Here is a 57,671-nt window from a genome sequence, read left to right as displayed (position 1 = left end):
CGCGTCAAGGGATGCTCGCTGACCGTGCACGCAGGTGAGGTCGTCGGGCTCGCGGGCCTGATCGGCGCCGGTCGCACCGAGCTCGCGCATCTCATCGTCGGCGCGGCACGCAAGTCCTCCGGCCGTATCGAGCTGGAGGGACATCCGATCGAGATCCGCACGCCGGGCGAGGCCCTTGAGGCTGGCATCGCCTATCTTACGGAAGACAGGAAGGCGCTCGGCCTGTTTCTCGACATGTCATGCCTGGACAACATCAATCTCGCCGTGCTCGCGCGCGATGCGAAGCTCGGCTGGTTTCTGGATCGCGACAAGGCGCGCGAGCGCGCCGAGCGGGCCTTCGCGGGGCTCAGCATCCGTGCCGCCAATGTCGCCGTCCCCGCCGGCGGCCTGTCCGGCGGTAACCAACAGAAGGTGCTGCTGTCGCGGCTTCTCGCTATTGCGCCGAAGGTTCTGATCCTCGACGAGCCGACGCGTGGCGTCGACGTCGGTGCCAAGTCCGAGATCTATTCGATCGTCGACAATCTGGCCAAGGCCGGCACCGCGATCCTCGTCATCTCATCCGATTTGCCCGAGATCATCGGCATCTGCGACCGCGTCATCGTGATGCGCGCCGGACACATCGCCGGTGAGATCAGGCGCGAAGCTGCGGCTCCCCTCAATCAGGAAGACATCATGGCGCTCGCGACAGGGACGGAGCAACTCGATGCATGACAGCTCGCCGAAAGCGGAAGCGGCTGCCGCTGCCGGCCTTGCGGCTGCGCAGGAGACGAAGCGTCAGCGCATAAGGATGCTGATCAGCGCGCTCGGCATGCTGCCAGTCCTGCTGATTCTCTGCATCGGCTTCCACCTGTTGTCCGAGGGCCGCTTCTTCACCGGACAGAATCTCGGCATCGTATTGCAGCAGGCCGCAGTGAATACCGTGCTCGCTGCGGGAATGACTTTTGTCATCCTCACGGGCGGCATCGACCTGTCGGTCGGCTCGATCCTGGCGGCCTCCGCGATGGCCGGATTGACGCTCTCCAAGCTGCCGCTTGGCATGCTGTGGCTGCCAGCCGCGCTGCTCACGGGCCTTGGCTTTGGCGTCGTCAATGGCGTGTTGATTGCGCTGCTTCGCCTGCCGCCTTTCATCGTCACGCTCGGCTCTCTCACCGCCGTACGCGGCCTGGCCCGATTACTCGGGGCCGACACCACCGTCTTCAATCCGTCCATTCCTTATGCCTTCATCGGCAACGGCTCGCTGACGCTCGTCCCCGGCGTCGCCTCGATCCCCTGGCTCTCGGTGATCGCCTTGCTCGTCATCCTCGCCTCGTGGCTGGTGCTGCGACGGACCGTGCTCGGCGTGCACATCTATGCGGTAGGCGGCAATGAAAGCGCGGCGCGGCTTGCCGGCATCAAGGTCTGGGCCGTGCTGATCTTCGTCTACGGCGTCTCCGGCCTTTTCGCCGGGCTCGGGGGCGCCATGCAGGCGGCGCGGCTCTATGCGGCCAATGGCCTCCAACTCGGCCAGTCTTACGAGCTCGACGCAATTACCGCCGTGATCCTTGGCGGCACCTCATTCGTCGGCGGCATCGGCTCGATCTGGGGTACGTTGGTCGGCGCGCTGATCATCGCCGTGCTGTCGAACGGCCTCATCCTCATCGGTGTCTCCGACATCTGGCAATATGTGATCAAGGGCCTGGTGATCATCGGCGCCGTGGCGCTGGACCGCTACCGGCTGCAGGGCTCTGCCAGAACGTGAAGGCTCCGCGAGAACTTGATGGGTTTGGCGCGCACCTGGAGTGCGCATGGCTTGATGAGAGATTCCGTTGCGGCAACTGGTCTGCCGTGCCGGAGATGAAGACAGACCAGGGAGGAAGCCAATGTTGAAGACGATCACGCTCGCCGGCGCCGCGGTGACGCTTGCCCTAAGCACCGCGCCATCCTTTGCCAAGGAGCTCAAGTCGATCGGCGTCTCGCTGGGATCGATGGGCAACCCGTTCTTCGTCGCGCTGTCGAAGGGCGCCGAGTTCGAGGCGAAGAAGACCAATCCCAACGTGAAGATCACGACCGTCGGCTTCGAATACGACCTCGGCAAGCAGGTCACTCAGATCGACAATTTCATCGCCGCCGGCGTCGACCTGATTCTGTTGAACCCCGGTGATCCCAAGGCGATCGGGCCGGCGATCAAGAAGGCGCAGGCCGCTGGCATCGTCGTCGTCGCGGTCGACACTGCGGCCGAAGGCGCCGACGCCACCGTGACCACGAACAACGTGCAGGCCGGCGAGATCTCCTGCCAGTACATCGTCGACAAACTGAAGGGCAAGGGCGACGTCATCATCGAGAACGGGCCGCAGGTCTCCGCGGTGATCGACCGTGTCGTCGGCTGCAAGAACGTGTTCGCGAAGAACCCGGGTATCAAGGTGTTGTCCAGCGACCAGGACGGCAAAGGCTCGCGAGAGGGCGGGCTCACCGTCGCGCAGGGTTATCTGACCCGCTTCCCCAAGATCGACGCCATCTTCGCCATCAATGATCCGCAGGCGATCGGCACCGACCTTGCAGCGCGCCAGCAAAACCGCAGCGGGATTGTCATCACGGCGGTCGACGGCGCACCTGATATCGAGGCCGCGCTGAAAGATCCGCAGTCGCCGCAGATCCAGGCGTCGGCTTCGCAGGATCCGTTCTTCATGGCGCGTCGGGCCGTGCAGGTTGGTGTCGGCATTCTCAATGGCCAGAAGCCGGCCTCGACCGTCGAGCTGTTGCCTTCGAAGCTCGTGACCAGGGACAATGTTGCCGAGTACAAGGGCTGGACGTCGGATCGTTCTCAGTAGAACGCCGCCCCTAGCCGGTGCGCTCGACACACGAGATGACGGGCGGCGTCTTGAGCGATGCCGTCTGCTAAGCGATTCAGTAAGCGGTGTGTGGATTGGCTCGCGGAGACAAGACGGCCGATGGAGATCTGCTCGTGAAGGCGCGGGTCTTCGGTTGAACGCGCGATCCGTCGATCACCTCGAGCCGGCCGCAGCGGTTCAGGGTGTGCAACTTCCGTCCGGGCCATGCCGGTCCGGGCTTGAGGGAATGGCGGACGATCTGCCCGAATGTCGTCGGCGACAATTCGACGATTTCCGCTAGTGCGAGCGCTGCACCGTAACCGTCCGTACAATTCTGGACGGGCCGCCACAATTTATCATCGATAGTGACGAAATTCCCCGCCGGTCGTGTGCTCGCACGATCGATCAGGACCGGATTGCTAGCATGGGGCAACCACGGACCCGAGAGGCGATCGGCGTAATAGATCGCCAGCGCATCCGAATAGCCGCCCGCGCCGTCGCGCCAGGCTCCAAACAGATAGTGCAGGCCGTTGTGCTGCGTGATCGTGACATCGGCGAGTTCGAGGCCGGAAAGCAGCGTCGCGTGACGCTCCCATTTGTCCGGAAAACGAACGCATTTGTACAGCGCGACGTCGCCGTGAACCGAGCTCTCCGGGATCATCCACAGCGCACCATCGTTCTCGATCAGGAACGGATAGGAGAGGTGCCAGGGCTCCTCCAGCACCGGTACGACTTCGCCGACCGGACCTGCGTCGTTGAACTCGATCGCGGAAATGATCCCCTTTCCAATCCGGTGATCGAGATCTTCGAAGAAGACGAATGTCCGTCCCTGCCATATGATGGGAAACGGATCGGCGTAGAAGCGATGGCCGGGATCGCAGAGGACATTCCAGCCTGGTCCGGACAGATTTCCGGTCTGCCAGACGCCTGCACCGTCATTGAAGCGCCATCCGATTTGCCAATGCGGGGCATAGCAGCAGAGCCGATAGATCTCCTTGGCGATCGACACGGCGAGGCCGCGCGCAACGTATGCCGCCGGCTGCCGGCCGGTGCCGTCTCCGGCGGGGCGCGCCAGCTGCGGCACGATGCGCGGCCGTCCCGACAGGATTGCCGCCACCATGGTCAGGGTTCGCGCCATGACGGTTTCGAGTGCGCCACTCAAGCCGGCCGCAATCTCTCCGGAGGGGTGACCGCGATCGAGCACTGCACCGTCGAGCTCGTTGACGATCTCGATCACCGGCAGGTCGCCGGCCAGAATGGCGGCGAGGGCGGCGTTTTCGCCGGCGACACCGTTGAAGAGAGGGCGCAGATACAGCCGGGCGGAACAATCGGGATCGCGCGCGGCGCCCGTAAAATCGACGATCACGTCGGCCGTCCCGGTGCGAGCCTGCATCCGTTCCGGGATGATCTTCAGCTTGCCGGCGCCGCTGTGCCGGCCTCTGTGCAACACCATGCGTTCGAGTTCGAACAGCGCGTCGAGGCCTGTGGGCCGTGCCTCCGTCGTTGCGGTCCAGGCGATTTGAAGCGGGACATCTCGGCCGTCGATCGACAGCGCGTCGCGGTCCATCCACCGCCGCGCATGCTCTCGTTCACAGCGAAACTCGATGATCATGTCGAGCCAATCTGTTCCCACACATTCCGGTCAGATGACCTGGCCGAGAATCCGAACGTATTCCTCCACCATGGCATCTACCGAATAGCGCAGCCGCAGGCCTTTGGCGTTTTGTCGCAGTTCCTCGCTCAGTTGCTGGTCCGTCAGCAGCCTGGAGACGGCCGTCGACAGCTTCGCATGATCGGAGGCATCGACGAACAGCGCGGTAGGTTTTCCCTCGAAGGACAACACCTCACGTAACACGGGAAGATCGGTGACGACGGAGGGGACACCGGCGTTTGCGGCTTCGACCGCAGCCAGGCCGAAGGTTTCGGCCTGTGTCGGGAACACGAACACGTCCAGACAGGCGAGAAAATCCGCCATCTGACGCGGGGCGATTTCGCCGAGCAGATGCAGCCGGTCCGATACGTTCAATTCATCCGCCAACTGTCTCAGCCGGGCCTCGTCGGCTCCCTGTCCGGCCAGTGCAAGGTGCCAGGATGGTCGATCCGGCAACAGGCGTATCGCCGCATCAAGCCGCTTGTGCGGGTGCAGCCTCGCCGCGCAGCCAAGTAAGATGCGATCCGGCGGCAGACTGAATTTTTGTCGCGCAGCTTCCTTCGGCAGGGTAAGGGCCTTGTCGTCAAAGCCGTGCGGGACATGCACCATGCGTGACCGATAGGCCGCGGGGTAGCGCGAATATTCGCGCTGCATGTCCTTCGAATTGAGCGTGATGCGGTCGAAGAAGCCGAGACTGCCCATCACGACGTCGGCAGCGCGGACGGGCCAGCTCATCGAGAGCGCGGAAGAAACCTGATTGGCGATGACAGGCGCGCGGCAGACGAGGCGCGACACGCCGGCGCCGATCACGTTGCCAAAATGCTGAAAGGTCAGAACGGCGTCGGGTCGGCTGGTCCGGATATGGCGGCCGAGCGTCCACAGCATCCGCAGCAGGGCCAGGGGATTGCCCGGCCGGCTCGAGGCGCAATAGAACGTATTGGGCGGCTCGTCGAACGAATCCGACTGGCGGAAGAAGAACAGATTGGTGACTCGGTAGCCACGGGCGGTAAGGCCCGCACCGAGCAGCCTGGAGATCTCCTGCGCGCCGGCGTTTTCGGCCTGAGTCTGTACGAGAAGGACATGAAGCTTCGGCCCGCTGCCGTCGGACGGCATGAGTGCTGTCGCAGTCGTCTCGCCCAACTCCTTGTTTGGCTGGTAATGGAGCACGGATCCCGACCCGCTGAAGAAACGAAATTTTCACCCTTCTTGATCCCGTACCTACCATGCGAGCATCGCGCGGACACCGGCTAGCAACAAACGGAGTTAATGCGCTGCCTGCCGGAACGGCATCGTTTGCCAGAGAATTCTGGTGGTTTGCAAACGAAGTGAGCGACCGCGTTAACCAATTGGTGATGGTCGCGCGAGGGGCAGGTAACCGCGGATTAACCATAGATATTTACGGTGGAGCAGGCCACTGAACAGTGTTCGCCAGTTGAATCCGAGTAGAGTCCATGACGTTCGGTCGCCGCGCAGACCCGACAAGTTCCGGATCGACCGGCGTTGCCGCGTCTTGGAGCCAAAATTCGTCGGGCGTCGATGAGGCCGCCGGAGCCGCTGCACGCTTTGGCGGTATGTTCACTGCCGCCGGTGTGCTCGCCTTCCTTCGCGAAAACGCTCGGCGGATATTGACGCTCGCTCTTGCGATCTTCGCGCTTGGCGCCGTCGTTCTCCTGATGATTCCGGTGCGGTTCGCAGCGACCGCACTGGTCGTCGTCGATCCCCGCGAGCAACGCGTGACCACGGAGCAGGACGTTCTGCCGGGCATAGGGCAAGATAGCGCCGCGCTGCAAAGCCTGGTCGAAGTGGCGAAGTCCGACGGCTTTCTCGAGCCGCTGATCGAGCAGCTCAAGATTCGCGATGACGAAGACATTTCCGGCGGCTACACGGCCCCCGCGCGCCTGCTCGAGCGTTTCCGCAACCGTCTCGACATTTCCCGTCGCGGGCTGACCTATGTCATCGCCATCCGCTTCACCTCGAATCGGGCGGAGCGGGCTGCCTATTATGCCAACGCCATTGCCGAGGCGTTCGTCGCCAGACAGAGCCGCATCCGCACCGAGGCGACCGACGAGGCTGCCGACTGGCTCGGTGGCCGGCTCAAGACGTTGAGCGACCGGCTGAAGGCGTCGGAGGACGCCGTCGCCACATTCAAGCTCGAGCACCGTATCGTCAACGCCGGCAAGGACGCAACGACCCAGCAATTGCGGGTGACCGAGCTGTCGCAGCAGGTCGCCGCTGCCCGCGCGCGGACCGAGGAGGCCAAAGCCCGTTACGAGCAGGCGCAGCGTGACGCGAAGGCGAATGTCGAGGGTCCCGTCAAGCAGGACCTCCTGAGCGCGTTGCGCGCCCAGCGGTCGGCCCTCAATGATCAGATTGCGCAGAAGCGGGCGGTGCTCGGCGATCGCCATCCCGATCTCGTGATGTCGTACAGCCAGCTAAACGATTTGAACAGACAGATCGAGGTCGAGCGGACGAAAGGCATCGATACCGCGAAGTCGGAATATGAGGCTCAGCGCGATCAGCAGAAGGCTCTGGAAAGCCAGATGAAGGCGGCTGAATCGCAGCTCCTGGTCGACGGTCAGGCTCTGGTCCGGCTCCAGGAGCTACAGCGCGACGCCGAGGCCAACAGAAACATCTACGAGCAATTCCTCTCGCGGTCCAAGACGACGAATGAACAGCGCCTGTTGCAGAGTTCTCAGACCAAGGTCGCCTCGCCCGCCATTCCGCCGCTTCGCTCGACCCTTCCGCCGCTGTCTTTGCTGCTCGCCGCGCTGGCGATCGGATCGCTGCTGACATCGACGGCGGTCGTCGCGGCAACGGGACGCAGATCGAACAAACCCGTTCCGGACGTTCGCGCCCCCGATCCGGCTCCGCGCCAGCCCGGCGCGTGGTCGCGTCCGCCGGTGTGGGCCCGCGTTCCCGAACTCTTGCCCAGCGATGTCCCAAGAAACATCTGGCAAGGTCCGGTGTCCGCGACGAGTGAGCTCGATCTCGGTCCTCATCTGCGTCCGCTCATTGACAGGCTGGAGCAATTGCCTGGAAGCCGGGGTAGGGTTGCTCTCGTGATGTCGGTAGGGAAGCGGGCCGGCGGCAACACCGTCGCGCGCTCGCTCAATCGGTGGGCGCTGAACAGGGGAAAGCTGAGCGTCCTGATCCGGGTCGAGCCGGATCTCGGTGGTGCCGGGGCCAGCCTCGCCAAGGCGCCGGTGGATGGCGCAACCACCGCTGACGTTCGCAGCATCGATGCGCTTTTGAACGTCGGCAACGGACCTGAATCGTCGCCCGCGGACGATATTCGTTCGGAGTTCGATCTGATCGTGATCCATGCCACCTCTCTGGCCTTGCAGCCGGAGGCGGCGGCGCTGGCCGCTCACGCTGATCTCGTCATTCTGGTCGTCCGCGAAGACGCAATCGATTCAGCCGCAATGCGCAGGGTCACGGCCGCGCTCTCTCGCTTTGGCGGCGTGCCGACCGGGATCGTCGTCAATCGTGTGCCAGCAGACCCGTCGTCGGCTCAACGTCGGGGTGCAGCGCTCGGCCTGGCTGGTTGATCGTCGTCCGGCGTGTGCGCTGCCTGTCGCGATCGAACCGAAGCCTAATCGCCCGCGTCAGCGCCGCGGACTGCGTACGTGCCGCGTTTCGATCCGCCGAGGCGCAAGAGCACGAGAATTGAAGGATCGACCCCCGTTCGCCGGCGACAGAGGACGTTGAGCGCGATGGTCGCTAGCGCCAACGACACCGTGGCCGAGATCGCCGCGCCAAGCACGCCAAGCCAGGGAATCAGCACGAGAAATCCGACCACCCGCAACGCCACGTTCGCCGCAACGACGGGGACATAGATGCGCTCATGGCCGGTGAGCTGCAAGATCGCCGCGGATGGACCGCCCGCTGCCTGAAACGCCGTTCCGATCGCGAGCACGATAAGGACCCAGTGCTGCGCGGCGAAGTGAGGTCCGAACAGGTTGAGAAGATGGGGGCCGCCGATCCAGATCAGGAACAGCCCGCTGACCACACAAAGCGCGGTCACCTCCGCCATCAGCTGCAACGTCCGCTCGAATTCCTGATGGTTCTTGCTGAAGTACAGCGAGGGAAGCCGGCGCGCGCCGAAACTGTATAGCGCCGCCGACAGCATGGCGAAGATGTTGGCAAGGCGCGAGGCGGCGAAATAGATGCCGGCTGTCGCCGGATCCAGCATCCAGTACACCAGAATGACGTCGAAATACTGATTGGCGGCTTCCAGGACGGATGCGATCCAGAAATGAAGCGCGCTCGATCTCCAGCGAGACGGCTCGGACCGTGCCGCCGTACCGCGAAGATCCGGCAGAGCTCGCACAATCGAAACGACCTGCGCGACCAGGCCAACCGACATCGCGATCGTCATCACGGCGAACAATTCGGCGGGGTCGAGCCGCCGATGGTCGAACATGATTGCGAGCAGAAACAAGACGACACCGACCCGCCAGAAGAACTCTCTGTTTCCCTCGCCCATGAGGATGCTGACCAACGAGCGCGCAACCTGGCTGCCGAGCATCACCCCCGCATTAACGGCGGTGTAGGCGGACACGGCGAGGATCAGCAGCCACCAGTCGCCCTTCAAGCTCGCCGCAATCGACATTGCGGCGACCACAATCAGCATCGCGAGGGAGGAAATCTTCAGGCTGGACAGCAGCACTCCCTTGGTGAGATCGGGTCGATTTCCGACCTGATATTCGTTCAGAAAGCGCACCAGGAGCGATTCCTGGCCGACCAGGCCCACGACCGATGCGACCTGGGCAACCGAAAGCCAGGTCGCAAAGATACCGAAACCGTCGGGCGACATCGTTCGTGCCGCGAGCGAGAATACCGCAAACGCAAGCGCGCCGCTTCCAACCTTGAGGAGGATGGTCCCGACGACACCGCGCGTCACGTCGCGCCGCATGAGTTGGATGATGGATTCGATCATGGACGTTAAGGGGCAACTCTCCCCTGAAGAGATACGTGCCGATACCGGCGCCAGCCTAGCATGCCGAAAAACCGCGAGTGTTAATGAGCGGCTTCCAGGAGTTCGCCATACACGACGTCGCGGCCAAGTCGGTTGCTTCACTGTGGTACATCGCCGTCTCCATTGTCTCCAGATAGTGCAAGGCCCGGCTCGACCGGGGGGGCGGCAAAGGGCCAGATCGACCGCCGAGGACAGCACGGTCAGCCGTTCGAATGCGGAATGGCTCGCCGGAATGGCCGCGGATCTATCAAGGCGTGAACTCTGCAGAGCCTCCTGAGCAAGGTCCGTGCCGGGACATCGCAGGTCCAGATCTTCCTCCCGTCATTAACCTCGATCGCCGGAAATCATCGCGTTTGGCCCAGCGATGCGACATCAGGCGAGAAAGTTGCAAATGAAGCCACGTTAACCGTGAGAGCCCGGACCATGACGACCGATACAACCGTGACTGAGCCGATCGCCGCTGCGGCAAGCGCGTCGATCGCGACGGACATCGCGATCGTCGGCGGTGGCCTTACGGGGTCGCTGGCGGCAGCCGTTCTTGCGCGGGCAGGGCATCGCGTTGCCCTGGTCGACAAGCGTGCGGTCTATCCGAACGAATTCCGGGTCGAAAAGATCGGCGGGCGACAGCTGGAGGCGTTCCGCAGGCTGGGCTTCATCCGTGGTCTCGAGAGCGCCGCCTGTCCATACGACCGCGTGCTCAATATCCGGGAAGGCAAGGTGGTCGATGTCAGCGTCGGCCAGGCTTACGGGCTTGCCTATGCCGATCTCGTCGCGATGGCGCGCAGCCAGTTACCTGATCCATCCAGCCTGATCGTCGACGAGGTCACTGCGATCAGCTGTAGCGACGAGCTCCAGCATCTCGAGCTCGCTTCCGGGCGGCGCGTCACTGCGCGCCTCATCGTTCTGGCCACGGGCATGGCAGGAGTTCTCGGCCACAAGCTCGGCATCAGGCGGCGCGTGCTGGCTGCGGGCCATTCGGTCTCGTTCGGCTTTACGATCGCCCGACGCGATGGCGCGCCGTTCGATTTCAACGCGCTGACCTGTTACGGCGAGCGCACAGGGGACGGCGTCGACTACCTCAGCCTGTTTCCCGTGCGCGCGGGTATGAGGGCGAATCTCTTCATGTTCCGCGACCCGGCCGATCCGATCATGCGCGATCTACGTCGCGAAACGGAAGCGACCGTTCTGCGCCTGCTGCCGGGATTGCAGACCTATCTCGGCGACTTCCGCGTGATTGACCGGATACAGAACTGGGTGATGGACCTCTCGGTCGTCGAGGGCCACCTTCAGCCCGGTGTCGTGCTCATTGGTGATGCGTTCCAGACCAACTGTCCCGCCGCCGGAACCGGCGTCGCGCGCCTGCTGGTGGACGTCGAGCGTCTTTGTACCGAATATGTGCCGCGGTGGCTGATGACTCCCGGCATGAACAGGGACAAGATCTCGGAATTCTATTCCGATCGCGACAAGGTCGCGGCAGACCAGCAGTCACTGAAGATGGCACGATTCCGCCAAGCCTTGACCTCGCGCGACGATATCGGCTGGGATGTGCGGCGGCGGCTGCACTTCCTGCGCCGCAGTATCACCCATCGGGTCGATCAAATGCGGCCAGGCTGGCTCGCGCATGTCCGCAGCGCGCTTCGCGCCTGAGCGCCCCGGCCGTTGGCGTCCCGCGCTCGTCAGCGTGTCGGGGTCGAGGTGCGAGTCGGCAGAAGCCTGAACTCCGACATCCGCTTGGCGGCCAGTTTGAGCCAAGGAGCCTGCTTCAGCGCGAACAACGCGACGGCGCCTGCGGTGCTGCCGGCCTTTGTGACCGCCCACATCGGCGATGGCTGCCCGCCGAACAGTTTTTTGTACGGCTCGTCACCTATGGTGAAGTCGAGCATCTGGTCCCCGCGCTCGATGCAATCCCTGGCCACCTGCTCGAACATCAGCGCGCCCAGCGACTGGCTCTTGTAGCCCGCAATGTCGAAGGCGCTCATGATGACGTGGAAGGTGTCGCGGTGGCACAATCCGAGCACGGCGGCGATCACCTCGCCGTCCATCTTCATGGCATAGAGCCGCACAAAGGAGCCGAGGCCGCGGAGGGCCACCTCGGAATAGAAGTCGAAATACTCAGGGCGCTGGAGCAGATCTCCGTCGCCTTGTGACTGAAACCGCGGCCCGCGAAATTTCTTCATGACCTCCAGCGCGTCGAGCATGGAGGCGCTATCGTTGCAGCACGAGAAGCTCAAGGCGCCCTTCTTCTGGAGCTGTCGATATTTCTTCGCGAGTTCCTTCTGATAGGAGCGATCCATCGCGCTGGCCCGCCATTGCTCGAACGGCGCGATGAGAACGGTCGCGTAGGCATTGGTGTCCATCGAGACGCGGCGGGGTGCAGCCAGGAGGTTCTCGATCGGAAGCCGTCCGTCGGGAAGCTTGGTCATGCGGAGCAGGTCGAAAGGGCGGAGGAGGCTCCGAAGCTCCGCGCATGCGCTCTCGTCCGCGAGCAGTTGAGAAAATGCTCCCGGGCTGCAAACCGGCGCCAGATAGTCGGAGACGCGGAGGTCGGCGAATTCGACGGTCCGTATCGGACCACGCCGGATCCGCAGCAGAGGCAGCACCATCGCAAGGGCGCGCGTCGTGCGATGGCGGACCACGACGATGAGACGCGTTGCCCCTGCATGAGATGCCAGCCTAGCATAGAGGCTGTGTAGCCACTGTGGATGCTGGAACGCGGTGGCGGCGGAGTTGTCAAACAACTCTGCGTATTCCGGACACAGAAAATCGAACGCCTGCTCGATGGCGATATCGAACGTGCTGCTGGATCTGTTCATGCGCAACCAAGAAAACCAGACAATTCGTGAAAATTCGATCGAGCTCGATCCGCGCTTTATAGCAGGGTCGTTACGGGCGAGACACCAGCGGGGTACGATTTGCATTAATGCGCCGCGCCGGGTCTCTTATCGTTATTAAATCCTTAAAGTTCGGCCTCCTGTGCGCTGGGAGTGGCGGAGCTCGACCGTGCTAGCAAATTATTAACCGTGCCTAGGGAAGGTCGGTTCATGGCCAGCCTGCAGACCGAGGTGGATTCCGGGACACTCGAGAGCGCGTTCTGGGAGACGCGCAGCGTTGGCGTTGAGAAGATTGCCAGAGCCGCGATCAGTTGTTCGATTACTATCAACGTGATTGCATCGATGGGCATCTTCAACGCCGCGCTCCTGCCGCCGGAGCTCACCTTTGTGCAGCAGACCGCGGCGCTTCTGATGTGGGGCGTCCTCATCTACGCAAGTGCATTCGTGCGCCCGCGCCTGCGTCTGCAGTTCAATCTCGATCTGATCGCGCTGCTCGCATTCTACACGTTCGCGGTGGCCTCCGTGTTCTGGTCGAGCCTGAGCGCGGCGGCGTTCATGAAAAGCGCGGCGCTTGCCATGACGACCTTCGGCGCGTTCTGTCTCATCACGCGCATCGAGATCGACGAGATTGTGAGGGCCACGGCCCTTGGGCTGGTGATATTGGTCGCCGCATCGGCTTTCTGTGCGCTTGCTGTCCCCGATATCGGGATAGACCAGACCTGGATGCATAGCGGTCAATGGCAGGGCGTCTATGAATCGAAGCAGACGCTCGGATTCGTCGGCGCGTATCTGATGTTTTTTGGCTGTTATCGTAAGATGAAGGGGCAGGGTTGGCCGACGTTCCTCTTCGTGTTCCTGCTGGCCTCGACCTGCGTCCTCGCGTCGGAATCGCGCGGTGCCGGCGCTGTTGCCCTGGCAGCCTGTGCGTTGCTCGTGACCTCGATGTGGTCGGTCGGCTGCATGAGGGTCTATGCGGTGCTGCCGTTCGTCATGTGTCTCCTGGCCGGAACTCTGTTTCTTTATTTTTACCTGACAGGCTATGACGCCATCCATGTCGGCGATGCGACGATCGATTTCACTGAACGAACCTTCATCTGGCACTACGCCATCAGCCATTTCGACGATGCGCCGCTGCTCGGTTTCGGGATCAACGGTTTTTGGACGGTGCCGTCGATCTACGATTATTTCGAACAAAACCACGGCTGGGTACTCGACAATTATCACAGCGGCTACATCGCGATCCTGATGGAAACCGGATTTCTGGGATACGTGCTTTTCGCAGCGAGTGTCCTTCTGTTCTCGAGCAAGATTCTCCATCTGATCTCGACCAGATCCATCGATCGTTCGCACTGTGCTCTCATCATCGGATTTGTCGTCCTGAGCTTCCAGACCAATTTCACGGAGACGACATTCCTCCGCTCGACCATGTTCACGTCGGTGTTGCTGGTGGCGTTCTTGTTCGCGACCTGCAGGCCTGTGCCACAGGCCGATTTGCAGTCCTTGCAAATGGACGCAAGATGACCGTCATGCGCGCTCGGTGGGCGGGGAGCGCCATGCTGGCAGCGACGGTGATATTCGTCGCATCGCTCTTCTCCGACGTTCGCGGAGCCGAGCGGGCCAATTCCCGCGACGTGCCGAAACTCGGGCGCGGCATCAATATTCTCGGCTACGATGGAATCTGGGAGGGCGGTCAGAACGCGCCCTTCCGCCTGGAGAATTTGACGGCAATCAAGAAGGCCGGATTTTCGCACGTCAGGATCAACTTCTTCGGCTTCAAGTTCATGGGTCCGGAGAATGTCCTGGATGAGATCGTCCTGAGGCGGCTCGACACCGTCATCGAGGAAGTCCTTGCGAGGGGCCTCATTCCTGTGCTCGACGAACACGATACCCACGTTTGTCAAAGCGACGTTGCCGGATGCACTGAGAAGCTGAAGTCGTTCTGGAGGCAGATATCCGAGCGCTATGCGGGGCAGTATCCCTCGCTCGTCTTCGAGGTCCTGAATGAACCTGGCGGGCTCATGACGTCCGCCAGCTGGAATTCACTGCTCAACGAGTGTCTCGCGATCATCCGCCGCACCAACCCCGAGCGGCCGGTCATTGCCGCCGTTCTCAACACGGATGATATTCCTGTCGACGAGCTGGCTCTGCCGGCCGAGGACAGGAAGCTCATTGTCACTTTTCACTACTACGCCCCCATACGGTTCACGCACCAGGGTGCACCATGGTCTGCAACTTTCTCGAAGATCGGTCCGCTGGCTTGGGGTACTCGGGATGACGAAGCAAAAGCCGCCGCCGATTTCAGGAAAATGAGTCTCTGGGCGGAGAGTGAGAGGCGCCCCCTTTATCTCGGGGAGTTCGGGGTGTACGAGCGTGCGCCGTCCGACAGTCGCTTGCGATACCTCTCCTTCGTGGCGAGAAACGCCGACAGGCTTGGCTGGTCATGGGCCTACTGGCAGTTCGACCATGATTTCGCGGCCTTCGACAGCGCGCGTCAGGCCTGGAAGCCGGGCATCCTGCGCGCCTTGATCCCGCCGCCGCATTGAAGCGGCGACGTGTTCGCAACGGCATCAGAAATGCGCAGCCAGGGCGCCGAGGCGCTTGAACGCCCGTTCACGGGCGGCCTCAATCGGTTGTGGGGGTCCCGTGGTCGGCCCGATCGGCACGAAACGGACATCGTTGATGCCAATGAAGCGCAGGATTTCCCGCACGTAGGGCGTTGCCATGTCGATGCGGCCGCGGTTCATGCCGGTGGAGAAATCGCTGCCGCTGGCGAGGATCACGAGCGTTGGCCGGTCCCTCAGCAGCGGAACGTATCCCTGGGACGGATCGAACCGAAAGGTAAGCCCGGGCTGGACGATGATGTCGATGAACTGCTTCAGCTTGTAGGGGATGCCGAAGTTCCACATCGGCGTCGAGATCAGCACGCGATCGGCGAGTGAAAAGCGCAGCGCGATGCGCTCGGCCTCGGTAAAACCGTCGCGTTGAGGATCGCTGAAGCGCTGGCCGTTCATGCGGGCGTATTTGGCCTCGAGGATGGGACCAGCGAACTCAGGCATCCGCTCGCGCCAGAGATCCATGAAGTCGATGTCCCAATCGGGATGGGTCTGACGAAAGCCGTCAATGAAGACCAGCGCGGCGGCACTCGATTCCGAGTCGGGGCGGGGCGAGCAGGACAGATGCAGGAGCTTCGGCACTGCGCGTCATCCCAGCGCCCTAATGACCGCCTCCGCCCTGGTCACCACCGCGACATTTTGCATGGCGAAGTTGATCGAGGCGTTGTGCCAATCCGCATTCATGGTCGAGCAGCAATCCTCGGGCACGATCATGAAGTAGCCCTTGTCGGCGCCGGTGCGCGCGGTGTGCTCGACCGACATATTGGTCCAGGCACCGGTATTGATTATCATGTCGCGGCCGGTGGCTTTCAGGATCGTCTCCAGCCGCGTGCCTTCCCACGCGCTCATGCGCATTTTCTCGACGACGAAGTCGCCCGGTCGCGGCTCGAGGCCGGACACGGGCGCCGCACCCCAGCTTCCGCGTACCATCGCCTTGCTGTCGACGAGGCCTTCGAACAGCGGCGCATTCAGCGTGACGCCGGGCGCGCCGGGTTCGACGATGAACCAGACATGGATGATGGCGACGCCGCGGGCGCGCGCGGTCTCGGCAAGACGGCGGACGTTGTCAACCACGTGCTGCTGCCGCGCATGACCGGGGGCGCCCGACTCGGCGAAGGCGCCGCCCTCCATGATGACGTCGTTCTGAAGGTCCTGGATGATCATCGCGCATCGCTGCGGATCGAGCCGCATCTCGCCCTCGGCGAGGATGGGCGAGGTTGGCGCGGAGCTTGGCGCCGTGCCGCCGCCGCTTCGCCGGCCGCTCATATAGGGCTCATGCCGCGGGCCGACCTTGGTCGGGATCGCGTACACCGAATGCGTCGCAGTCAGATACAGCATGCGGAAGTCCGGACCGCCCCAGGCGAGGTTAGCGACGAGCTCTGGCACCCGAACCTTGCCGAGCAGCTCACCGCGCGGCGAATAGACCCAGACGCCGCCGGGCGCGGTGACCCAGACATTGCCCTGCTGATCGCACTTCATGCCGTCGGGCAGACCTGGCTCGAGCTCGGAGCGGATGCCGCTCGCAAACACGCGCGCGTTCGACAGTGAACCGTCACTATCGACGTCAAAGACGCGGATCAGCGCCTGCACGGTGTCGTTGACATAGAGCAGCTTTTCGTCGGGCGAGAAGCACAGCCCGTTCGGCTGGTCGAACAGGTTGCGGTCGACGACGAGCTTCGGTTCGCCGCCGGGTACGAGGCGATAGACGCCCTGAAAGCCGAGCTGGCGTGGCCGCTCGACGCCATAGACCGGCATCCGACCATACCAGGGATCAGAGAAATAAATCGCGCCGGAAGAGTGTACGCAGACATCGTTCGGGCTGTTGAGTTCCTGGCCCTGGAAGTGTGAAGCCAGCACCTCTCGCCGCCCATCCGGCCGCTCGCGGACCAGCGACGACGTCGCGTGCTCGCAGACGATGAGGTTGAGCTCGGCATCATAGGTCATGCCGTTGCATTTGTTCGAGGGACGCTTGACCTCCACGACGCCGCGCCGCGCGTCCCAGCGCCGCCGCACGTCGCCCGGCATATCCGAGAACAGGAGGTAGTGATCGACCGGATGCCAGATCGGTCCTTCCGTGAACTCGAAGCCGGTGCCGACTTGCGCGACCGGCGCGTACGGGTCGATCAGGGTCTCGAAGTCGGAACGCAAGGTAACGTGGGTCATCGGTCGATCCTCCAGGACCATGGTCCGGAAAGTACGGCGCGGACTTCCGGCAAGATCATGCGCAGAAAGGGTCTCAGGCCGGGAACCAGTTGCGCTCGGGCAAGGACTGCACGATCGGGCCTGGGACCTGGTCGTGCAGCCGCCCGACGACATTGCCGCCTTCGATCTTGGCGGGGCGATCGTGCACGGGAAGGAGATAGCGCGAATTGCTGAGCAGCTTCTTGATCGCCGCCTTTTCCGCGCGCTTGCTGGTGCCGTGGTTGCCGGTGGTGCGCGGCTCCCAATCGTGGATCTCGTTGAAGGGCGTGACGATCTGGTCGTTGAAGTCGTAGATCACGTCGCCGCAGATGGTGGCAATGCCGTCGGCGGTGTGAACGATGATGTTCATCGATCCCTCGGTATGGGCGTTGGCGGCATCGCAATAGACGCCGGGCATCAACTCGATCGGGCCGGTGACCTCGAGATCCAGAAAGCGCAGCGCGCTCTTGGTGTGCAAGCGGTCGATCAGGTGCTTGATGTCGGGCGCTGGATATTGGGGATGCATCAGGCCGGAAACGGAATATTCGAGCTCCCTGCGGTTGAGGACGACTGTCGTGTTCATCGGAAATAGATCGTCCTTGCCGGCATGGTCGATGTGCAGATGAGTGTGGCAGACGAAGCGGACGTCGCCCATGCGCACACCATGGCGCGCAAGCTGATTCTCGATCATGTTCTCGTGGTATTGCAGCCCGCGCATGCCCAGCGTCTCCATGATCTGGTTGGAGCGATAGCCGGTATCGACCACGACCGGATATTTGCCGCCGAGGATCAGGAAGCCCAGGGTGAGAACGCGGCGCGTGCGGCCGCAGTCGCGGCCGAGCACCAGGAAGCTCGATTCCAGCTCGATATCGCCGTAGTCCAGGATCTTGATCTCCAGCGCCATTCGCGTCCCTCCTTGTATTGCTTCTTGTCTGTCAAAGCCGATAGACGCGCGTAGCGGTCGCCCGAAAGATCGCGTCCTGTTGTTCGGTGCTCAGCGGTGCGGCTGCCGCGCAAAACGCGTCGACGAGCTCGCGATAGCTGGTCCACAATTTCTCGATCGGGAAATTGGAGCCGAACAGGCAGCGCTCGGCACCGAAAATCGCAACGGTGTCGGCGAGAACGGCAGCGATGTGCGCGGGATCGTTGCGATGGATGAAGGTGCCGAGCCCGGAGAGCTTTGAGACTACGTTCGGGCAGGCCGCAAGCCGCGCCATGCCGGCGCGCCAGGCGGCGCGGCCTGCCGCCGAGAGGTCCTCCAGCATGCCGGCATGCTGGAGGATGAAAGTCACCTTTGGACAAGCGTCGGCCAGCTCCGCTGCCTCCGGCATCTGCGGCGTGAACACCTGCAGGTCGAAGCTCCAGCCATAGTCGGCGAGATGCGCGACGTTGCGGCGGATTATTGGATCTGCGCAGAGATCGGGGCGGGCTGCAAAGCGGTAGCGCGGGTTCTCGTGCCAATGCAGTTGCATGCGTACGCCGCGCACGAGCGGATAGCGCTTGAGACGATCGAGCTGGGGACGAACGTCCTCGACCGCGAAATTGGCGTAGGCGATGATCGCGTGCGGCCAGCCGTGTTCGTCGGCGGCCTGCTGCACCCAGGCGGCCTCGTCCTCGAAGCGGTCGTTGGCCCAGTTGGTCTGCACATAGACCGAGCGGGTGACGCTGGTGCCCTCGATGTCGTCGAGATATTCCTGGATCGGATAATCGCGCCGTATCGACTCGTAGGGGCCGAAGATTCGCGGCTGCATCGGACCGATCAGCCAGGGCAGGTCGGCCTGCCGCCAGATGTGATGATGGCCGTCGACAATATTGGTCACGCCGCTCTCCTTCGTCCCAACGCCAGAATGTGCGCGACGATCGACGCGCTCGAGCCGCCATCCACGAGATCATCGACGAAGCGCTCGATGGCAATGAGCGCTTCGGTCTGCGGGCGGAAGGCCGGGCTTGTGGCGAGCGGCGTCAGCCAGCTCAAGCGCCAGGACCGCCGCGATAGTTTCGCGACGGCGTCGCGAAGTGCGTCGCCTTCACCGCGCTCGAGTCCATCGGAGACGATCACCACAGCGGCGCCACGCGCATAGCCGCCGAACCGTGGCACGGCGAGGAAGGCTTGCAGCGCATCGCCAATGCGGGTGCCACCATCCCAGTCGCTGACGAGATGAGCGGCTGCGTTCAATGCCTGCTCGCGACGCTTCAGTCGTAAGGGGCGGGTGACCCGCGTCAGCCGCGTACCGAAGGTGAAGACCTCGACATTGGGTGCCGCCTGCACCAGCGCATGCGCGAGCTTCATGTTCTCCTCAGTGCGAGTCTTCATGGAGCCGGACACGTCGATCAGCAGCAATATCTTGCGTGACCGCTGCCGCCGCTTGAGGTGACCGAGCCGCAAGATCTCGCCGTCGCTGCGGACGGTGTCGCGCAAGGTGCGGCGGAGGTCGGCAAATGGTCCGCGGCGGGCGCGCATGCGCCGGTGGCCACGCCGTCGCGGCAGACGTCGCGACGCCTCGCGCGCCAGGCGGCGTAGCGCGTCCGTTGTCGAACTCACCCCAAAGCGGCGCTCGACCAGCGCCTCGCTTCGGGTCGCGGTGAGGCCGGACTCGCTCGCCTCGTCGGAGAGCAGGGGCTCCTCGTCGCCGCGGCCCTCTTCCTGGAGGCGAACCGTCTCGTCGTCCTCGCCCTCGTCATCGCGCGCAATCGTCTCGCTGCCGCGGAAGTGGAGATCGAACAGCCGGTCGAAGGTGGCACGACGATCGGGCGGCGGAGCTAGCGTCGCCAGTGCAGCTTGTCTGATATCCTCGATGCTATCAGGGCCGAGCAGCTCGATGGCCGCCAGGAACGTCGTGGTCTGCTCCGGCGCCACGGCAAAGCCATTCGCGCGCAGCAGCGGGACGAAGGCGACGAACACGCGCGCGGCGCGCGGGAGCTGCGGCTCGGTGCTCATGCGGTCGCCTCCGCGAGCATGGCGTCGAGCCGCGGCGAAATGAAATGCAGGTCTTCTTCGTCCTTCAGCGCCACGCCGATCGAGCGCTTGAACGCATCGGGCCAGCGCGCGCCGCCCTCGTGAAGGAGCGTCGCGGCCTCGGCCCAATCGACGGCCTCAGCGATGCCCGGTGCCTTGCTGAGCGGCTCGCGCCGCAGCCGTTCGACGGTCGCGACGACCGCGCGTGCCGTGGCCTCGGCGACGCTCGAGGCGCGCATCATGATGATGCGGGCTTCGCGCTCGGCGGTGGGATAGTCGATCCAGTGATAGACGCAGCGGCGGCGCAGCGCTTCGTGCAGGTCGCGTGTCCGGTTCGATGTCAGCACGACCACGGGTCGCTCCGCCGCGCGTACCGTGCCGCGCTCGGGGATCGAGATCTGGAAGTCGGAGAGGAATTCGAGCAGGAAGGCCTCGAACTCCTGATCGGCGCGATCGATTTCGTCAATCAGCAGAACGGTGGAATCGGGTGCGCGCAGCGCGGCCAGCATCGGCCGCTCGATCAGGAACGTCTCGCCATAGATGTCGATGCTCTCGTCGCCGGCCTGGCGGATCGCGAGCATCTGGCGCGGGTAGTTCCACTCATAGAGTGCGGCCGACGCGTCGATGCCCTCATAGCATTGCAGGCGGATGAGCCGGCGGCCGAGCACGGCAGCGATCGCCTTTGCAGCCTCCGTCTTGCCGACGCCGGGCGCTCCTTCCAGCAGCAGCGGCTTGCCGAGCGCGAGCCCGAGATAGGCGGCGGTGGCCAGTCCCTCGTCGGCGAGGTAATAGGCTGCGCGCAGCGCCTTCTCCAGCGCTTGTGGGCTGTCGATTCCGACGATGTTGCTGCGAACCGCCACGGCCAATCCTCTAGCGTCGCGCCTGCGGCCGTGCGCCGCCCTGGGCCTTGATCGCGCGCAGCACTTTCTCGGGCGTAATCGGGAGATCGTCGATGCGCACGCCGACCGCGTTGAAGATCGCATTCGCCACGGCCGGCAGCACCGGGTTGGCGCACATCTCGCCGGGACCCTTGGCGCCGAAGGGACCATCGGGAGCAGGGCGTTCCAGCACCGCGATATCGTGCGGGCAGATATCGCCGGGGCCGGGCATCAGATATTCGACGAAGTCGCGCGGGCCGTGAGCGGGGTCGGGATAGTAAGGCTCGGGCGTCTCGTAGAGCGCGTGGCTGACGCCCATCCAGGCGCCGCCTACGAGCTGCTGCTCGACCAGCCGCGGGTTGAGCGCGCGGCCGAGCTCATAGGCGGAGTCCATCCGGACCATCGCGACCTCACCGGTCTCGTCGTCGACCTCGACCTCGGCGACCAGGCAGGCATGGGCATAGCAGGTTGCCGGCGACATCTCTCCGGTTTCGGGGTCGACATCGGACAGCGGTACCAGGAATATTCCCCGGCCGGAGATGGTCTTGCCCTGCTTGAATTGCGCGGCGATCGCGACATCCTTGGTCGAGATCGAGCGATGCGGCGCGCCTTTGACATGGATGTTGCCGCGCCCGTCTGTCTCGAGGTCGGCGGCGTTGACCTCCAGCTCCTCGGCCGCAGCCTCCATCATCACGCCGCGGGCTTCGCGGGCTGCAGCCATCACGGCGTTACCGACGCGGTGAGTGCCGCGCGAGGCGAACGAACCCATGCAATGCGGGCCGGTGTCGGAATCCGCGGTGTCGACGTAGACGTCCTCGACCGGCACGCCCAGCGTCTCAGCGCAAATCTGCCGCGTCACCGATTTCATGCCCTGGCCGAGATCGATCGACGACAGCGCCACTGTGAACTTGCCGCTGGGATTGGAGTGAACCAGCGCCTGGCTGGGATCGCCGCCGAGGTTCATGCCGATGGGATAGTTGATCGACGCCATGCCGCGTCCGCGATGTCTGGTCATCTAGCGCCTCCTGGTCCCGAACACGGAAGAGAAGCGGGTGGCGCCGTGCGATGGTGCCGCCGGGCGGGGCGGAGGAGGCGGCGGTGTCGGCGGTGGCGGTTCGCGCGGCGGCTCTCTTGTCGCGGTCACGGGTGCGCGGTCATAGGTCGTGCGCTGCTGGGCGGGCGCGGCCGGCCGCGCGCGCACATCCGTCGGCGTCGGCGGAATCGCGGCGCGGCTGCCGCCACCATCCTTGCGCGAGGAGGCGCGCCTGAACTCGTCGCGGATCGGCCATTTGGCCTTTTCGGCGGCGACCTGAACGCATTCGATCAGCGCCGTGTTCTTGGCCTCGCGCCGATGCGCCTTCATGTCACCGTCGCGATAGGCGTTCAGAATCCGGAACTCCATTGGGTCCATGCCGACGAGGTTTGCGAGCTTGTCCATCTGGCATTCGATGGCAAAGTCCATCGCGGTGACGCCGAAGCCGCGCATGGCGGTCGCCGGCGTGCGATTGGTGAAGACGCAGTAGACGTCGCCATAAACGTTCGGGATGGTATAGGGGCCCGGCAAATGCGCGGCGCATTTCACCGCGGCGTAGCTAGAGAGCCGCGTATAGGCGCCGCTGTCGAAATAGGCACGGATCTTTCGGGCGACGATGCGGCCGTCGCGCATCACGCCGTCCTTGATGTAGATGCGCTCGGCGCCGCGCGGCGGGCCGTACTGCATCTCCTCCTCGCGACCGAACACGTAGCGCACGGGCCGTCCGGTCAGCATGGCGCCGAGGATCGCGAGCGGCTCGGTCAGGGTATCCACCTTGCCGCCAAAGCCGCCGCCGACCGTGCCACCGATGAAGTGGAAGGTGTTGGAAGGCACGTCCAAAATCTTGGCGCAGGTATCGACCGAGAAGAACAGCGCCTGGGTCGAGGTGTAGACGACGTAGCGGCCGTTGGTGTCGGGCGCGGCAATCGCGCCATTGGTCTCGGTCGGCGCGTGCTCGATCGGCGACATCTGGTAGCGCTGTTCGAGGACGTGGTCGGCGTTCGCGAGTGCCGCATCGGCATCGCCGAACCGCAGGCGCTGGTGATCGTAGACGTCGTGATAGATGAAGGCGTTCTTCGGATAGGTCTCGTTGACCACGGGCGCGCCCGGCTTGAGGGCATCCTCGACGTCGAACACGGTCGGTAGCGGCTCATAGTCGATCCGCACTTTTGCAATGGCCTCGAACGCCTCACGCTCGCTGTCGGCGACGATGGCGAGGATCGGCTCGCCCTTGTAGCGGACCTTGTCGACGGCCAGTGATGGCTCGTCGTCCTTGCCGAAATTGATCAGGCTCAGCAGCGTGTTGAGATTGACCGGCACGTCAGTGCCGCGAATGATCCGGCGCACGCCGGCTGAGCGTTCTGCGTCCGTGGTATCGATGCGGCGCAGCTTAGCATGGGCCTGAGTCGAGCGAACGACCTTCAAGTGCAGCATGCCCTGGAGCTTATGGTCGTTGAAATAGCTCGACGTCCCCGTGATGTGGCCGAGCATGTCCTGGCGCTGCGTGCCCTTGCCGATCTCCTTGAGATTGTCGTCGCGCTCGTCGGCGAAGATGTCCTTGCGTAGTTCCAGCATGATCTGACCTCAGGCGCTGGCCCGGCCGCCGGCGGCGGCGAGGATGGCATTGATGATCGGCTCGTATCCGGTGCAGCGGCAGATGTTGCCGGAGATCGCCTCGATCACGTCGGCCCGGCTCGGGGACGGATTGCGGTCGAGCAGCGCCTTCGCGGCCATCAGCATGCCCGGCGTGCAATAGCCGCATTGGGCGGCAAAATTGTCGGCAAAGGCGCGCTGGAGCGGGTGCAGGTTCGGACCCTGCTTGAGGCCGTCGAGCGTTTCGACGGAGTGGCCCGCGACGGTCTCGGCGAGCGTCAGACAGGAGAGGTGGAGTTCTCCGTCGATCAGCACGCTGCAGGTGCCGCAGCCGCCCTGGCCGCAGCCGAACTTAGGCGTCATGTCACCGACCAGCTCGCGCAAGGCGACCAGCAAGTTGGCGCCGCCATCGACGAAGATGGCGACGTCGCGGCCGTTGTGACGAAATTGCAGAGGCGTCTTGGACATGTTGGTCCTTGTCTATTCCTGACCGGACAGCAAACGGCGGAGATGGACGCCGACGATCTCGCGGCGATACCAGGCGCTGCCGAGCGCGTTGTCCGCGGGCGATGTGCCCTCGATTGCGGTAGAGGCGGCTGCATTGATGTTCGCGGTATCGAGCGTGCGTCCTTCGAGGGCACGTTCCGCGGCCTTGGCGCGGATCTGGGTCGCCGCCATCGAGCCGAGCGCAATGCGAGCACCGGCGATGCGCCCGCCGCTGACCGGCAGATGTGCGGCCAGCGTGATGACCGAGCCGCCCTTCGGCTTGATGCGGGCAACTTTGCGATAGCGAAAGGCCTCGGCGTTGGCCGGCCGGGTGCAGGAGACCGAGAGGACTAACGCACCGGATTGCCGCTCGCGCGATTGCAGGAACTCCTCGATCGCGATGTCGCGGGCGCCGAAGCCGCCTTGCAGCGCGACTGTGGCGTCGAGCGCCAGCAGCGCCACGGTGAAATCGCCGTAAGGGTTGGGCGCGAACAGATTGCCGCCGACGGTGCCCATGTTGCGCACGGCGGGCCCGCCGATCGAACGGGCGGGCGCGTGCAGGAAAGCGAGGTCCCGCTCGCCGAGAATTCTCGCGAAAGTGACGCCGGCACCGAGCGTGATGCGTGGGCCGGACGCATCGATCCGGCTCAGCGCCTGGTCACTGGCGCGAACGATGGTCGATATCGAGACGTCGCCCTCGTTCAATGCCCGCATCACCAGCGTGCCGCCGCCGAGATAGCGCGCGCTGCGGTCCGAGGATATGGCCCCGGCCGCTTCGCTGGCGCTGGCAAAGGTCTTTACGGTCACAGCCATGGTTAGGCGGCCTCCTTCAGATGGCGGCGGATCGCCTCGAATCCCGCCTGGTAGATGTCTTCCGCGACCATGTGGGTGATGCGGTCCCTATCCTCGGGCTTGGTGGTGAAGCGCGATTCCCAATTCCAGAAGGTGCGGTCGCCATCGGTCACCGGGAGCAGTCGGACATGGGCGACGTAATTGAACATCGGGATCGGGGTATCGAGCAGGCAATAGCTGAAGGTCTGTTCGAGGTCGGACAGCGCCAGCAACTGCTCGCGCAGCTCGGAGCCATCCTTGAGCTTGAAGCGCCTGATACAGCCGATCTTGTCGGAGGCCTGAGCGCGTTCGATCGAGGAGGTCGCAACCGCCGGATGCCAGCGGTCGTGGCCGTTGAAATCCCGCAGCAGGTCCCACACCGCATCGGTCGGTGCGCTCAGGATCGTGCTCTTGACGATATGCGGCACGGCTAACCTCCGAACACGCGTTTCAAGGCGTCGAAGCCGCCCTGGAACACGCCGCCGCCGATGTTGCTGACGAGCTCGGTCTCGCGCTCCGGCGCGCAGTCGAATTCGGCGGTCCATTCCACAAAGGTCTGGTCGCCGTCGGTGACGGGCGTCAGCCGCAAGGTCGCGACGTAGTTCTCGACGCCCATCGGCGATTCCAGGATCGAGTAGGTGCAGAACATGTCGTAGTCGGATAGGCCCAGGAGCTTCTCGCGAATGCGGTCGCCGTTGCGCAGGCGGAAATCCCTGACGCAGCCGATCTTGTCGGCGGGTTCGCCACCCTCGATCCGGCTTTCGGCGATGGCCGGATGCCAGTTCGGCAGGCCGTTGAAATCGCGCACCCGCGCCCAGACGCGGTCGTTGCGGGCGTTGACGACGGTGGAGACATAGACGCGGGCCATGGATCAGACCTCAGCTCTTCTTTCTCGGCCCGCGCTCGGCCGGCGGCTCGCCGCCTTCGGCCGCAGGCGGGGAGGCCGGCTTGTCGCCGCCACTCTTGCGCGCGGAATCCCTGATGCCCTGCATGTCGCGCGCCTCGCGGATCAGGCCCGGCATTTTTGCGAGACTGCCGCCCTCGACGCCGATGTCCGACAGGATCGAGTCGATCAGCGGCGCCTGAACGCGGTAGCGCAGCGCCGAATCGATCACCTCGTCGGTGGCGCTGCGGCCGCCATTGCCGTTTCCGTGGCCATTGCCGTTGAGGCCATCGACCTGGAGGATGCGGATGCCCTCGATCTTCTCCATCGGCTTGACGCTCTCGCGTACGATGCCCTCGATGCGGTCGAGCAGTTTTCTGCGGAAGAGGGAGTAGCGCGCCTGGTCGGTGAGAACGTTCTCGGCCTCGTTGAGCAATCGCTGCGCTTCCGCTTCCACGGCCGCGCGCACGCGCTCGGCCTCGGCGGCGATCCGTGTCTCCTCGGCCTGCTTCTCGGCGATGAGAATTTCTACGCCCTTGCGACGCTTGGCAATCTCGTTCTCGCGAGCGGTGATGACCCGCTCGGTGGCTTCTGTGGCGCGCATCCGCGCTTCCTCGGCTGATGCTTTGGCTGCGGATTCCTCCAGCGACTTCGTGTGGATTGCGATCGCCTTCTCCATCAGCACGGTCTCGACCTCCTTCTCGCGATTGATTTCGAGCTTGCGCAGCTCGCGTTCGCGGCCGATCCGGGCTTCGTCGAGGCCGCGGTCGGAGGAGATGCGCGCGCGCTCGACTTCCTCGCGCGCGGCAATCTCGGCTTCCTGCAAGGATTGCACCCGAGCAACCTCGAGCTGCTCGATGGCGCGACGCCGCTCGATCCGGGCGGCTTCCAGCGCCTGCTCGCGCGAGACGTCGGTGGTCTCGACCTCCTTGCGTGCGACGATCTCTGCCTGCCGGACCTGGCGATCGGCGTCGATCCGCTCGGACTTCTTGGTGGACAGCGCGATGACGCGGTCCTCGTCGGCGATCTCGATCGCCTTCTTCTGCTCGATGTTGAGCACCTCGCGCTTCTTGGAGGAATTGATCCGTTCGGCCTCGAGCGCCAGATCCACCGTGATACGCTGGCGCTCGATCGCGTCACGCCGCTTCAGCTCGGCCGCCTCCAAGACGCCGGTCCGTTCGATCTCCAGTGCGCGGGTTTCGCGCTCGGCCTGGATGCGCTCGGCCGCAACCGCCTTCTCCTGGGCGATGCGGGCCGCCTCGATCGCCTCGCGCGAGGCGATATCAGCTTCCTCGACGGCGCGGTTGCGGGCGATCTCAAGCGAGCGCACGCGCTCCTCCTGCGCGATGCGCGTGGCCTCCGTGGCTTCTCGCGCTGCGATGCCGGCGACGTCGAGTGCCTGGTTGCGCTCGATCTCGAGTTGCCGTGTGTTCTGTTCGGCGGCGATGCGCTCTGCCGCGAGCGTCCGCTCGCGGGCGATGCGGGCCGCCTCGACCGCGCGTTGAGCCTCGATCTCGGCCTCCTGGATTGTTCGCACCTGCTGGATCTCCAGCGCGCGGGTGCGCTCGTCCGAGGAGATGCGCTCGACATTGACCGTCATGGTCTGGGCGATGCGGGCCTTTTCGGTGGCTTCGCGCGCGGCAATCTCTGCCTCTTCCACGGCACGCGTGCGCTCGATCTCGCGGCGCCTCGTCTCCTCGTCGTTGGCGATGCGGGCGTCGGTCACGACGCGATCCTGCTGGATCCGCGCCTTCTCGATCGCCTCGCGCGCGGCGATCTCGGCTTCCTCGACCGTGCGCATCCGCTCGATCTCGCGTTGGCGTACCTCGCGCTCCGAAGCGATGCGGGTGGTGTCGATCGAGCGCTGGTTGGCGATCCGGGTCTTCTCGATCTCCTCGCGCGCCAGCAGTTCCTTCTCCTCGATGGTACGGGTGCGCTCGATCTCCTTCTGCCGGGTCTCCCGCTCGGAGGCGATGCGGGCCTCCGCGATCGCCTGATCATTGGCGATGCGCGCGCGCTCGATGGCCTCCCGCGCAGAAATCTGCGCCTGTTCGGCCTCGGTCTCGCGGAGCGCGCGTTCGCGGGCAACCTCGGTGCGCTGAAGGGCGCGGCGCATCTCGATGTCGCGCTCCTGCTCGAGGCGCGCGGTCTCGCTCTCGCGCTCGATCTCGAGCGCCTGCCGCTCGGCTTCCAGATTGCGCGAGCGGATCTTGATCATCGAGTCCTGCTCGATATCGTTGCGCAGCTTTCGCTTGGCCTCGATATCCTCCATCAGGCGGGTCAGGCCTTCGGCGTCGAACCGGTTCGACGGGTTGAAGAACTCCAGGTCGGTCTGATCGAGATCAGTGATCGCGACCGATTCTAGCTCGAGACCATTCTGGGCGAGGGCTTCGGATGCATTGGTCTTGAGGCGTGCGACATAGTCGCCGCGCCGCTCGTGCATTTCCTCCATGGTCATTTCGGAGGCGACCGAGCGGATCGCGGATATGAATTTGCCGGCCAGCAGCGCATGGAGCTGCTCGGGCTCCATGGTGCGGCGGCCGAGCGTCGCCGCCGCGATCGAGACCGCTTCGCGGGTCGGCTGGACCCGGACATAGAAGTCGGCCTCGATGTCGACGCGCATGCGGTCGCGGGTGATCACGGCGTCCTGCTTGGAGCGGACGATGCCCATCGGCAGCACGTTCATGTTGACCGGCGTGTAGTCGTGGATGAACGGCAGCACGAAGGCGCCGCCATCGATGACCACGCGTTCGCCGAGGAAGCCGGTCCGGACGAACGAGGTCTCCTTCGAGGAGCGGTGGTACAGCCAGTTGACGATGTAGACGCCAACCACGATCACGACGATCGCGACGATCAGCCAGAGGATCAATTCACCGACGAGAATCCCCGACATCTTTCCCTCCCTCGTACCTTCGGCGTTACCGCGCGCCGATCGCCTTGAATTGACGCACCTGCTCCGTCAGCGCCCGCTCCACGGGCAGTCGCTCCATCGAGGACGCCCCGTAGAAGCCGTGGCAATGGCGGGTGTTCTTCATGATGAAATCGGCATCGGCGGGATCCGCGATCGGGCCGCCGTGAGCCAGCACCAGAATGTCCGGATTGACACTGAGCGCAGCGGACGCCCAGATGTCGATCTGCGCGGGACAATCCTCGAGCTTCAGTGCGGTCTGCGCGCCGATGGTGCCGCCGGTGGTCAGGCCCATGTGACAAACGATGATGTCGGCGCCGGCGATCGCCATTGCGGCGGCCTCCTTCTCGCTGAACACGTAGGGCGTGGTCAGCATGTCCTTGTCGTGCGCCTTGGCGATCATGTCGATCTCCAGCGCATAGGACATGCCGGTCTCTTCGAGATTGGCGCGGAAGACGCCGTCGATCAGGCCGACGGTCGGAAAGTTCTGCACGCCGGCAAACCCGAGCGCCTTCAACTGGTCGAGAAACACGTCCATGTCGCGGAATGGATCGGTGCCGTTGACGCCCGCCAGCACCGGCGTCCTGGTGACCACGGGCAGCACTTCGTTCGCCATTTCGACGACGATGGCGTTGGCATCGCCGTAAGCCATCAGACCCGCGAGCGAGCCGCGGCCGGCCATCCGATAGCGGCCCGAATTGTAGATGACGATGAGATCAACGCCGCCGGCTTCCTCGCACTTGGCTGATAGACCGGTGCCGGCGCCGCCGCCGACTATCGGCTCACCGCGCCTTGCCATGTCGCGAAAGGTCTTCAGGAGCGCTGCGCGTTCAAACCTCGCCATCGGTCACCTCGCTACTCTTCGGCGCACCTTGGTACGGCCGAACAGGGTTCGGAACGCACTGACAATGGCGGCGGCGAACTCGGGATCGTTGATGTTCTTGGGCACGCGGATGAGCTGGCGGTTGCCGGTCTGCCGCACCGTGCGCTCCAGCGTGCGAAATAGCGCGGTGTCGGCGTCTGGATCCCAGAACGGCTGGCCCCGCGCATCGAGGGCGGACACGCCGCCCTCGGGCAGGAAAAAGCGTACAGGGCCATCCATCTGATTGAGCCGCTCAGCGATCCAGCGGCCCATGCGCTCGTTCTCTTCGGCCGTTGTCCGCATCAGCGTCACTTGCGGATTGTGGACGTGAAACTTGCGGCCGCGGTAGCGTTCGGGAATAGTCTCGGGCGCGCCAAAATTGACCATGTCGAGCGCGCCGACCGAGCCGACATAGGGAACGCGGCTGCGGATGATCGCGCCGAAGCGATCTTCGGTCGCAGGAAACACGCCGCCCATGAGCAGATCGCAGATCTCGGTCGTCGTGAGGTCGATGATTCCGGCGAGCTGGCCGGACTCGACGAGCTTCTCCATCGAGCGTCCGCCGACGCCGGTGGCATGGAACACCAGGCATTCGAAATCATCACGCAACTCGGCCGCGATCTTCTGAACGGCCGGCGTGGTGACGCCGAACATGGTAATACCGACCGCTGGCAGGCCGCCGGCCTCGCGCGCCGCTGCGGCGCGGGCATCGAGCCGCGCCTTGACCATGCCGGCGAGCGCGTTGGCGCCGTTGGCCAGCACCGCCCGCGAGATCGAGTTCAGCCCCTGCACGTCGGTGACCGAGTACATCATCGTGATGTCGGCGGGACCGACATAGGGCCCGACATCGCCCGAGGCGACGGAGGAGATGATCAGCTTGGGTACGCCGACGGGTAGCGTGCGCATCCCCGGGGCGACCAGAGACGCTGCGCCCGAGCCGCCGGCCGAGATCACTCCGACGACATTGCCCTGGCGCCGCAGCCAGTTGGCGAAGGCATCGGCCATCGCGGTCACGGCGGCGCCACGATCGGCGCCGAACACCGCTGCGCCGCCACGGCTGTGGTTCAGGGCGATCTCCTGCGCGGAGACATCGCACGACGAATGCTTGCCACTCGTGGAAACATCGACTAGCCGCGTGCGCAGGCCGCTTTCTGCGATGATGTCGCGGATGAAGCGCAGCTCAACGCCCTTGGTGTCGAGCGTGCCGACGACCAACGCCACAGGCGGGCCGGCGGCCTGCGTCGTCACCGGCTCGCGCTTGCGCCGCGTCGTCTCTTCGAGCCGGGTGACTTGCGTCGAGACCGTTCGCGCAGCAGCTTCGATGCGGGCGATCGGTACCGGTTGCGACCATCGGGTCGGGAGCGTCGGGTTGGAGATGTAGATGCGGATCGGTCCCTCGCGGCGTGGCGCCGGCGCCGGCCTGGCTTCGACACCGGGCGCGGCGACGTCGATATCCGGCTCGAGCTCGGCGTGAAGCCCGACGCCGAGCAGGCGCTGCTGGAGCTCGCGGTCGGCGGCGAGGCGGGCGGAGTCGATGATGCGGTTGATGCGGCCGTTGACCATGATCGCGACGTTGCGCGAGATCGCGGTGGCGACGCCGATATTCTGCTCGATCACGAGCACGGACATGTCGCCGTCCTCACCGAGCCGCAGCAGCATCTCCTCGACCTGCGCCACGATGACGGGCGCGAGCCCTTCGGTCGGCTCGTCCATGATCAGGAGATGCGGATTGGTGAGTAGCGCGCGAGAGATGGCGAGCATCTGCTGCTCGCCGCCGGAGAGCTGGCCGCCGCCGTGATCCTTGCGCTCGGCGAGTCGCGGGAAGGTCTCGTAGATGCGATCGACAGTCCAGGCGCCGGGCCGCAGGCCGCCGGCCAGCCGCAAATGCTCGTCGACGCTGAGCGAGCGCCAGAGCCGGCGTCCTTGCGGCACATAGCCGACGCCGAGCCGGGCGATCTGGGCCGGAGGCCGCCGCGTGATGTCGTCGCCACGAACGCGGATCGAGCCGCCGCTCACGCCTACCAGACCCATGATCGCCTTGCACAGCGTGGTCTTGCCCATGCCGTTGCGGCCGACGACGGAGAACACACCGTTCTCCAGTGTGAGATCGACGCCTTGCAGGGCGTGCGAGTGGCCATAGTAGACATCGAGGCCGCGGACCTCGAGCGCGGCCTTGCTGCGGCGGACCTCATTCATGACCGCCTCCGAGGTAGAGCTCCTGCACCTCGGGATCGGACTGGATCTCCTGCGGCAGGCCTTCCTTGAAGATGCGGCCGTTGTGCATCATCGTGACGCTCTCGACGACGCGTAAAGCGACATCCATGTCGTGCTCGATGATGATGTAGCCGATATGCGCGGGCAGCGAGGTCAGGATCTCGATCAGCTCGGCCCGTTCGGTCGGCGACAAGCCGGCGGCCGGTTCGTCGAACAGGACAAAGCGCGGGGCGCCCGCGAGCGCGAGCGCGATCTCGAGCTGGCGCTGCTGGCCATGCGCGAGCTCGGCCACGCGCTGGTCCTTCACGGCCGAAAGATGCACGGCCTGGACGAGATTGTCCGCCGCATGCATCAGGGCGTCGTTCTGTCCCGGACGCAGAAACGAGAAGCGTCCGCGCGAGACGCCGCGGCAGGCGAGATAGACGTTGTCCTGCACGGTGAGGCCGGGGAACAGCGCCGAGATCTGATAGGTCCGCCGCAATCCGCGCCGGATGCGTTCATAAGGCGGGAAGTGCGTGACGTCCTCGCCGAAGAAGCGGATGGTGCCGGAGGAGGGCGGGAAGTCGCCGGTGATGCAATTGAACAGCGTGGTCTTGCCGGCGCCGTTCGAACCGAGCACCGCGCGCCGCTCACCCGGACGCACCGTGATGGTGACGTCGGTCAGCGCCGCCAGCGCGCCGAACAGGCGCGTCACGCCGCGGAGCTCCAGCGCAGCGCCGGCGCCCACGGCGGAGAGGCGTTGAGCGACGCTATCCATCACGGCGCCCTCCGCCGGAACGGTCCGCGCCGCGGCGCTGACGCTGGCGCCATCGCTGCCATAGGCCGATGACGCCGTCCGAGGACCAGAACACGATGGCGAGGAAGCCGAGCCCGATCAGCAGGCGGAAGCGGTTGCCATCGAGGCCAAGCCTGACCAGGAAGTCGAGCGCGAAGGTGCGCAGTAGCACGAAGATCAGCGCGCCGATGAAGGGACCGATCGGGCGCGTGATGCCGCCGACAACGGCGATGATCAGCACGTCGATGCAGGCTCCGACGCTGACCGACCCCGGCGAGATCTGACGGTAGTTCCAGACCTGGAGCACGCCGGCCAGCGCGGCCACGAACGAGGCGAACGCATAGGCGGCGACGCGGTGCGCATTGACGTTGAAGCCGAGCGCAGCCATGCGCCTGGGATTGTCACGCACGCCCTGGAGGGCAAGACCGAAGGGCGCGCGTGAGAGATATTCGACTGCGAAATAGCAGAGCGCGGCGACCGCGAGCACGACGTAGTAGAAGGGAATGTCGGCGCGCCAGTTCACGCCCCAGAAGTGCGGCGTGGCCACGGTGTTGATACCGGTATGGCCGTTGAAGATCGCCCAGTTCTGGTTGGTGAAATAGTAGAAGGCCGCGCCGATCGCGAGCGTGATCATGATGGTGTAGATGCCTTCGGTGCGGACCGCGAGCGCGCCGCCGAGCGTGCCGAAAGCGGTCGCCAGCGTCAGCGCCATCGGCACCGCGAGCCACCACGGCCAGCCCAGGCTGATATTGGCATTGCCGCTGACGCCGAACACGGCGACCATATAGGCCGCGAACCCCGCGATGGTAAGCTGCATCAGGCTGACCATGCCGCCATAGCCGGCGAGGAACATCAGGCTCAGCGCCATGGTGCCGAGGATCAAGGTGGAGGCGAAGATCTCGATCAGAAAGAAGCCGTTGGCGATCAGCGGCATGATCAGGAGAATGACCGCGACGATCCAGGCGGCGGGATTGTTGACCTCCGGCCACGTCCGTGCCGGGCGCTGCGCCATTGTGGCGGGGCGTACGGCAAGCCGTGCATCGTGGGCGAGCGACATCTCAGCGCCTCGCCAATAGGCCTTGCGGCCGGATGGCCAGCACCAGCACCATGATCAGGAAGGTCACGACGATGGCGTAGGTCGGGATGTAGACCGAGCCGAGCTGTTCGGCGAGGCCGATGATCAGTGCGCCGAGTGCGGCGCCGGGGATCGAACCCATGCCGCCGACGATCACGACGACGAGGGACGCCAGCAGGAAGCGGATGTCCTCGCCGGGCGACAATGACTGGAACGTGCCGCCGACCACGCCGGCGGTGCCGGCAAGTCCCGCGCCAAAGGCGAACACCAGCACGAAGACGAGCTGGATGCGCACTCCGGTCGCAGCAAGGATATCGCGATCATCGACGCCGGCACGAATGATCATGCCGATCCGGGTGCGGTTGAGCGCGAGCCACATCGCCACGCCGATGATCACGGAAGCGGCGAAGATCACGAGCCGCACCAGCGGATATCTGAGATAGACCGGCTCGCCTGAGGATTTGATCGCCGTGATCAGCGGCAGCTCCACCGGGCCGATCAGCCAATTCGGCGTCTGGATCTGGTAAAAGTCGCCGCCGCAGGCCCACAGCATGAGGTCGGCGAATACGATCGAAAGCCCGATCGTCACCATGGTCTGCCTGAGATCCTGTCCCTCCATCCGGCGGAACACGATCAACTGGAGCAGGACGCCGACCAGGGCGGTCAGGATGAAAGCGACGATGAAGCTGAGGATCCAGGAGCCGGTCGAGGCGCTGATGGCGTAGCCGACATAACCGCCGAACAGATAGAGCGAGCCATGCGCGAGGTTGACGTTGCGCATCAGGCCGAAGATCAGCGTGAAGCCGCTGGCGACGAGGAAGTAGAGCCCTCCGAGCGTGATGCCGTTGAAGACGGCATTGAGGAAGACGCGCTTGCGGCCGATCGCCTCTTCGAGGCCCGGCGGCCAGACCGCGAAGACCAGCCAAAGCACGACGGCAATGGCAATGATCACGATCAGCGCCCAGACGGGATGGCGTTCGACAAAGCGGCTCATGGTCTCGCCCCGCTTGCGGCAGGGCAATCGCATATGGGAAGCGATTCCCTGCGGCCCATCCTTCGAGACGCCCGCTTTGGCGGGCTCCTCAGGATGAGCGCGGAGTGTGCGGCAGCAGGTTCAACGGGCCGGATGCCAATTAGCCTCGTCCTGAGGAGACCGCGGAGCGGGCGTCTCGAAGGACGAGGCGCTTGCTCAGACCACTCCAAGAGATCATATGCGATAACCCTGCCGCTTCCGGGGAGCGGTCGCGTCCAACGGGTCGCGCCAAAGGCGCGCTCGATGACGGGCTTCGGCGCGGGTGCACCCCAACCCTCTCCCCGCAAGTGGGACGAGGCGGCGTGCAAGCCGTTATCGGCTGCGAGCCCTGCCATGGGCGAACATCCTCCCTGGACTCGCAATTCTCTAGCGAGATCGCGTTGCCCACATCCTAGCCGGGCTGCGAGGAGGACGTTTGATCGTGAGTATCTTTTCGCGCAGCGGCTAGGTGCGCAAAACTTTGGCCGCGCGACGATAATCGGTCGGGGCCATCCCGACATTGGCGGCGAAGAAGCGGGTGAAGCCGCTTTGCGAGGAGAAGCCGAGATCGAAGCCGATATCGGCGATCGGCGCCTCGCTCGCCACCAGCGCTTCGAGCGCCTGTTCCATGATCAGCGTGTTGAGATAGAGATTCGGCGTGACGCCGGTCTGGACGCGGAACAGCCGGTAGAAATGCGGTCGAGACAAACCGGATTCCCGCGCGATCCTATCGAGCTCCATCTCGGCCCCGGGGCTCTCCGACATCAGCCTGATGCATTTGCGCACACGGAAGTCGGTCACGGCACCATTGGCGCGCGGATCGCGCGCGATCTCGGCCTGTTGCCAGCTTTCATCGTAGCAGATGTCGATCAGCCGCCTCAGCTCGGAATCGAGGCTGGAAAGCGATGGTGCGCCGCACACGAGCGCGGCGGTCCGCCTGATGTGCTTGTCGAGCGCAGGCGTGCGCCTGAATTGGGTGCGGCCGAAACGCAACCGGTCGGAGCCGGATGCGTCCGGCGCAAACCATTCGGCGTTGACGTAAAGCACGAAGAAGATCGCGCCGCCGTCGACATCGGCCGGCAGGAAGTTGTGCGGCTCCCACGGATTGACGGCAACGACCGAGGATTCGGTGAGATCATAATGCCCGTTGGAGACATCGATGCATGCCGGCATGCCGCCGACATGGAAGATCAGATGACCTTCACGATGGGCGTGGATATTGAAAGGGCGGTTCAACTGATAAACCGTCGCCCGGCCGAACCGGCCGTGGAAGACGGCGAGCGCGCGGCTCATGCCTTCCCCTCCCGAATGTTCTTGTCTTTTCGGCCAGCGTTCAACAACCCCGGCGAGATTGCAAGAGCGGAGAGCGACCGCGTCAGCAAGTCGCTCTCCGCCAGCGCGGTGCAGGCGTGATGCGTCAGTACTTCTTACATTCCGGTACTGTGCGGCTCGGCAGCCCGATCTTCGAGAACACGGCCGGATCATAGCCGAGCGTCTGGTTCACGTTCGGGATCACCTTCACGACCTTGCTGAACAGCGCGCCCTTGCCGTCGTCGACGACTTCGGTGACGAAGTTGGTGCCGATCGCCTGGCGATTGGAGTCGAGCTTGATCTTGCCGTTCGGCGCGTCGAGCTCGATCTTCGCCAGTGCTTCCTTGAACTTCGCCTGGTTGTTGGAGAGGTCGCCATTGACTTGGCGCAGCGCAAGGATCAGCGCCATGGTTGAATCATAATAGTTGGTCGCGAGCAGCGACGGGCTCGGGAAGCGCTTGTTGGGCGGGAAGGCGTCCTGATAGGCCTTCACGAACTTCTGCCAGCCCGGATCCTCCCAGGTATCGGCTTGGCCGCTCGCCGCAATGGTGCCGATCAGCGCGTTCTTGGCGTTGCCCTTCGACGACAGGATGGTCTGGTCGATCATGATGGAACCGCCCATCAGGTGCGCCTTGCCGCCGGCCTGCTGATACTGGTTGAGAAAGTTGACGGCATCCGCGCCGCCGAGCCCGAGATAGATGGCGTCGACGTCGTCGGGCAGGGCGGCGATGACCGAGGCGAAATCCTTCGTTCCGAGCGGCACCCATTGCCGGTTGGTGACCTGTCCGCCGGCACCGCAGAACTCGAGCACAAGGCCGAACACCTGGGTGTAGATGAAGGAGTAATCCTCGCCGACGGTCGCGATCTTGCGATACTTCTTTTCGTCATAGGCGTATTTGCCGAGGCCGACTTGCCACTGTGCGCCGTCCATGTTGTACCGGAAGAAGTTCGGGGCCGGATCGACATAAGTCGTTTCCTGGGCGCCGGAGGCCGCATTGATGAAGGTCAGCTCGGGATGAGTTTTTGCAAAATTCTTTACCGCGATGCCCTCGTCGCCAGAGAGCGGTGAGAGCAGGATCTGCACCTTGTCCTGTTCGATCAGCTTGCGCACCGCGCGCACGGCGGAGTCGGGCGTTGCGTCGGTCGAGGCGACGATGAATTCGAGTTCCTTGTCGCCGACCTTCTTGCCGAGCACGTTGAGGGCCGTCTGGTGGCCGCGCATGCCGTCCTCGCCGAGCACCGTGTAGGTGCCTTCGAGCGTCGCAGTCACGCCCACCTTGATCTTCTCCTGAGCGATCGCGGCGCCTGAAAGAAACAGGCTGCTCAGCGCCAGCAGTCCCACACTGCATTTCGACATTGTGCTCCTCCCTGTACCGTCGATTTGTCGCCGTGCCAACCGGCGCGGCGCCCGCAGCTCGAAAGGCTGGCGGATTTGACGGGAAGGCTAGCCGAAGTCGCATGCGGTGCATGCGCGGGCGCCTCGTTCCGCTTGACGGGCAGTCTCATTTTGGATGTTGCGGCGCAAATGGTTTCGCGGTGCAGCACGTGGCGGGTGACTTCGCGCGCGCCTGTTGAGATAGTGGCGCCCGCCGCTTTTCGATCTCGACCGCAGGATCTGCAACATGACGACTGACAGCTTCACCATCCGCGCGATCGAGGCGTTCTGCTATCGCTATCCGCTGGCAACGCCGGTGGTGACGTCGTTCGGCAAGATGCTCGACCGTCCCGCCGTCTTCGTTCGCGCTGTCGACGAGGACGGCGTCGAGGGATGGGGCGAAGCCTGGTGCAACTTTCCGGCTCCAGGCGCGGAGCATCGCGCCCGGCTCGTCAACGAGGTGCTCGCCCCCGGCCTCGTCGGACGCAAATTCGAGGGTCCTGCCCAGGCCTTCGAGCCGCTGACCAAAAGCACCGAAGTTCTGGCGCTTCAATGCGGTGAACCTGGTCCGTTCGCGCAGGCGATTGCGGGCATCGATCTCGCGCTGTGGGATCTCTCCGCGCGCCGCCAGCGCCTGCCGTTGTGGCGGCTGCTCGGCGGTCAGTCGCGCAAGATCAAGGTCTATGCCAGCGGCATCAATCCCGGCGGTGCGGCGCAGACGGCGGAGGCCGCGCTCGAGCGCGGCCATCGCGCGCTGAAGCTGAAGGTCGGGTTCGGCGCCGAGACCGACCTCGCCAATTTGGCGGCGCTGCGCCGGATCGTCGGCCCCGGTATGCTTGCTACCGATGCCAATCAGGGCTGGTCAGTCACGCAGGCGATGGAGATGCTGCCGCGGCTGGCCCAGTTCGATCTGCGCTGGTTGGAAGAGCCGATCCGCGCCGATCGGCCGCGCGAGGAATGGCGCAGGCTGCACGCCGCAGCGAAGATGCCGATTGCCGCCGGCGAAAACATTTCGAGCGCCGAGGGTTTCAGGGAAGTTCTGGCCGAAGAGGTGCTCGGCGTGGTTCAGCCCGATATTGCGAAATGGGGCGGGCTGAGTGTCTGCGCTCCACTGGCTCGCGACATTCTGAAGGCGGGCAAGACGTTTTGCCCGCACTATCTAGGCGGAGGTCTTGGCTTGCTTGCATCCGCGCACCTGCTCGCCGGTATCGGAGGCAATGGCTGGCTGGAAGTCGACGCGAACGACAATCCCTTGCGCGATCTGTTTTGCGGCCCGGTCCTCAACGTGAGGGAAGGCACGATTGAATTGGACGAAGAGCCGGGCCTCGGAGTAGCGCCTGATCTGGCATCTATCGAGCGTCATCGCACCATTTAGATCAGAGATTCGTCGGCTTCCGACCAACCCGCGCGTCGGGTGGCGATGTCATCGCCCGCTGGCGGTCGCCGAAATGGCGCGCGCGTGCGCGATCAGCGCTCTCGCCGTCGGACCTTTCAGGTGATCATCGAGAATGCCGACGGGTGCACCCCGCGAGCGAGGACGCCTGCCTTGTTCTGCTTCAAAGACCTGGCTGTGACCGAAGGCCTCGGGCTCTATCGGGAGAGGCCTATGGCGACAATGCCGGTCATCGGCCGGCGGCCTGACATCACGTTGCCCGTTTCGGATGTCGCGGAGTCCGCCAAGAGCCTGGACACCCACAAGGATCCCTCGAAACAGCCGGTCGTCTTCTAAAAGCCGCCGCCTCGGTAATGGGCCCGGGAGCGGCGGTGGAATACATTCCTGCATGTGTGTGCCGCTTCACATTTTGTACGTGAAACGATGCTACCATTGACTTGAAAGTCCCTTTTATTTTTTGGCCCAACGTCAGCGTTTTTTTGCAATTGCCTTCTTCCAGGGGCGCGTAATGAGTAGTCGTGATCGGGTCTGCGACCGTATGGTCATTCTGCACCAACGTGTCTGGTCGCTCAATTCTCAACTTGCAGAGCTTCGAAACCTTAGCACCCGGGTGCAAAAGGCGTTGGAAAGAAGCAACGGCAAACGTTCAAGAGTCCCATGTGTCGGGGCAGTGCGGCGTCGAGCTCGGAGATAAGTGCGCGTTGAGAGCCATTAGCCATGGCTCGGCCATGTGACAGCAACCCGCCGAAGGGAGGCTCTCTGCCAGAGGTCTGCTCTGGGCCAAAAGCGTCGTTCTCGTTGCCTGCTGGTCAGTTCAGGTCTGCGCCGATTGGCGCAGATTTGGAGCCCGGCCATGGGCATTCGCGGGGGGTGATCCTTGGGGTGGTCCAATCGCGTACCGCTCTATTTCCATGTGTGCTATCTGTTGGGTAGCAAAATGGTAGCAGGAAGAGCGGATCATGACTGACGATCAGGTCAACCTTGTCGTTCAGCACCTTTGCGAGCATTTGCACTTGGCACTCCGATTAAAGGGCAGCGAGGCGCATCCACCAAACGCCAAGGATATTGGATTCGATCCTGCCTCCGTAAGAACCGTGTTCCTAACCGGGTTGCGTTCGGCGGGGGTCACGATCCATGACGATGCGGCCGGGACGAGCGAAGAGCCGCCGTGGTCCTAAAGGCAAAACGGGGGACACCCTAGACAGCCGACGCTTGGACGAGCATCGAGTTAGGCAGCGTCGGGCCGGACGCTGCCGTCGTGAACTTACGAAACACTCTTCGGCAGCTCCCGTTGCGCCTGGCCGACTACGGGCCGGGTCGATGGCGGCGCTGATTGAAGCGTGCCGCTTTTCAATGGTCCGCATTGACATCGTCGCGCCGCATCCGCTTGCAAGGCTGCGTCTGGACGATTGCCGCATTCCGATCAACCGTCGCCTGGGAGCGCGGAGCGTAGAGGGCGGCATACCCAACCTTCTCCGTGATATCGTCGAGGCTGAGCCGAGTTGCGGCATCATTCGATTTGAGTGATGGGGCGATCACTGGGCTGGCCGAACCCACCGTTGCGGCTCGATCCGGTGCAGGTCAAGGGCGCGGAAATTTGGATCGAGGCGCAGAGGCGACATCCGCGTCGATGATGACATCATGCCCCTGTTTTGCCCGACGTGTCAAAAGCATCTGCGACATGGACTTTTTTCTCAGGAAATTGTCCTTTGGAAACAAGGGCCTTCTACTGTGCATGGGGTTGTTTTCGCATTTATTGGTTCAGTGCTCGGCGGGCAGCGTCGACCAGAACGCCGTAAGGCCTCGAGAATGGGAGGCTGCTTGGCCCCATGCCATGCTTGATTGCCGATCTCGGGGATCATGCCGCCAAGAATGTTGAACATGGTCCTGAGATGGGTGTCTCAGAGACGTACCCCGGTTGTGGCAAACGCTTGCGCGACTGGCTCCTGGATTCGATTCAAGATCACCATCCCCACAATCGCGATCAACGTTGCAGCGACGCAGCCAAGAAGAAAAGCCTTCATCCGCAGCCTCCCTCGATCGAAACGTCAAGCTGTTATACGACACCGCTTGGCGCGAGCAAACTCGTTGATCGTATCAAGGCAGAAGCCGCCTACGGGCTCTTGAACATCGCATCGACGGAAAGTGCATCACCCATCAAGCCGAGGGACTGAAGTGCGGCGCCATTCCTGTCGATTTCCAATATTGCAAGAAGAAGCGCAAGCACGACGGCAACGAGGATCAGGAATGGCGAGGCGTCTCGGGAATCGGGATCTTGCGATCCATCAAACGCGCGCAAAGCGCGCAGTCGCGCCAGCATCTGCAGAAATGGCCGCGTTCGCCCCTGCATGCCGTCATCCTTGACGTGGCCAGTCGGAGATTAGTCTCCGGATCACCGGCATTCAAGCGGGATGCGCAAAGCCAGCCCGTTGCGACGCACACGCCGGAACGGAATGCAGTGTCGCCCCGTTTAGTACGGGCATTCGGAGGATCCAACGTGAAATTTCTGATGACGATTTTGTGCTTTGCAGCACTCTGCCTGTTCGAGCGCGCCTCCGCCGAACCCCCACAAACCAATTCGTCTGCGGCGCCAACCCGGCCCGAGGAGAAGGGCCAACCACAACCGCAAGGCTGGACGGGTCCAATCAATACGGGTTCGGGTGGTGCGCCCGCCGAAAGTCCCCAAGGTCAGAGTCCGCCTGGAATGCAGGCCGCGCCTGAAGGATCGTCCAAGAGGACGACGGCACCAGCCAAGTAAATGGGTTCGGATTTTCATCTCCGTGGGCTTCTGGCAATCTTGAGGCCGTGAACGTGACCAGAGCCGGTGACGGATGATGAGGTTACCTTTCTGCACGGGCGGCGCCGCAGCCCTGTGGGCCATCTTCGCGCTATCATCCGCGCACGCCGACATGGTGGGACATGGCGGCCCCGTACGGGCGCTTGCCATTTCCCCCGATGGCGAGGCCCTCTTGTCCGGCAGCTTCGACACAGCAGCCATCCGCTGGTCCCTGAAGACCGAAACGGCACAGCAAGTGCTGCGGTATCATGCTGACGCCGTCAATGCCGTCGCCTTTCTGAAGGACGGCCGCATGATCACAGCGGGTGCCGATGCGCGAATTGCAGTGTGGATGCCTGGCCGGCAGCAGCCGGATCGGGTGTTTGAGGGACATCGAGGTCCAATCGTGGCGCTTGCGGCGTCCCCTGATGGGGCGCTTCTCGCATCGGCTTCATGGGATCGGACGGTGCGGCTCTGGTCGCTGTCGGACGGCGCGTCGCGCGTGCTCGAAGGTCATTCACAGAACGTCAACGGTGTCGCTTTCACGCCGGACGGCAAGTCGCTTCTCAGCGTCGGCTATGATCTCACCTTGCGCATCTGGCATTTGCCGGACGGCCAACCTGAAGTCTTGACGTTGCCGGCGCCGCTCAACGTCGTTGCTGCGGCGCCGGATGGTGAAATCGTCACGGGCGCGGTCGACGGCACGCTGCGGATACTGACCACAGACGGCAAGCCGAGCGGCGAGGTCGCGGCCGGTCCCACGGCGGTGGCGGCCTTGACGATATCGGAAGACGGCACGTTGATTGCTGCGGCCGGCATCGGCGGCACGGTGGCGATCATAGATCGCAAGTCGCGCAGCCTGCTACGAACGCTGGTCGTGTCCGGCTTGCCGGTATGGTCGGTCGCCTTCCTTCCGGATCGAGAAACACTGATGACGGGTGGCGCGGACGGCAAGATCAGGCGCTGGAATGCCCGCACCGGCGATCCCATTGGTTCGAACCTCTTGGGAACGCCGGCCGATCCTCTCGCCGCCTATGCGGGCGATCGGGGCGCCGATGTATTTCGGGCGTGTGTGGCCTGTCACACCCTGTCGGACAAGGATGTTCAGCGTGCGGGGCCGACGCTTGCCCGACTATACGGTCGCAAGATCGCTTCGCTGCCGGGCTATCGCTTCTCCGACGCGCTGAAGAGCATGGACATCGTCTGGACGCCGGAGACGGTCGCACGACTGTTCGAGGTTGGACCGAATGCCTACACCCCCGGCACCAAAATGCCGGAGCAGCGCATCGGCGCGGCCGAGGACCGCCGTGCGTTGACGGACTTCTTGGGCCGCGCAACGTCGCAATGATTGCCCCTTCCGACCCTGCGAAGATGTTCGCTCGTCTAATCCTTACCATCGCGCTGGCGTAGATAGTCATCCGTCGTTCGCGGCGGCGTTCGTTCCGGAACGCCCTTGAACGGGTCGAATTGCTGTTCGCTCATGACGATGACGCGGCAGTCTGCGCACATCCTAAGTGCTGCGACCCGCTTGTCGCCGGCCGGATACATCCAGTGCCGGCCCTCGAGCTTGGCTGCGATGCGGTCGATCGTGCTCTTGACGCCGAAGGCGGTACCGCAGCGGACGCAGAGTGCGGGCTCCTCTTCCTTGATAATCACGGCGGAGGCGCGTGCCGCGCGGAAATCGATCTGCGGCTTGAGGCTGATGACTTTCTCCGGACAGGTGCTCTGGCACAGGCCGCATTGCACGCAGGCGTCCTCGACGAACTTCAGCACTGGCCGCTCAGGATCGTCGCGAAGCGCGCCGGTCGGGCAGGCCGAGACGCAAGACAGGCATAGGGTACAGCCGCTGGTATCGACGCTGATTGCGCCGATCGGCGCACCCTTGGGCAGGGCGATCACGTCGACCGGCGTCGGCGCCACGCGATGCAACTCGCTCAGGGCGAACCGCAAAAGGTCGCGCCGCTTGCCGACGGTTTTGAAGGTCGCGGGCGTCGCGACGGCCGCCAGTGTGCCGATAGCAGCCAAATGCCCGCCGAGCGCGTCGGGATCATCCGTTTCGATGGTGGCGAGGCGGTGGCCCTCAAAGCCGAGGCCGCCAAGGATCGCTTCAGCCATGCCGATCGTCTGTGACAGTCCGGTGAGATCGTGGCGTGGTCTTGCGCGGAGCAGGAATCGTATGGCCGATACGCCATAGGCAAAGGCACCGACGATCGCCTCCAGCCCGAGTTGCGTGAGTTCGTTGATGGCAAAGGGGAGCACGTTTGCCGGCAGGCCATCGCCATGCCGCGCCAGGGCATCGATCAATGGCGTGCCGTGCGGGCTGTCATGAAAGAGTAGCACCGCATTCGTGCCACCGGCCTTGTGGTAAGCCAGCAGCATGGCACGAATTCTTTGAAGCTGCGTATCAGCGGGCGGGAGCGTATAAGATGCCGCGCCGGTCGGGCAGGCGGCGGCGCATTGGCCGCAGCCCGCGCAGATGTTCGGGTCAATTGCGACATGATCGCCGACGGGCGTGATCGCTCCAGTGGGGCAGAGATCGAGGCACCGCCGGCACCCCGTGCGCTTCGAACGCGAATGGGCGCAAAGAGCGGGCGTGACGTCGACATATTTCGGCTTGTCGAAGCTGCCGACGAGGTCTCGCGCGGTCAGCACGGCGCGAAGCACGGCGGCGGGATCGCTCGGATCGGCGCGCAGATAGCCGTCGCGTAACGCGTGGGCAGGAAACAATGGCATCCCACCGGAAATGTCGAGCACGATATCGCAGCGCGAGGTCACCCCACTTCGCGGTGCGTCCAGCACGAAGCGATCGCGCGAAGAAGGGCGGGGGCGCGCGTAATCGTCGATCGCAAGCTCGAACGCTCCGAAATGTCCCTTTGCGGAGCGGATCGTGCCCTTCACGATCGGGAAGACCGTTGCAGCGGGCGGCACGATCTCGTCGAGCTGCTTCAGCATCACCGTCACGTCGAGGTGATCGGCAAGCAGGCGGCCGGCTTCAATCGCGGCCTCATCGCGCCCGTAGGTCAGGACCACGCCCTCGCTCGACAAAGTGACGAGCGGATAGTCCGGCGCTGGGATGGAGGCGGAAGCGAGCAGGGCAGCCATTTTCGCGCCGGCGCGCGCGCCATCTCGCGACCAGCCGGCCGTTTCGCGGATGTTGACGAAGCTGATCGCATCAGGCCGCTCGCCGGCCTCCTCAGTGAACTGCGCGGCCTGCTGCGTGCAGGCGACCGTCAATGCGCCGCCAGCGGCCGCTGCGCTGCGGAAGTGATCGAGCTCGGCGCCGCAGAGATGATGAAAGCTTTTGATTTCGCAGTTGGGACATCCGCGCTGAATCGCGGCCGCGTCGAGACGCATCGTGTCTTCGCACGAGCAGATCAGGACGGTCTTGGATGGCTGCTCCAGGTTAACCCCTCCGCCAATCCGGCACCGACGACGGACTCGCGCCGGCCCTTCGCCTCGTATAGAACTTATCCATCGGGAAGAAAAGGAAAGCGGAGGACGGCCTGCCGTCGATCCCAGTCAGCCACGTTTCCCTGGTGGAACCGATCCACCTGCCGCCGCCGTTCACATTGGTGCGGCTGCGCGAGAGTGGCGACGCTTTTGCCCACGCATGCCGCATTGCACCGGAGAGCGGCGCCGGAACGCTCGTCTATGTCGGCCGCTTTGATCTGGCGGAGTTCGCCGTGGTGCTGGAGCCAGCCGAGCCCTTACGTACGGCGCGGCGCGCGTTCTACGCCGGCATGGTCGCCCTCACCGATGCCTTGCGTGCCTACGCACCGCCGAGCAAGCCGATCACGATCGTTTGGCCCGACGCCGTCAGGATCGATGGGGGGCTGGTGGGCGGTGGGCGGATGGGATGGCCTCCTGAGGCTGACGAGGACGCGTCGCCACCATGGATGGTTTTCGGCGCGATGATCCGGACGGTTGCCATGAACGAGGACGAGCGGGGTGTTCACCCGCTCGCTTCGGCGCTCGAACAGGAAGGCTTTGGCGAGGCTGGTGCGGTGCAGATCACGGAGAGCTTTGCTCGGCACCTGATGCTGGCATTCGATGATTGGCAGGCGGGCGGTTTTGAGGGCGTGGCGCGAGAATATCTTTCCCGCATGCCCCGCGAACGGCAGACCGTTCTGCGCATCGACGATCGCGGCCATCTTCTCACGCGCCGGGTTGGGGCGGGCGAGATTGAACGTGGCGACCTCGTGCGGGCGCTGGCGACGCCTTCGTGGCTCGATCCGGCGCTCGGAGGGCCGCGGCTGTGAAGCTCCTGCGTACCATCGCGCTCGATCCCTCCGACACCTTCGTGTTCGATGTGGCGGCGGAGCCGGGTGAATGGGCCGTCTCCGGTGCTTTCCGCTTCTGGGATTGCGACGGTGCGAAGCTCGAGGGCAAGGCGCGCGCGGCGTTTCGCGGCGGGTTCCTCGGGGTGCAATCCTGGGGCTGGTCGACGCTGGCGCAGATCGTTCCGGCGACCGAGGACGATTACCGCAGCCTGATCGATCTCCTTGCAAGGCAACTCATCGATCGTTTCGGTGCGCCGGACATGGCCACAGCAATGACGGCCGCGGAAGAAGAGGTGGCGTTCTCGCAATCGCTGTGCAGTCATCCGATCAGCTCCCTTATTGCGGTGCACCGGACTTCAATTTACGGCGAAGTCCGCGAGTCCTTCCGCCGACTGAAGCTCCGCGTAGGGCAGGGGCACAGCAAGGCGTTCTCGTTCATGGAAGTGGAGGACGACGTCCAGCCTGACGGCGACGTCAGGCTTGCGGATCTGGGCCGGGAGCCGACCGTCAGATGAACGATTTCTGGATCGCCTGCGGCCATCATCTGCTCGATCGCGACGAGGGCGGTGGGCTGTGCGTCACCGACGAATTCCTCAAAGCCTATTTTGCCCGTCCCGAGCTGATGCCGCCCGACGATGCGTGTCCGGTCGAACGCCGGTTGCACCGCGAGCTGCTCGCCGATCCGCGTCAGGGGGTCGGCGCCGACGAAATTGCCGGAATTTCCGACGCCGACGCCCGGGAGAACTGGCGGTTCGTGCTGGCGTTTCGCGATCTCCTGTTGCGGCATCCGACGCTCGAAGCGGCCTATCTTGCATCGCTGCGATCAGGCGCGAACGACCTGCCGCCGCTGTTCGTCAATCAGCTGGTACATGTCATCCTGCGCAACGCGCTCGATGGCTGCGACGACCCCTTTGTGCTCCGCGCGGCCGAGCTATTCTTCCGGGTTCAGCGGATCCTGCCGCATGAGCAAGCCCTGCTGCTCGGCGACGAGGAGATCGTCGGCGGCCGGAGCCCGACCCCGGTGCTCTCCCTGATGTCGATGCTGGGCGCCACCAACGAGGCGATGCTCGATATATTGAGCGAAGAGAATGTCGAGGCCTATTGGCAGCGCAGCGACCAATTCGACATGGCCCTTGATCTCACGGCCGGCGGACGCGGACCAACTGCGCTGGCGCAGGCGATGATGCGCTGGGTCTCTCATCTGCTCGGCATCGAGGTCACGATCGAGCCGCTGCGCGCGCTGCAGGACGCAAAGCTCACCTGGTATGTCGGGCTCGATACCGAGGCCACCAGGCTTGGCGACCGTCTGTGGCAAGGCGAAGACGTCGACGAGCGCGACGCCGACCGGGTGCTTGCACTGTTCCGGCTGATTTTTGCGGATTCGAGCCGCGCGCACGACGACGTCCGGGACGAGCCCGTCTACCTGATCCTGTCCATGACGGCGGATCAGAAGCTCCGGATGAAGCCACAAAATCTGCTGACCGGCCTTCCCGTGAAGCGCCTGGAGATGTTCACATGAGCCCCGCGGCATCGCCACTCGCATCCATCTCCGTCGGCGTCGTCGTCGAGCGGCGCAAGGCTGCCTCGCCCTGGGTTGACTTCGTCTGGCGCGGAATTGCTGTCCTGCCGGACGAGCCGGCGACACAACCCTGGACCGTGCTTCGCGAGCAGGATGGCACAGCCCTGTTCTATGCCGGAAGCGCGACCGTGGATCTCTATCCGTCCGAGACGGCGCGCTATCGCGATAATCTCGCCTCCGGCAATCCGAGCATCTGGACTGTGCTGTCGCCCTCGGAAGGCGCCTGGCCCTATGCCGTGACTGCGGTTACCGCTGACCCCGCGGAGGGCGAGGGCTTTACCGAAGCCGCCGATAATCTGGTCGAGGCCGTGCCGATGCCGGAGGTGCTGCGCGAAGTAATTGAAAGGTTCGTGGTCGAGCACCATGTCGAGCGGGAGTTCGTCAAGCGCAAGCGGCGCCGCGCTGATCCGGAGGCGCTGGCGCGGCGCGAACATGAAGGCGGACAGGAATGACTGAGGAGGAGTTCCTTGCACGCTGGTCCCGCCGTAAGCGCGAGGCGCAAGCGGAGCCGGCGGAGCCTGCCCGGGCGCAGCCCACGCCCCCGCCTGCGGCAAAGCAGGATGAGAGCGAGTTCGATCTCTCGACCCTGCCGTCGATCGACGAGATCAACGCTGCGACCGACATCACCGCCTTCCTGCGCAAGGGTATTCCACAGGAGTTGAGCCGTGCGGCTCTTCGCCGCGCGTGGGCAACCGACCCCGCCATTCGCGACTTTGTCGGGCTTGCGGAGAACGCATGGGACTTCAACGACCCGACCGCGATGCCGGGTTTTGGCCCGCTGGATTGCTCGTCGGAACAGCTGGCGGCGCTCGTCGAGCGCATCGTGGGCGGCGTGCGTGAGGCGGTGCAGTCTCTCCCCGAGGCGTCGATTGAAACAGCGGATTCTTCGGCGGAATTGCATCAAGCCGATGCGGCGGGCGCGCCGGATATTGTGCGGACAGCAGGCGCCACGGAACGTCCGGCAATCTCTGTTGCGGTGCAACCGTCAGTGGCGGAGAGATCTGCGGATTTCGCTGAGCCCCTCAGGCACCGTATTCACGGTGGCGCACTGCCGCGCGAGCAGCACGACTAAAGGCTATAGGTTCATATGGACGGATGATTGACCATCCGTGGAACCGGGACTACGATTTCGTTAGAACACTGTTACAAAAGCAGTAATCAAGCAGACGGGACTCGGATGGGAGGTCCACGTGCGGGATGACGGGCTTGATCGCGCAATCGATGCCGCAGGCGGCATTGCTCAGCTTGCGCGCAAAATCGGCATCAGCCAGCCTTCGGTCTCGAACTGGACCCGGGTGCCAGCACAACGGGTGGTTGCAGTTGAAACGGCCACCGGTATTCCACGCAACGATTTGCGGCCCGATCTCTACAGCGAAAAAGCCGTCCCAGCGGGGCTCATCGATCCCGTCGATGCTGCGCGCGCGCAAGAATACGCGTTGCTAGCAACCTTGCTGTCCGCGCCGCCGTCGAAACGACTGCTCGAGCAGCTCTCGGCATTGAGTGGTGACGCCACGCCGCTCGGCCGCGCGCATGCGGCGCTCGCCGACGTCGCCTCAAGCGCAGTCGCGGCTAAGGTCGAGCGCGAATATTTCGATTTGTTCGTGGGGCTCGGTCGCGGCGAATTGCTGCCTTACGCCTCCTACTATCTCACCGGCTTTCTCAACGAACGGCCGCTATCGCGCCTGCGTGGGGACCTGACGACGCTCGGCGTCGAGCGTGTTGCCAACAATTCCGAACCCGAGGACCACGCCGCCATCATTTGCGAGATCATGTCCGGCCTTGCCGGCGGACACTTCGGTGCCTCGCCAGAGGCACAGCGCGCCTTCTTCGAGAAACATGTGTCGCCGTGGCTGGGGCGACTATTCGCAGACATGGAGGGCGCCGGGAACGCCCGCTTCTATCGGGCCGTCGGCGCGCTCGGTCGCACCTTTATCGAGATCGAGACGGAAGCATTCACATTCGCCAACTGACCGGCACGCGCAGGTCCAGGAGAGATGCGATGAGTGAAGACAAGAAGACCACAGTGGGACGCCGCGACTTCCTGCGCAAGGTCAGCATCGGCACGGTCGGTGTCGGTGCGACACTCGCGACACCGTTGGTCGGGTCGGCGCAGGCCGACGGTGAGACCAACGATGAGAAGCGCAAGGCGCGCTACCAGGAGTCCGACCACGTCAAGGCGTTCTACCGCGTCAATCGTTATCCGGCCAAGGGAGGCTGACCGTGCTGATCAAGCGAACACACCAGCATTCCCCGGGCCACGGCTCCGTTGTCGAGTCCCTTGCGGGCCAGGCCGGCGGTCTCGACCGCCGCAGCTTCTTGCGCAAATCCGGGCTTGCCGGCGGTGCGCTTGCCGCGCTCGGCGCCCTGCCGGTCGGCAGCGTGCGCAAAGCGGAAGCCGCAATGGCTGGTCCGCTCACCGCAGGCGCGACCATCCGCAAGAACATCTGCACGCATTGCTCCGTTGGCTGCACGGTGACGGCCGAGGTCTTGAACGGCGTATGGATCGGCCAGGAGCCGAGCTGGGATTCGCCGATCAATCGCGGCTCGCATTGTGCCAAGGGCGCCTCGGTACGTGAACTCGTACACAGCGAGCGGCGGCTGCGCTATCCGATGAAGCTGGTAAATGGTCAGTGGACCCGCGTCTCCTGGGATACCGCGATCAATGAGATCGGTGACAAACTTCAAGCTGTACGCGAGAAGTCGGGCCCCGATTCCGTCTATTGGCTCGGCTCGGCCAAGATGACCAACGAAGGCGCCTATCTGTTCCGCAAGCTCGGTGCGTTCTGGGGGACCAACAATACCGATCATCAGGCTCGCATCTGCCATTCGACTACCGTGACCGGCGTCGCCAATACCTGGGGCTACGGCGCGATGACCAACAGCTACAATGATATTCGCAACGCAAAGACACAGGTCATCTTGGGCGGCAATCCGGCCGAAGCGCATCCCGTGTCGCTGCAACATCTGCTCGAGGGCAAGGAGCTGCAAAAGGCCAACTTTATCGTCATCGATCCGCGCCTGACGCGTACGGCGGCCCACGCGACGGAATATGTGCGGATGCGCCCGGGCACCGACATTCCGGTGCTCTACGGCATGATGTGGCACATTCTCCAGAATGGCTGGGAGGACAAGGAATTCATCCAGCAGCGCGTTTACGGTTTCGACGACATCAAGAAAGAAGTTGAGAAGTGGCCTCCGGAAGAAGTCGAGCGCGTCACCGGCATTCCCGGCGAGCAGCTCAAGCGCGTCGCCAAGATGTTCGCCACCGAGAAGCCGGCAACCCTCATCTGGGCCATGGGCCAGACCCAGAAGACCGTCGGCACCGCCAACGTCCGCGCGAGTTGCATTGCCCTCCTGATGACCGGCAATGTCGGGAAAGCCGGCGCGGGCGCCAACATCTTCCGTGGCCATGACAACGTGCAGGGCGCGACCGATGTCGGGCTCGATATCGTCACGCTGCCGTTCTATTACGGGCTCGCCGAAGGCGCCTGGAAGCATTGGTCGCGGGTTTGGGAGGTCGACTATGACTTCCTGAAGTCCCGCTTCGACTCCAAGCAGATCATGGAAACCCCGGGCATTCCGCTGACCCGCTGGTTCGAGGCAGTGACATTGCCCAAGGATCAGGTCGCTCAGAAAGACAATGTGAAGGCGGTGTTCGTGCAGGGACACGCCTCCAACAGCATCACCCGCATTCCTGAGTCCCTGAATGGTCTGAAGGCTCTCGAGCTGCTCGTCATTGCCGACCCGCATCCGACGACCTGGGCCTCGCTCTCCGTCGAGGCGGGCCGCAAGGATGGCGTCTACATTCTGCCGGTCGCTACGCAATTCGAATGCAAGGGGTCGCGCGTCGCCTCCAACCGCTCGCTGCAATGGGGCGAGCAGATCGTGAAGCCGATCTTTGAATCGAAGGATGATCTCGAGGTCATCTATCTGATGGCGAAGAAGCTCGGCTTCGCTGACCAGATGTTCAAGAAGATCAAGGTCGAAAACAATCTTCCTGAAGCCGAGGATGTGCTGCGCGAGATGAACCGCGGCAGCTGGTCGACTGGCTATTGCGGGCAATCGCCCGAGCGCCTCAAGGCGCACATGAAGAACCAGGCCAAGTTCGATATGCTGAGCATGCGGGCACCGAAGGACGATCCCGAGGTCGGCGGCGATTATTATGGCCTGCCCTGGCCGTGCTGGGGATCGCCTGAGGTCAAGCATCCCGGCACGCCGCTGCTCTACAACACCAATTTGAATGTGATGGACGGCGGTGGCACGTTCCGGCCACGGTTCGGCGTCGAGCGCGAGGAGAAGCTGCCGGACGGCACGACGCGGAAGGTGAGCTTGCTCGCGGACGGCTCGTACTCGTTGGGGTCGGGAATTCAGGACGGCTATCCGGAGTTCACGCTGGCGAGCTTGAAGAAGCTCGGCTGGGACTCCGAGCTCACCGAAGCGGAAATGGCCGTGATCAACAAGATCAATCCGGCCAATCCGGACACGGTGTCGTGGGCGCTCGACCTGTCGGGAGGCATCCAGCGCGTGGCGCTGGCGCATGGCTGCGTTCCCTATGGCAACGGCAAGGCGCGCATGAATGCCTTCGGCTTGCCCGATCCTATCCCTGTTCACCGCGAGCCGATCTACACGCCGCGCGTCGACCTCGTCGCTAAATATCCGACGCTGCCCGATGCCAAGCAGTTCCGAATGCCGAATATCGGTTTTTCCGTGCAGAAGGCAGCGGTGGAGAAGGGAATTGCAAAACAGTTCCCGCTCATCCTGTCGTCCGGCCGTCTGGTCGAATATGAGGGCGGCGGCGAGGAGACGCGCACGAACCCGTGGCTTGCCGAATTGCAGCAAGACATGTTCATTGAGATCAACCCTGCCGATGCCGCCGAGCGCGGTGTCAAGGACGGTGGCTGGGTGTGGGTCACGGGTGCAGAGAACAATTCCCGGGCGAAGATGAAGGCGCTCGTTACCGAGCGCGTCGGCAAGGGCGTCGCCTGGATGCCATTCCACTTCGGCGGCTGGCTCGCGGGCAAGGATCTTCGCGGCAATTACCCGAAGGGCACCGACCCGATCGTGCTCGGCGAAAGCGCCAACACGATCACTACCTACGGATACGACCCCGCGACGGGCATGCAGGAGCCCAAGGTCACTCTCTGCCAAATCGCGGCGGTTTAGGGAGTAACGACGATGGCACGTATGAAATTTCTCTGTGACGCTGATCGCTGCATCGAGTGCAACGCCTGCGTCACCGCCTGCAAGAACGAGCACGAGGTGCCCTGGGGCATCAACCGGCGCCGCGTCGTCACTATCAACGACGGCAAGCCGGGCGAGCGGTCGATCTCGATGGCCTGCATGCACTGCACGGATGCGCCCTGTGCGGCCGTGTGCCCGGTGAATTGCTTCTACACCACGGCCGATGCTGTGGTGCTGCATTCCAAGGACCTGTGCATCGGTTGCGGCTACTGCTTCTACGCCTGCCCGTTCGGTGCTCCGCAATATCCGAAGGTCGGGAATTTCGGCTCTCGCGGCAAGATGGATAAGTGCACCTATTGCGCCGGCGGTCCGGAGGCCGACGGCAGCAAAGAGGAATACGAGAAATACGGCGCGAACCGGTTGGCCGAGGGCAAGCTGCCGCTGTGTGCCGAAATGTGTTCGACCAAGTCGCTGCTTGCGGGTGACGGCGAGATCATTGCCCAGATTTACAAGGAGCGCGTGATGAAGCGCGGTTACGGCTCGGGTGCCTGGGGGTGGAAGACGGCCTATCGCGAGACGATCGAATCCTGACGAAGGTCGCGCGAGCATTGAGGAGGAGCTCATGGTGTCGTTTGCAAAATTCGTTCGGGCGGCTGTCTGGGCTTGTGCTTTACTCCTTCTCATCGTGGCAGCTCCGGCACCGGTAGGCGCTCAGCAGGTCAATCCGACCGCAAGCGCGGTCAAGGAGCGGCAGCTCTTGCAGGAGCTGAACCGGATCCAGGGTCGCGTCAGCATTCCTGATCAAAGGTCCGGCGTTCTCGAGCAGCCACAGGGGCGGGAATGGCGCGAGTTCCACAATGTCACGCTGCGCTGGATCGGCGGAGTCGCGATCATCGGCATGCTGGCGGTGCTCGTGATCTTCTATCTCACGCGCGGCATGGTGCGCCTCGAAAGCGGACGATCCGGCCGCACCATCGTGCGCTTCAACACGTATGAGCGTTTCGTGCATTGGATGACCGCCACCTGCTTCATCATTTTGGCGATCTCCGGACTGAACATCACCTTCGGGCGACCGCTGCTATTGCCGCTGATCGGCTTCGAGGCCTTCTCCGAATGGTCCCTTTGGGCAAAGTACGCCCACAACTATCTGAGCTTCCCGTTCACCATTGGGGTCGTTCTGATTCTTCTGATGTGGATCGGTGGCAATATTCCGAACAAGGTGGACGTCGAGTGGATGAAGCGAGGCGGCGGCATCGTCGGGCACGATCATCCGCCGGCCTACCGCTTCAACGCCGGCCAGAAGGCGATCTACTGGATCGTCGTGATCGGCGGCGGTTTTGTCGCCGCGAGCGGCTATGTCCTCATGTTCCCGTTCTACACGACGGGGATCGAAGGCATGCAGCTGGCCCAGATCGTCCACTCCATCGTCGCTGTGCTGTTCGTCGCGGCGATGATCGCGCACATCTATATTGGTACGATCGGAATGGAAGGTGCGTTCGAGGCCATGGGCTCGGGCGAAGTCGACGTCAATTGGGCCCGCGAGCACCATAGCCTCTGGCTCGACGAGCAGATGGCGCGAACGGGTCCGAACGACGGACAGCCTCAACCTGCGACCGCGGCGGCCGAGTAAGACGAACAGCCTGAAAGTGGCCGGGCGTTCTACTGAACCGGCTCTCTCGCAAACAGGACAGAGCGGTCCTGCATCTGCAACTCCGGCAGCTTGCTCGCCTGACCGGTCTGCAGTTCCTTGATGGATGGCATGCTGCTCTGGCCGGCATGGAACAGGACGTGCGATTTGAGCACGCTGCTGGCGGCACCGGCGAGAAGCAAGGCTGCGATGAGCGAGGGCATGAGGCGTTTCATGCGCATCTCCGTCTGCCATTCCACCCGGCACGACCGATAAACGTAAATTGCCTGGCGGGATGTGAGCCACGTCACAGCCGGCCTTCAAATTACATCGGCCCCAGCGAGGCGGGAGTATGAAGCGAAGCAACTAAGCCGTTTCGCGCGAGCACGCCCTGCAAGCTCTATGGAATCCCTGATGTGCGCTATCGAGTGACGGGCCATTGTCGTTCTAGTGTGCGTGACGAGTGCACTGATAATCGAAAATGCGATTTCCGCTTCCAATTCGTGCCTATATGGGTTCCAGAAGAGCCAAGCTGCGGAAGCCTCGTCAAAGCAGATTTCTCAATCGGTCCAATCGCATAAAGAGACTGATCAGAGTAAAAATATATCAACAGAATGAATGGCTTAGATCGGAAATTTTCCACGGCGCCCATGATGGATTGGAGCGAGAGTTCAAGTCTTTCAATTGGTTGGAAGGCGTCGTATGCACGGCGTGTGCACCGAGAGATCAAGAAAAATCTACTGGCAGCAAGCGTGGACTTCGCTCTCCGAAGAATTTGGCTTCCAATGGCCCGAAAGTGCCGCGACTTATCAAGGGCAGTCCCTGCCAGCATTCCGTTGTTTACGAAGAAGCGCGAAGAATGACCGAAAGGCCAGCTCGAATTTCAAGCTGGCCGTCGCACACTTGCTCATCAACCGCCGACACGCGTCACGAAAAAGTAACATGCAGAAGCGGAAATCTAAGGCGCTCGTTCTACCTTATTCCCAGCATGACGTGGCTCGGACACGCGTGATCGCCGCTCTTTTTAGCGGCGCAGGCATTGCGACAGGCGCAAAAACGTGGCGGGCAGGCGCGGTCGATCCATCCTATTGCGACAAATGTGCCCACCGGGCGTTTCACTCATCGAAATAGGCGCGCTCGGGCGAAGCGGCAGAGAATGCCAAAATCCGCAATAACTGGCTCATCCATCGCATGTTTAGCTCCAAATGCCGGAGTTTTCGGCAAGATATACCATGACACCCAATGCTACCAAGGAGGGAATTCGAGGGAGCCTGACGACAGTGCGTTGCCTGGTGCGAAGAGGCCGACCAAGCGCGCCAGCCATTAGAAATCGAAAACCTGAGACGGCATCACGTGTCCCTCTGCCGTTCTTTCATGTGGGACCCGAATATGGCGGGAGATTCTCGGAGCGCCTTCAAGGTACCTTTGAGCGTTCAAGAGGAGGAGTTTGCCGCGGCGTGTCGAGACTTCGTTCTGGAGAGAAAACCCGATCTGCCGGCATCCATCGTCATTAGGGACAACCAGCTCACGATCGCGGACGATCCGCATGTTCGAGACGCATTCGTAGAACTCGGTCTTGCCAGATTGATACGAGTTCTACATCTCGCAATCGAGGGCAGGGCGATTGCGCTCAAAAGAGTGCCAAGGCTTCTGTTCGATCTGTCGAGTTTCAGAAGAAAGGTGCTCTGCGCGTTAGATAGAGACGGTCGAGGTCGGCCCCTCGGGAAATAGGCGCGATTTCTCCAGCGCACCGTTTCAAGTGATAGATGGATGTGCGGTAAGGGCCTGGTATCGGGCCTGCTAAGTCACGCACGCATTCCTTGCGGTGCTGTCGAAATCTAACGACGCGGCAAATGCCGGAAAAGGCGCTCAAAGCCATCAACTTTAGCAGAAAATGCTTTTTGATGTGTACGATAGTTCTGCTGCTGGACGTCGTTCGTTGGGTTGCTTCGATCGAATTTCGCATTTGGCGTTTGCGAGAGATTTCCTATCGCTCGTTTCCTCCCTCTACTCGGCCCGGCGGCGATCGCCGGGCCCTTTTCCCAGGTCTCCGCTACGTCTGATGCTTCTCGGAACGCGGCTGATCAGCGTCGTATGACCTTCTTCAAGATTTCGGTAAGCGTTCGACATTCATCTCGGGTCTCTCGCGCGACCGCGCGAGAGGCTGGACGGCTGCGTGTTTAGGTTTCGCACTACGGCCGTTCTGCTCTCCGTGGTCTACCTTGCGAACGGCTGTTTCAACGACAGGGCTGGCGGCCGCTTCGGAGCTCTCGTGCCCGCGCTGTTTTCGGTCGGGTCTCTTGTCGGTATGGCCGTGTGGGACAGCCGTCCGGCTGCTGGCAAGGCTCGTGGTGCATCCGCAGCTCAATCCCTGGGCCGGCGATTTCTTTCCCGCCTCCTATTCCCCGCTCATCAAGCGCCTGAGGAAGTATGGCACCGCGAACCGCATCGTCGCCTCGATCCTCGGGCCGATGCTCGACGTGCCCGCCGGCCTCCGGCACCTCCTGATCCGGCTGGTGCTGCTCAACGGCACCGCCTTCCAGGCGACGCTCGCGGACGACCGCGCCTTCGAAGCCTTCGTGCGGCAGAGCGTGTTCGGCGTTTGGCATCCGGTCGGAACGTGCCGCATGGGCGATCCCGCCGACCGCACGGCGGTGGTCAATCCTGAGGGGCGAGTGATTGGCAGCGCGAACATGTACGTGGCGGATGCGTCCATTATGCCGCGCCTGCCCGCGGCCAATACCAATATTCCCACGATCATGATTGCGGAGAAAATCGGCGATTTCTTGCGAAAGTCGACCTGAGAAAATCGCGACGAGCGCGGGAGAACCAGAAGCAAGCGCTACCCCACTCGACCAATGCTGGAGGGAGACCGGGGACAAATGGAACGTCTAACTGGCGAGATCGTCCTGGTCTGCCGCTGCCTGACTCAGCACCGCAAGGGGAATAGATACGGACCTGATGTTGGCTCCAGAAAGCGCGGCATGGGCCGGCTTGGGTGGGAGCTGGCGCAGCAGATCAGGGAAATCTCGCCTGGCTTTCCCGTAGTCTACATGACGAGCGCCGGCGCGCCCTGACTGGAAATTGCAGGGCGTCGACGGCAGGGCCTTTGCCCCAGTTGGCTGCCGCGGTGTCGCAGCTACTCGATACCGGGGCCTCATCGGCTTGAACCGCTCCGAGTTTCCGATCCTTCGACCCCTCGGTGGTGGCTGATCGTCGGCTCCAGTGTCTCGTCGGATGGCAAAACTTCCTCTTGTAAAACCTCGCCAGCCATCCAAATAGCTTCTAGCCGCCATCCACGGGGATGGTCAATGGATAATTTCGATGTATGACAATGTTCGCGACCTGCGTCCCAAAGCCCCAGACACCGAGAAAATCACGATCAACCTTGGCTACGTGGACCTCGGCCATGTCGATCTGATGGTGCAGGAAGGGTTCTATTCGAACCGCACTGATTTCATTCGCACGGCCATCCGCAATCAGCTCGAGCGGCATGCAGATGTTCTCAAGCAGTCGACGGCCAGACACAGCTTGGACCTCGGGCTACGCAACTTCACCCGCCAGGATCTCGAAGCGGCTCAGC

51 protein-coding genes and 1 pseudogene (1 of these 52 running past the window's edge) are annotated in these 57,671 nt (G+C 63.5%); 25 read left to right on the top strand and 27 right to left on the bottom strand.

All coding sequences use genetic code 11. The features are described 5' to 3' along the window. The 3 genes from IVA92_RS12405 to IVA92_RS12395 all read left to right on the top strand — a co-directional run. Positions 1-711: the final stretch of a sugar ABC transporter ATP-binding protein gene (locus tag IVA92_RS12405; RefSeq protein WP_247278156.1), read on the top strand. Its footprint begins 813 nt before the window's first position; the window shows 711 of its 1,524 coding nt (coding positions 814-1,524); the start codon falls outside the window, past its left edge; the stop codon is at positions 709-711. Then, positions 704-1,738 (top strand): ribose ABC transporter permease, encoded by a 1,035-nt coding sequence (locus tag IVA92_RS12400; RefSeq protein WP_247278155.1) that lies wholly within the window; start codon positions 704-706, stop codon positions 1,736-1,738. Before IVA92_RS12405 ends, IVA92_RS12400 begins: the two co-directional genes overlap by 8 nt. A gap of 121 nt (positions 1,739-1,859) precedes the next feature. Further along, the gene (locus IVA92_RS12395; protein ID WP_247278154.1) at positions 1,860-2,807 is read left to right on the top strand and encodes an ABC transporter substrate-binding protein; all 948 of its coding nucleotides are present in this window, start codon (positions 1,860-1,862) and stop codon (positions 2,805-2,807) included. Positions 2,808-2,883: 76 nt separating this feature from the next. On the opposite strand, the gene IVA92_RS12390 is transcribed toward IVA92_RS12395, so the two are convergent. Together IVA92_RS12390 and IVA92_RS12385 are read right to left on the bottom strand one after the other, a co-directional pair. Further along, positions 2,884-4,419: a hypothetical protein gene (locus IVA92_RS12390; protein ID WP_247278153.1), complete on the bottom strand. Its 1,536-nt coding sequence runs from the start codon at positions 4,417-4,419 to the stop codon at positions 2,884-2,886. Positions 4,420-4,449: 30 nt separating this feature from the next. Next, entirely contained in the window at positions 4,450-5,625 is a 1,176-nt protein-coding gene (locus IVA92_RS12385) for a glycosyltransferase family 4 protein (protein ID WP_247278152.1), read from the bottom strand. 284 nt (positions 5,626-5,909) lie between these two features. On the opposite strand from IVA92_RS12385, the gene IVA92_RS12380 reads away from it, so the two are divergent. Continuing rightward, a complete protein-coding gene (locus IVA92_RS12380; protein WP_247278151.1) occupies positions 5,910-8,006 on the top strand; it encodes a GumC family protein in 2,097 nt (698 codons plus the stop codon). A gap of 44 nt (positions 8,007-8,050) precedes the next feature. Here IVA92_RS12380 and IVA92_RS12375 read toward each other — a convergent pair whose 3' ends face one another. Then, positions 8,051-9,397, bottom strand: a complete 1,347-nt coding sequence (locus IVA92_RS12375; RefSeq protein WP_247278150.1) for a polysaccharide biosynthesis C-terminal domain-containing protein — start codon at positions 9,395-9,397, stop codon at positions 8,051-8,053. Positions 9,398-9,859: 462 nt separating this feature from the next. Here IVA92_RS12375 and IVA92_RS12370 point away from each other — a divergent pair, with 462 nt between their 5' ends. Continuing rightward, positions 9,860-11,083, top strand: a complete 1,224-nt coding sequence (locus IVA92_RS12370) for an NAD(P)/FAD-dependent oxidoreductase (RefSeq protein WP_247278149.1) — start codon at positions 9,860-9,862, stop codon at positions 11,081-11,083. Positions 11,084-11,112: 29 nt separating this feature from the next. On the opposite strand, the gene IVA92_RS12365 is transcribed toward IVA92_RS12370, so the two are convergent. Continuing rightward, positions 11,113-12,249 carry a GNAT family N-acetyltransferase gene (locus IVA92_RS12365; protein ID WP_346015463.1) on the bottom strand — a complete coding sequence of 379 codons (1,137 nt, stop codon included), beginning with the start codon at positions 12,247-12,249 and terminating at the stop codon, positions 11,113-11,115. Between the two features lie 228 nt (positions 12,250-12,477). On the opposite strand from IVA92_RS12365, the gene IVA92_RS12360 reads away from it, so the two are divergent. Beyond that, positions 12,478-13,788, top strand: a complete 1,311-nt coding sequence (locus IVA92_RS12360; protein WP_247278270.1) for an O-antigen ligase family protein — start codon at positions 12,478-12,480, stop codon at positions 13,786-13,788. Continuing rightward, a complete protein-coding gene (locus IVA92_RS12355; protein ID WP_247278147.1) occupies positions 13,785-14,810 on the top strand; it encodes a cellulase family glycosylhydrolase in 1,026 nt (341 codons plus the stop codon). Before IVA92_RS12360 ends, IVA92_RS12355 begins: the two co-directional genes overlap by 4 nt. Positions 14,811-14,834: 24 nt before the next feature. On the opposite strand, the gene IVA92_RS12350 is transcribed toward IVA92_RS12355, so the two are convergent. The 20 genes from IVA92_RS12350 to IVA92_RS12255 all read right to left on the bottom strand — a co-directional run bounded on the left by IVA92_RS12350 (position 14,835) and on the right by IVA92_RS12255 (position 37,234). Beyond that, positions 14,835-15,461, bottom strand: a complete 627-nt coding sequence (locus IVA92_RS12350; protein ID WP_247278146.1) for an NAD(P)H-dependent oxidoreductase — start codon at positions 15,459-15,461, stop codon at positions 14,835-14,837. A 6-nt stretch (positions 15,462-15,467) separates the two neighbouring features. Then, positions 15,468-17,042 carry an isochorismatase family protein gene (locus tag IVA92_RS12345; protein ID WP_247278145.1) on the bottom strand — a complete coding sequence of 525 codons (1,575 nt, stop codon included), beginning with the start codon at positions 17,040-17,042 and terminating at the stop codon, positions 15,468-15,470. A 73-nt stretch (positions 17,043-17,115) separates the two neighbouring features. Next, positions 17,116-17,964, bottom strand: a complete 849-nt coding sequence (locus IVA92_RS12340; protein WP_247278144.1) for an MBL fold metallo-hydrolase — start codon at positions 17,962-17,964, stop codon at positions 17,116-17,118. A gap of 31 nt (positions 17,965-17,995) precedes the next feature. Continuing rightward, positions 17,996-18,880 carry an amidohydrolase family protein gene (locus IVA92_RS12335; RefSeq protein WP_247278143.1) on the bottom strand — a complete coding sequence of 295 codons (885 nt, stop codon included), beginning with the start codon at positions 18,878-18,880 and terminating at the stop codon, positions 17,996-17,998. Then, entirely contained in the window at positions 18,877-19,998 is a 1,122-nt protein-coding gene (locus IVA92_RS12330; protein WP_247278142.1) for a VWA domain-containing protein, read from the bottom strand. Before IVA92_RS12330 ends, IVA92_RS12335 begins: the two co-directional genes overlap by 4 nt. After that, on the bottom strand, positions 19,995-20,876 hold the full coding sequence (locus IVA92_RS12325) for a MoxR family ATPase (protein WP_247278141.1): 882 nt from the start codon (positions 20,874-20,876) through the stop codon (positions 19,995-19,997). Before IVA92_RS12325 ends, IVA92_RS12330 begins: the two co-directional genes overlap by 4 nt. Positions 20,877-20,886: 10 nt before the next feature. Then, the gene (locus IVA92_RS12320) at positions 20,887-21,909 is read right to left on the bottom strand and encodes a molybdopterin cofactor-binding domain-containing protein (protein ID WP_091887626.1); all 1,023 of its coding nucleotides are present in this window, start codon (positions 21,907-21,909) and stop codon (positions 20,887-20,889) included. Then, a complete protein-coding gene (locus IVA92_RS12315) occupies positions 21,910-23,502 on the bottom strand; it encodes a molybdopterin cofactor-binding domain-containing protein (RefSeq protein WP_247278140.1) in 1,593 nt (530 codons plus the stop codon). A 9-nt stretch (positions 23,503-23,511) separates the two neighbouring features. Then, positions 23,512-23,988, bottom strand: coding sequence for a (2Fe-2S)-binding protein (locus tag IVA92_RS12310; protein WP_247278139.1), 477 nt, complete (start codon positions 23,986-23,988; stop codon positions 23,512-23,514). Between the two features lie 12 nt (positions 23,989-24,000). Beyond that, positions 24,001-24,819, bottom strand: a complete 819-nt coding sequence (locus tag IVA92_RS12305; RefSeq protein ID WP_247278138.1) for an FAD binding domain-containing protein — start codon at positions 24,817-24,819, stop codon at positions 24,001-24,003. Positions 24,820-24,821: 2 nt separating this feature from the next. After that, positions 24,822-25,265, bottom strand: coding sequence for an SRPBCC family protein (locus tag IVA92_RS12300; protein ID WP_247278137.1), 444 nt, complete (start codon positions 25,263-25,265; stop codon positions 24,822-24,824). Positions 25,266-25,267: 2 nt separating this feature from the next. Continuing rightward, positions 25,268-25,705: an SRPBCC family protein gene (locus IVA92_RS12295; protein WP_128939213.1), complete on the bottom strand. Its 438-nt coding sequence runs from the start codon at positions 25,703-25,705 to the stop codon at positions 25,268-25,270. Positions 25,706-25,715: 10 nt separating this feature from the next. Then, positions 25,716-28,613 (bottom strand): flotillin family protein, encoded by a 2,898-nt coding sequence (locus tag IVA92_RS12290; protein WP_247278136.1) that lies wholly within the window; start codon positions 28,611-28,613, stop codon positions 25,716-25,718. A gap of 25 nt (positions 28,614-28,638) precedes the next feature. Further along, entirely contained in the window at positions 28,639-29,472 is an 834-nt protein-coding gene (locus IVA92_RS12285; RefSeq protein WP_247278135.1) for a phosphoenolpyruvate hydrolase family protein, read from the bottom strand. Positions 29,473-29,475: 3 nt separating this feature from the next. Continuing rightward, complete coding sequence (locus IVA92_RS12280; RefSeq protein ID WP_247278134.1) at positions 29,476-31,686, bottom strand: ABC transporter permease; 2,211 nt, start codon at positions 31,684-31,686, stop codon at positions 29,476-29,478. Then, positions 31,679-32,461 carry an ABC transporter ATP-binding protein gene (locus tag IVA92_RS12275; protein ID WP_025035423.1) on the bottom strand — a complete coding sequence of 261 codons (783 nt, stop codon included), beginning with the start codon at positions 32,459-32,461 and terminating at the stop codon, positions 31,679-31,681. The genes IVA92_RS12280 and IVA92_RS12275 overlap by 8 nt, the downstream gene beginning before the upstream one ends. Beyond that, a complete protein-coding gene (locus IVA92_RS12270; RefSeq protein WP_247278133.1) occupies positions 32,454-33,536 on the bottom strand; it encodes a branched-chain amino acid ABC transporter permease in 1,083 nt (360 codons plus the stop codon). The genes IVA92_RS12275 and IVA92_RS12270 overlap by 8 nt, the downstream gene beginning before the upstream one ends. Position 33,537: 1 nt before the next feature. Beyond that, positions 33,538-34,548 carry a branched-chain amino acid ABC transporter permease gene (locus IVA92_RS12265; RefSeq protein ID WP_247278132.1) on the bottom strand — a complete coding sequence of 337 codons (1,011 nt, stop codon included), beginning with the start codon at positions 34,546-34,548 and terminating at the stop codon, positions 33,538-33,540. 483 nt (positions 34,549-35,031) lie between these two features. Continuing rightward, a complete protein-coding gene (locus IVA92_RS12260; protein WP_247278131.1) occupies positions 35,032-35,859 on the bottom strand; it encodes an AraC family transcriptional regulator in 828 nt (275 codons plus the stop codon). A gap of 124 nt (positions 35,860-35,983) precedes the next feature. Further along, positions 35,984-37,234: an ABC transporter substrate-binding protein gene (locus IVA92_RS12255; RefSeq protein WP_247278130.1), complete on the bottom strand. Its 1,251-nt coding sequence runs from the start codon at positions 37,232-37,234 to the stop codon at positions 35,984-35,986. 265 nt (positions 37,235-37,499) lie between these two features. Between IVA92_RS12255 and IVA92_RS12250 the strand changes: the two genes are divergently transcribed. The 4 genes from IVA92_RS12250 to IVA92_RS12240 all read left to right on the top strand — a co-directional run bounded on the left by IVA92_RS12250 (position 37,500) and on the right by IVA92_RS12240 (position 40,172). Further along, a complete protein-coding gene (locus IVA92_RS12250) occupies positions 37,500-38,627 on the top strand; it encodes a mandelate racemase/muconate lactonizing enzyme family protein (RefSeq protein WP_247278129.1) in 1,128 nt (375 codons plus the stop codon). 231 nt (positions 38,628-38,858) lie between these two features. Further along, positions 38,859-38,981, top strand: a complete 123-nt coding sequence (locus IVA92_RS35750) for a hypothetical protein (protein ID WP_256464607.1) — start codon at positions 38,859-38,861, stop codon at positions 38,979-38,981. A gap of 623 nt (positions 38,982-39,604) precedes the next feature. Further along, the gene (locus tag IVA92_RS12245; protein ID WP_247278128.1) at positions 39,605-39,823 is read left to right on the top strand and encodes a hypothetical protein; all 219 of its coding nucleotides are present in this window, start codon (positions 39,605-39,607) and stop codon (positions 39,821-39,823) included. A 142-nt stretch (positions 39,824-39,965) separates the two neighbouring features. Beyond that, on the top strand, positions 39,966-40,172 hold the full coding sequence (locus IVA92_RS12240; protein ID WP_247278278.1) for a hypothetical protein: 207 nt from the start codon (positions 39,966-39,968) through the stop codon (positions 40,170-40,172). A gap of 586 nt (positions 40,173-40,758) precedes the next feature. On the opposite strand, the gene IVA92_RS12235 is transcribed toward IVA92_RS12240, so the two are convergent. Continuing rightward, positions 40,759-40,965: a hypothetical protein gene (locus IVA92_RS12235; RefSeq protein ID WP_247278127.1), complete on the bottom strand. Its 207-nt coding sequence runs from the start codon at positions 40,963-40,965 to the stop codon at positions 40,759-40,761. 589 nt (positions 40,966-41,554) lie between these two features. On the opposite strand from IVA92_RS12235, the gene IVA92_RS12230 reads away from it, so the two are divergent. Further along, entirely contained in the window at positions 41,555-42,769 is a 1,215-nt protein-coding gene (locus IVA92_RS12230) for a c-type cytochrome (RefSeq protein WP_247278269.1), read from the top strand. Positions 42,770-42,804: 35 nt separating this feature from the next. On the opposite strand, the gene IVA92_RS12225 is transcribed toward IVA92_RS12230, so the two are convergent. Next, complete coding sequence (locus IVA92_RS12225; RefSeq protein ID WP_247278126.1) at positions 42,805-44,775, bottom strand: 4Fe-4S binding protein; 1,971 nt, start codon at positions 44,773-44,775, stop codon at positions 42,805-42,807. Between the two features lie 182 nt (positions 44,776-44,957). Here IVA92_RS12225 and IVA92_RS12220 point away from each other — a divergent pair, with 182 nt between their 5' ends. The 10 genes from IVA92_RS12220 to IVA92_RS12175 all read left to right on the top strand — a co-directional run bounded on the left by IVA92_RS12220 (position 44,958) and on the right by IVA92_RS12175 (position 54,091). Further along, complete coding sequence (locus tag IVA92_RS12220; RefSeq protein WP_247278125.1) at positions 44,958-45,680, top strand: biotin/lipoate--protein ligase family protein; 723 nt, start codon at positions 44,958-44,960, stop codon at positions 45,678-45,680. Then, positions 45,677-46,216, top strand: coding sequence for a DUF6505 family protein (locus tag IVA92_RS12215; protein ID WP_247278124.1), 540 nt, complete (start codon positions 45,677-45,679; stop codon positions 46,214-46,216). Before IVA92_RS12220 ends, IVA92_RS12215 begins: the two co-directional genes overlap by 4 nt. Next, positions 46,213-47,220, top strand: a complete 1,008-nt coding sequence (locus IVA92_RS12210; protein WP_247278123.1) for a DUF6352 family protein — start codon at positions 46,213-46,215, stop codon at positions 47,218-47,220. Before IVA92_RS12215 ends, IVA92_RS12210 begins: the two co-directional genes overlap by 4 nt. Next, the gene (locus IVA92_RS12205; RefSeq protein ID WP_247278122.1) at positions 47,217-47,732 is read left to right on the top strand and encodes a DUF3305 domain-containing protein; all 516 of its coding nucleotides are present in this window, start codon (positions 47,217-47,219) and stop codon (positions 47,730-47,732) included. The genes IVA92_RS12210 and IVA92_RS12205 overlap by 4 nt, the downstream gene beginning before the upstream one ends. Then, positions 47,729-48,352, top strand: coding sequence for a DUF3306 domain-containing protein (locus IVA92_RS12200; protein WP_247278121.1), 624 nt, complete (start codon positions 47,729-47,731; stop codon positions 48,350-48,352). Before IVA92_RS12205 ends, IVA92_RS12200 begins: the two co-directional genes overlap by 4 nt. A gap of 118 nt (positions 48,353-48,470) precedes the next feature. Next, positions 48,471-49,250 (top strand): molecular chaperone TorD family protein, encoded by a 780-nt coding sequence (locus IVA92_RS12195; protein WP_247278120.1) that lies wholly within the window; start codon positions 48,471-48,473, stop codon positions 49,248-49,250. A gap of 29 nt (positions 49,251-49,279) precedes the next feature. After that, a complete protein-coding gene (locus IVA92_RS12190) occupies positions 49,280-49,498 on the top strand; it encodes a twin-arginine translocation signal domain-containing protein (RefSeq protein ID WP_247278119.1) in 219 nt (72 codons plus the stop codon). A 2-nt stretch (positions 49,499-49,500) separates the two neighbouring features. After that, the gene (locus IVA92_RS12185; RefSeq protein ID WP_247278118.1) at positions 49,501-52,443 is read left to right on the top strand and encodes a formate dehydrogenase subunit alpha; all 2,943 of its coding nucleotides are present in this window, start codon (positions 49,501-49,503) and stop codon (positions 52,441-52,443) included. 12 nt (positions 52,444-52,455) lie between these two features. Next, entirely contained in the window at positions 52,456-53,052 is a 597-nt protein-coding gene (gene fdh3B, locus IVA92_RS12180) for a formate dehydrogenase FDH3 subunit beta (RefSeq protein WP_027571966.1), read from the top strand. Positions 53,053-53,083: 31 nt separating this feature from the next. Further along, entirely contained in the window at positions 53,084-54,091 is a 1,008-nt protein-coding gene (locus IVA92_RS12175; RefSeq protein WP_247278117.1) for a formate dehydrogenase subunit gamma, read from the top strand. 29 nt (positions 54,092-54,120) lie between these two features. Here IVA92_RS12175 and IVA92_RS12170 read toward each other — a convergent pair whose 3' ends face one another. Next, positions 54,121-54,330, bottom strand: a complete 210-nt coding sequence (locus IVA92_RS12170; protein WP_247278116.1) for a hypothetical protein — start codon at positions 54,328-54,330, stop codon at positions 54,121-54,123. Between the two features lie 2,106 nt (positions 54,331-56,436). Here IVA92_RS12170 and IVA92_RS12165 point away from each other — a divergent pair. From IVA92_RS12165 to IVA92_RS12155, 3 genes and pseudogenes are all read left to right on the top strand, one after another. Continuing rightward, positions 56,437-56,892, top strand: a complete 456-nt coding sequence (locus tag IVA92_RS12165; RefSeq protein WP_247278115.1) for a GMC oxidoreductase — start codon at positions 56,437-56,439, stop codon at positions 56,890-56,892. Between the two features lie 78 nt (positions 56,893-56,970). After that, positions 56,971-57,165: a hypothetical protein gene (locus IVA92_RS12160; protein WP_247415326.1), complete on the top strand. Its 195-nt coding sequence runs from the start codon at positions 56,971-56,973 to the stop codon at positions 57,163-57,165. A gap of 247 nt (positions 57,166-57,412) precedes the next feature. After that, positions 57,413-57,671 (top strand): annotated as a pseudogene (locus tag IVA92_RS12155) (CopG family transcriptional regulator); the annotation flags it as partial.

It is taken from the genome of Bradyrhizobium sp. 154 (assembly GCF_023073875.1).
GTDB lineage: Bacteria > Pseudomonadota > Alphaproteobacteria > Rhizobiales > Xanthobacteraceae > Bradyrhizobium.
The sequence above is the reverse complement of the archived record's forward strand: the minus strand, read 5'-3'. Positions and strand labels throughout refer to the sequence as shown.

What these genes read in the sequence shown, in the direction of transcription:
- IVA92_RS35750 (WP_256464607.1), top strand. Translation starts at nt 38,859, where the DNA reads ATGGCGACAATGCCGGTCATCGGCCGGCGGCCTGACATCACGTTGCCC.
- IVA92_RS12305 (WP_247278138.1), bottom strand. Translation starts at nt 24,819, where the DNA reads ATGGCTGTGACCGTAAAGACCTTTGCCAGCGCCAGCGAAGCGGCCGGG.
- IVA92_RS12160 (WP_247415326.1), top strand. Translation starts at nt 56,971, where the DNA reads ATGGAACGTCTAACTGGCGAGATCGTCCTGGTCTGCCGCTGCCTGACT.
- IVA92_RS12330 (WP_247278142.1), bottom strand. Translation starts at nt 19,998, where the DNA reads ATGAGCACCGAGCCGCAGCTCCCGCGCGCCGCGCGCGTGTTCGTCGCC.
- IVA92_RS12190 (WP_247278119.1), top strand. Translation starts at nt 49,280, where the DNA reads ATGAGTGAAGACAAGAAGACCACAGTGGGACGCCGCGACTTCCTGCGC.
- IVA92_RS12400 (WP_247278155.1), top strand. Translation starts at nt 704, where the DNA reads ATGCATGACAGCTCGCCGAAAGCGGAAGCGGCTGCCGCTGCCGGCCTT.
- IVA92_RS12310 (WP_247278139.1), bottom strand. Translation starts at nt 23,988, where the DNA reads ATGTCCAAGACGCCTCTGCAATTTCGTCACAACGGCCGCGACGTCGCC.
- IVA92_RS12265 (WP_247278132.1), bottom strand. Translation starts at nt 34,548, where the DNA reads ATGAGCCGCTTTGTCGAACGCCATCCCGTCTGGGCGCTGATCGTGATC.
- IVA92_RS12315 (WP_247278140.1), bottom strand. Translation starts at nt 23,502, where the DNA reads ATGCTGGAACTACGCAAGGACATCTTCGCCGACGAGCGCGACGACAAT.
- IVA92_RS12280 (WP_247278134.1), bottom strand. Translation starts at nt 31,686, where the DNA reads ATGAATGAGGTCCGCCGCAGCAAGGCCGCGCTCGAGGTCCGCGGCCTC.
- IVA92_RS12230 (WP_247278269.1), top strand. Translation starts at nt 41,555, where the DNA reads ATGGTGGGACATGGCGGCCCCGTACGGGCGCTTGCCATTTCCCCCGAT.
- IVA92_RS12210 (WP_247278123.1), top strand. Translation starts at nt 46,213, where the DNA reads ATGAACGATTTCTGGATCGCCTGCGGCCATCATCTGCTCGATCGCGAC.
- IVA92_RS12285 (WP_247278135.1), bottom strand. Translation starts at nt 29,472, where the DNA reads ATGGCGAGGTTTGAACGCGCAGCGCTCCTGAAGACCTTTCGCGACATG.
- IVA92_RS12235 (WP_247278127.1), bottom strand. Translation starts at nt 40,965, where the DNA reads ATGCTGGCGCGACTGCGCGCTTTGCGCGCGTTTGATGGATCGCAAGAT.
- IVA92_RS12250 (WP_247278129.1), top strand. Translation starts at nt 37,500, where the DNA reads ATGACGACTGACAGCTTCACCATCCGCGCGATCGAGGCGTTCTGCTAT.
- IVA92_RS12200 (WP_247278121.1), top strand. Translation starts at nt 47,729, where the DNA reads ATGACTGAGGAGGAGTTCCTTGCACGCTGGTCCCGCCGTAAGCGCGAG.
- IVA92_RS12240 (WP_247278278.1), top strand. Translation starts at nt 39,966, where the DNA reads ATGGCGGCGCTGATTGAAGCGTGCCGCTTTTCAATGGTCCGCATTGAC.
- IVA92_RS12275 (WP_025035423.1), bottom strand. Translation starts at nt 32,461, where the DNA reads ATGGATAGCGTCGCTCAACGCCTCTCCGCCGTGGGCGCCGGCGCTGCG.
- IVA92_RS12380 (WP_247278151.1), top strand. Translation starts at nt 5,910, where the DNA reads ATGACGTTCGGTCGCCGCGCAGACCCGACAAGTTCCGGATCGACCGGC.
- IVA92_RS12365 (WP_346015463.1), bottom strand. Translation starts at nt 12,249, where the DNA reads ATGAACAGATCCAGCAGCACGTTCGATATCGCCATCGAGCAGGCGTTC.
- IVA92_RS12260 (WP_247278131.1), bottom strand. Translation starts at nt 35,859, where the DNA reads ATGAGCCGCGCGCTCGCCGTCTTCCACGGCCGGTTCGGCCGGGCGACG.
- IVA92_RS12295 (WP_128939213.1), bottom strand. Translation starts at nt 25,705, where the DNA reads ATGGCCCGCGTCTATGTCTCCACCGTCGTCAACGCCCGCAACGACCGC.
- IVA92_RS12205 (WP_247278122.1), top strand. Translation starts at nt 47,217, where the DNA reads ATGAGCCCCGCGGCATCGCCACTCGCATCCATCTCCGTCGGCGTCGTC.
- IVA92_RS12395 (WP_247278154.1), top strand. Translation starts at nt 1,860, where the DNA reads ATGTTGAAGACGATCACGCTCGCCGGCGCCGCGGTGACGCTTGCCCTA.
- IVA92_RS12370 (WP_247278149.1), top strand. Translation starts at nt 9,860, where the DNA reads ATGACGACCGATACAACCGTGACTGAGCCGATCGCCGCTGCGGCAAGC.
- IVA92_RS12225 (WP_247278126.1), bottom strand. Translation starts at nt 44,775, where the DNA reads ATGCGTCTCGACGCGGCCGCGATTCAGCGCGGATGTCCCAACTGCGAA.
- IVA92_RS12355 (WP_247278147.1), top strand. Translation starts at nt 13,785, where the DNA reads ATGACCGTCATGCGCGCTCGGTGGGCGGGGAGCGCCATGCTGGCAGCG.
- IVA92_RS12290 (WP_247278136.1), bottom strand. Translation starts at nt 28,613, where the DNA reads ATGTCGGGGATTCTCGTCGGTGAATTGATCCTCTGGCTGATCGTCGCG.
- IVA92_RS12270 (WP_247278133.1), bottom strand. Translation starts at nt 33,536, where the DNA reads ATGTCGCTCGCCCACGATGCACGGCTTGCCGTACGCCCCGCCACAATG.
- IVA92_RS12245 (WP_247278128.1), top strand. Translation starts at nt 39,605, where the DNA reads ATGACTGACGATCAGGTCAACCTTGTCGTTCAGCACCTTTGCGAGCAT.
- IVA92_RS12255 (WP_247278130.1), bottom strand. Translation starts at nt 37,234, where the DNA reads ATGTCGAAATGCAGTGTGGGACTGCTGGCGCTGAGCAGCCTGTTTCTT.
- IVA92_RS12345 (WP_247278145.1), bottom strand. Translation starts at nt 17,042, where the DNA reads ATGACCCACGTTACCTTGCGTTCCGACTTCGAGACCCTGATCGACCCG.
- IVA92_RS12175 (WP_247278117.1), top strand. Translation starts at nt 53,084, where the DNA reads ATGGTGTCGTTTGCAAAATTCGTTCGGGCGGCTGTCTGGGCTTGTGCT.
- IVA92_RS12375 (WP_247278150.1), bottom strand. Translation starts at nt 9,397, where the DNA reads ATGATCGAATCCATCATCCAACTCATGCGGCGCGACGTGACGCGCGGT.
- IVA92_RS12390 (WP_247278153.1), bottom strand. Translation starts at nt 4,419, where the DNA reads ATGATCATCGAGTTTCGCTGTGAACGAGAGCATGCGCGGCGGTGGATG.
- IVA92_RS12360 (WP_247278270.1), top strand. Translation starts at nt 12,478, where the DNA reads ATGGCCAGCCTGCAGACCGAGGTGGATTCCGGGACACTCGAGAGCGCG.
- IVA92_RS12320 (WP_091887626.1), bottom strand. Translation starts at nt 21,909, where the DNA reads ATGACCAGACATCGCGGACGCGGCATGGCGTCGATCAACTATCCCATC.
- fdh3B (WP_027571966.1), top strand. Translation starts at nt 52,456, where the DNA reads ATGGCACGTATGAAATTTCTCTGTGACGCTGATCGCTGCATCGAGTGC.
- IVA92_RS12340 (WP_247278144.1), bottom strand. Translation starts at nt 17,964, where the DNA reads ATGGCGCTGGAGATCAAGATCCTGGACTACGGCGATATCGAGCTGGAA.
- IVA92_RS12170 (WP_247278116.1), bottom strand. Translation starts at nt 54,330, where the DNA reads ATGCGCATGAAACGCCTCATGCCCTCGCTCATCGCAGCCTTGCTTCTC.